The following is a 43,775-nucleotide window of genomic DNA, read 5'->3' as shown; positions in this document are numbered from 1 at the left end:
GGCACATCGACTAAATCCATTTTTATTCATTATTTACATCACTAGTTTTATTACAACCTACAAAGTAAGATGAATAAACACGATATCTTAGTTTTATCTTGTTTGACTATATTAAAATTACTAAAAAGCTGATGCTCACGAATCCGTAACCCCATAAAAAATGTGAGAGAAAACCTTTCAATTTTCTCTCACATTTGGAAAACAATAAAATTAAACTCACTTACTAATTGCCAATTCGTTCGCTATTGCTTTCTTTTAAAACAGCAATTGGCATCATTCTTCGTTCTTTTCAAGAGACTTCTTCTCTTAAGCAATCTAATTCTCTACCTAATTATTAATTTACTCCCCTTAAAATTCTGTCTAGCCATGGACAGTTCATCCACCTGTTATCTATTGTCTGTTTATAAATAGTTCCTTATATTTATAAGAGGAGCTTTCTTTCCTTTTTTACCAAGAAAAATAGAAGAAAAAATAGATTTAATTAAAAAACGCCTTCCAGAGCACTCTGAGAGGCGTTTTTTAATTGCAGAAATATTTCACTTCCTGCTTTATATCAAGGATAATTTCTCTTTTTTACGGTGTGGACTTCTGTTCCCGTCTATTCTAATATGACTTTCTGCCCGCTCAACTGATAATTGATTCCCAAAGAACCAAATACTTTTTTCAATGTTTCGTGCAGATCTCTCGTCAGGATGGTTCCGTTATAGTACAGTTCATTATATTTTTCACACCCTACCACTTCCACATCAAAGATATGCTGAATATCTGCTACTACATTGACCAGCGGATCATCTTCATAACCGAGTACTTCGGGCAGTTCTTCCTTTTCCTGAACAGGACCAATCTTATTCTCATCACAGCGTACACTTTCACCGGCATTCAATGTCTGTTCGCCGATTGGTGTCTCTACCTTCACTGTTCCCTCTTCACAATTGACAGTGATCGTTTTTCCTTCCTGCTCGACCAAGAATTTTGTACCTAACACCGTAACATCTCCGGCTTCCGTTCGTACAGTAAATGTTTTACCCGGAGTCACGTCAAAAAAGGCCGATCCGAGCAGATTCAGTTTACGCCCCCAAAGCCAACTCACTTTATTATAAGACAAAGTTGAGTTTTGCATCAGCTTCACAGAACTGCCATCCGGTAGCTTGTAATCGACAGCTACTGCTTCAGACGTAATCTTCTCTTCCGACAGATAGTAATAACCGCCTATTCCGAAAAGCAGGATAAACAGGGCCGCTACTCTCCAGTAGATACAACTGCTCCTAAGAACAATCAGTTTCTGTCTTCCTGCAGCGTTCGGTCTGCTTGTTAATGCATCCGCACGTTTTTCTTCACGAAATTCTTCTAACTTCCCACCAACTACAGACTTCCGTGCAAACAACTCACCTTTCAGAGGAAGTTTGCCGTCTTCCATATATTGTTCCAGAAGTTCTTTCCTATTCTCCATATCCTCACCTCAATTAAAAATCCATAAATTAGCAGCTACAGTCAACAGGAATGATTTGCTCAATCGCTCTCTCAGTCTGGATATTGCCATGTGGGTAGTATTATAAACAGTACGGGAAGTCAGTCCCATCACTTCGGCTATTTCGTCCGAATTCAGTTTTTTATAATACTTCAAGTATAATACCTCTCTCTGCTGCTTTGTCAAGCCATTTATTTCTTTCTGCAGAACTTCTAACTGCTCTCTTTCAAGTTCGGAACGGACAATCGCTGTTTCTATGTCTATCTCCAAATCGAATCTATATTCGCTTGAGTTAACTTCGTCCAATGATGTGAATACGCCATTAGCAGTTTTCTTCAACTCATTCAGCAGCATGCGTTTCAGCGCCACACACAGGTAAGCGGATATGGACTGAGGCTCGGAACAACTCTGCCTCTTCTCATACAGATAAACGAACAAAGACTGAATGGATTCAGTTACCAGATCATCATCACCGGCAATCTTCATCCCATATCCGTAAAGTAAATCCGAATATTCATTGTAGAGTTGCCGGAATGCTTCTTCATCCCCCTGCTGGATTTTCTCCCAAAATGTTGTATTCATTTCTCCTTCCCTTATTTACAGGTAACATAATTCTTCCCCTTTTACCAATTATTTTTGTTAAATTCCACCAAGCAGACTAAAATTCACTTGTGAAGTGGAATTTAATGTGCTTGAAGTCCATTTGTGCCATCTGAAGCACATAACCTGAATCGGCAAGGAATACGTCACGTCCTTCCCTGTCTTTCGCCATATATTGGTATTTACGTTTCTTGAAAGCTTCCAGCTCAGCAGGATCATCGCTTTCTACCCAACAAGCCTTGTACAAACTTACCGGTTCCCAACGGCAAGAAGCATTATACTCGTTCAGCAGACGATACTGGATAACCTCAAACTGCAACTGTCCGACCGTACCAATAATCTTGCGGCCGTTGAACTGATTGACAAACAACTGTGCCACACCTTCGTCCATCAACTGGTCGATACCCTTTGCCAGCTGTTTCTGCTTCATCGGATCGGCATTTTCGATATACTTGAACATCTCCGGTGAGAAGCTGGGCAAACCGCGGAAATGGAGCAGTTCTCCTTCCGTCAGCGTATCACCGATCTTGAAAGTTCCGTTGTCCGGCAAACCGATGATATCTCCTGCATAGGCTTCGTCAATGGTCGTTTTCCGCTGTGCCATAAACTGGGTGGGCGATGAGAAACGCATGGTCTTGCCATGACGGACGTGCTGATAGGGTGCATTACGTACAAATTTGCCCGAACATATCTTGCAGAATGCTACACACGAACGATGATTCGGGTCGATATTGGCGGTAATCTTAAAGATGAATCCGGTGAATTTCGGTTCGTCCGGTTTCACTTCACGCTCTTCTGCCTGTACAGGACGAGGACTAGGAGCAATCTCCACAAAGCAGTTCAACAATTCCTGTACACCAAAATTATTCAAGGCAGAGCCAAAGAATACAGGTGCGCAATCTCCTGCCAGATAAGATTCCACATCCAGTTCCGGATAAACTCCTTCGATCAGTTCCAGATCGCCACGCAGTTTGTCTGCCAGCGGCTTACCGATCTGCTTATCCAGTTCTTCCGTATGTATGTCGACTTCTACCTTCTCCGTCACCACTTGTTTGGAAGGTTGGTACAAGTCCAGTTTCTTCTCATAAATATTATATACTCCTTTGAAGCGGGCTCCCTGTTCGATAGGCCATGACAGCGGGCGGACCTGAATCATCAGTTCTTCTTCCAGCTCGTCCAGCAAGTCAAACGGGTCCTTACCTTCACGGTCCATTTTATTAACGAAAATGATGACCGGAGTTTTTCTCATACGGCACACTTCCATCAGTTTACGGGTTTGTGTTTCCACACCTTTCGCTCCGTCTACTACAATGATAACGCTGTCTACAGCAGTCAGCGTACGGTATGTGTCTTCGGCAAAGTCCTGGTGACCCGGAGTATCAAGAATATTGATCTTGTAGTCCCGATAGTCAAATTCCATTACGGAAGTTGTCACCGAGATACCACGCTGTTTCTCAATCTCCATCCAGTCGGAAGTAGCCGTTTTCTTGATTTTATTGCTCTTGACCGCACCTGCCACCTGAATCTGACCACCGAAAAGCAATAACTTCTCCGTCAATGATGTCTTACCGGCATCCGGATGCGCAATAATGGCGAATGTTCGCCGTCTCTGTATTTCTGTATTATCTGCCATATTTATTATAAAGTATCGATGCATCTTTTCAGGCTTTCCTCCCAATGAGGTATTTCGATGCCGAACGTTGTTTTTATTTTTGTTTTATCGAGTACGGAATATGCAGGGCGGTTCGCTCTTGTAGGATATTCCGCCGTATGCAGCGGTTTCACTTTGCATGAAGTGATTCCTGCCAAACGATGAATAGCTACCGTAAAGTCATACCAGGAGCAGACTCCTTCGTTGCTGAAATGATAGACTCCACGAACGATGCCTTTATTAATAATAGCAAAGATGGCCTGTGCCAGGTCATTGGCGTAAGTAGGAGTTCCTACCTGATCGAAAATGACTCCCAGACTATCACGCTCTTTGCCCAGACGGATCATCGTCTTCACGAAGTTGTTGCCAAAAGTGGAATAAAGCCATGCGGTACGGATAACGACTGACTTTTCGCAATGATTCAGTACCTCATATTCTCCTTCAAGTTTCGTTGTTCCATATACCGAATTCGGACATGGATCGCATTCTTCTGTATAAGGAATATGAGCGGTGCCGTCAAAAACATAGTCGGTAGACACCTGAATCATCGCCGCACCATTAAACTGCGCTGCACATGCCAGCGTTTTAGGAGCTTCACTGTTCAGCTTGTAAGCCAGTTCCGAATCATCTTCCGCTTTATCTACTGCTGTATATGCCGCACAATTAACAATAAGCTCAATCCGCTTTTCAGCAATATATGCCCAAACAGCGTCCTTATTACAGATGTCCAGCTCCTGCACATCTGTGAAATAATACGTATGTTGCGGATTCTCTTTTGCAAGAACTTGCATTTCATTGCCAAGCTGACCATTGGCACCCGTCACTAAAATTCTCATTTATTCATCAAGTTTTAATTCCCCTTTCAGGTCTTTATCGTAATAGTTTGCCAACATGGAAAGAAAGCTGCTGATAGCTTCTACCGCCTTCATAGTCCCCTCGCTGACAGGCTTTTTCTGCAGACGAAGCAAAAGTAGTCCATAGAGTGCTTCGAAACAAGTCTCCAGTTCCGGCTCTTCTTTTTTGCCATTCTTATTCCGCAGTTCTACAATAAACGGCAATGCTTTGAAATAAGCGGCACTGTAGAAAGGAAATTTGGGAGAAGAAGTCAACGCATTATGAAGTTCTGTCAGTTTGATGATGATGTTCCTGTTAATCTGCAAATGACCTTTTTCACGTACCCCCTCCTCATTCATCATAGTGATCAGGTTGCCGTACCACTCTCGCAGGGCAGGACGCTGATCTTCCGGATAACGGGCGATCACATTCGCCTCGATCTCCTCCAGCTCACCATGATTGGCGCGGATCAGGTCTTCTTCTTGCCACATATATATAAGGTACTCGGCAATGTTTTTCTCTTTAAGCTGTTTGGCTATCTGATTCATAAGTTTTCTTCTTAATAAAGTGACTCTCCCAGCAACGTATAGATTAATCCCGCCACTGACACCAGCATCACAATGCTGCCAATCACACGGTTCAGTATCCAGATGCCCCGTAAGTTAAACTTAGTGCGCACTTTATTCACAAAATAAGTGATTCCGAGCCACCACACCAGCGCCCCCGAAGCAATGGCAAGATATCCCGTAATTTCTTCGAACACCACGACACCGGGCTGCACAAAGGCAAAACGGGCAAATAGTCCGATAAACAAGAATATAATCAGGGGATTGGAGAGCGTGACAAAGAATGCGGTAATGAAATTGTGAAAGTAAGAACCTTTGTTGGACGATGCCGGACGGATGGATTGTACCGGATTGCTGCGAAAGGTATAGATTCCGAAAAGCAGCAGCATGATGCTGCCCAGCAACTGCAGATAAAAAATATTCTTATTGATATAATCGAACACAAAGCTCATACCATAACCTGTCAACAGAGCATAAGCTATGTCGCTTAATGAGGCTCCAAGCCCTGTCACAAATCCATACCAGCGCCCTTTATTCAGCGTCCTCTGAATGCAGAGAACCCCCACCGGTCCGAGAGGTGCGGACACAACAACGCCTATAATAAAGCCTTTCACTATTATATCGAATATTGTTTCAATCTGAATCATGCCGCAAATATCGCACTTTTTTATGAGAAGAGGATAGGATATTAACGTTTTTTCCACACAAGAGTCACTATATACACCAAAATTGCTTATCTTTGCGCCACAGAAAAATCGTAAAATCAAAAAATAAACATGATTCTTTTTTTCAGAACCCCTTCCAAGAGCGTGATTGCCGTAGAGAGCAACCATCAGCTCACCCCGGACGAAAGTAATAAACTCTGCTGGCTTTTTGGAGAAGCCGTGACGGAAAGTGAAGAAAACCTGAAAGGCTGTTTCGTCGGCCCACGCCGCGAAATGATTACCCCTTGGAGTACAAACGCAGTAGAAATCACCCAAAACATGGGACTTGAAGACATTCTCCGCATCGAGGAATATTTTCCGGTAAAAGATGAAAATGCCGACTACGACCCGATGCTGCAACGCATGTACAAAGGACTCGACCAAAACGTATTCACCACCAACCGCCAACCGGAACCTATCGTATCCATCGAAGACCTCGAAGCCTACAACGAGAAAGAAGGCCTCGCACTCTCGAAAGAAGAAATGGACTATCTGAAAAAGGTAGAAAACGATCTGGGACGCAAGTTGACTGACTCCGAAGTTTTCGGTTTCGCACAGATCAACTCCGAACACTGTCGCCACAAAATATTCGGTGGAACATTCATCATCGACGGTGTAGAACAGGAATCGTCTCTGTTCCAGATGATCAAAAAGACCACACAGGAGAATCCGAATAAAATCATCTCTGCTTATAAAGACAACGTAGCCTTCGCCGAAGGTCCGGTAGTTGAACAGTTTGCTCCGGCAGATCACTCAAAACCTGACTTCTTCCAGGTGAAAGACATCAAAAGCGTCATCTCACTGAAAGCAGAAACTCATAACTTCCCGACAACTGTAGAACCGTTCAACGGCGCATCTACCGGTACAGGCGGTGAAATCCGCGACCGTATGGGTGGTGGCAAAGGTTCATGCCCGATCGCAGGTACTGCTGTCTACATGACTTCTTATCCCCGCACGGACGAAGGCCGCGAATGGGAAGATATTCTTCCGGTACGCAAATGGCTGTACCAGACTCCGGAACAGATTCTGATCAAGGCATCCAACGGTGCTTCCGACTTCGGTAACAAGTTCGGCCAACCGCTGATCTGCGGCTCGGTACTGACTTTCGAACACACGGAAAACAACGAAGTTTATGGCTACGACAAAGTTATAATGCTTGCGGGCGGTGTAGGCTACGGCACACAACGCGACTGCCTCAAAGGTACTCCGGAAGCAGGAAACAAAGTAGTCGTCATCGGTGGCGACAATTATCGTATCGGACTGGGTGGCGGTTCCGTATCTTCTGTAGATACCGGTCGTTACAGCAGCGGTATTGAACTGAATGCCGTACAACGTGCCAACGCCGAAATGCAGAAACGTGCCAACAACGTAGTACGCGCACTCTGCGAGGAAGATGTGAATCCGGTAGTTTCTATCCACGACCACGGTTCGGCAGGTCACGTAAACTGTCTGTCGGAATTGGTGGAAGAATGTGGCGGTCTGATCGACATGAGCAAACTTCCGATCGGCGACAAGACATTGTCCGCTAAAGAAATCATCGCCAACGAAAGTCAGGAACGTATGGGACTTCTGATCAAAGAAGAAGCCATCGAACATGTACGTAAGATTGCCGAACGCGAACGCGCTCCGATGTACGTAGTAGGTGAAACAACCGGCGATCACCGCTTCTCTTTCCAGCAGGCAGACGGCGTACGTCCGTTCGACCTGGCCGTTGAGCAGATGTTCGGTTCATCTCCGAAGACTTATATGATCGACAAGACCGTAGAACGTCATTATAAAATGCCGGAATACGAATTGCCGAAATTACATGAATACCTGACCAATGTGCTGCAACTCGAAGCCGTAGCTTGTAAGGACTGGCTGACAAATAAGGTAGACCGCTCCGTAACGGGTAAAGTAGCCCGCCAGCAATGCCAGGGCGAACTTCAGTTGCCGTTGAGCGACTGTGGTGTCGTAGCACTCGACTATCGTGGTGAAAAAGGTATCGCCACTTCTATCGGTCACGCTCCGCAAGCCGCACTGGCTGATCCGGCTGCCGGCTCTATCCTTTCGGTATCCGAAGCACTGACAAACCTTGTCTGGGCTCCGATGGCAGAAGGCATGGACAGCATTTCCCTGTCTGCCAACTGGATGTGGCCGTGCCGCTCACAGGAAGGTGAAGACGCCCGTCTTTACACTGCCGTGAAAGCATTGAGCGACTTCTGCTGCGCTCTGCAAATCAATGTTCCTACCGGAAAGGACTCTTTGTCCATGACACAGAAATATCCGAACGGCGAGAAAGTGATTTCTCCGGGAACAGTGATCGTATCTGCCGGCGGCGAAGTATCCGACGTGAAGAAAGTCGTATCTCCGGTATTGGTGAACAACGAAAAGACAACACTCTATCATATCGATTTCAGCTTCGACGAACTGAAACTCGGAGGTTCCGCTTTTGCACAGTCTCTGGGTAAAGTTGGCGACGACGTACCCTGCGTACAGGATGCCGAATACTTCCGCGATGCTTTCCTTGCCGTACAGGAACTGGTGAACAAGGGACTGATCCTGGCAGGACACGATATTTCAGCAGGTGGTCTGATCACTACATTACTGGAAATGTGCTTCGCCAACGTTGAAGGCGGTATGGAAATCAGCCTCGACAAGATGAAGGAACAAGATATCATCAAGATTCTGTTTGCAGAAAATCCGGGTATCGTGATCCAGATCAGCGACAAGCATAAAGAAGAAGTGAAAAAGATTCTGGAAGATGCAGGCGTAGGATTCGTGAAACTGGGTAAACCGACCGACGAACGTCATATCCTGGTATCGAAGGGCGACGCTACTTATCAGTTCGGCGTTGACTATATGCGTGATGTATGGTATTCTTCTTCTTACCTGCTCGACCGCAAACAGTCTATGAACGGCTGCGCAAAGAAACGTTTCGAAAACTATAAGATGCAACCGGTTGAATTCGCTTTCATGCCCGGATTCAAAGGTAAACTCTCTCAGTATGGTATCACTCCGGACCGTCGTACTCCAAGCGGTGTCCGCGCTGCCATCATCCGCGAGAAAGGAACGAACGGCGAACGCGAAATGGCTTACTCACTCTATCTTGCCGGCTTCGACGTGAAAGACGTGACGATGACCGACCTGATCAGCGGACGCGAAACACTGGAAGATGTAAACATGATTGTTTACTGCGGTGGATTCTCCAACTCCGACGTACTCGGTTCGGCCAAAGGATGGGCAGGAGGTTTCTTATTCAACCCTAAAGCCAAAGAGGCACTTGACAAGTTCTACGCACGTGAAGATACGCTTTCACTGGGTATCTGCAACGGTTGCCAGCTGATGATGGAACTGGGACTTATCAATCCGGAACACGAAAAGAAAGGCAAGATGCTGCACAACGACTCACATAAATTCGAATCGACTTATGTAGGCCTGACAATCCCGACCAACCGCAGTGTAATGTTCGGCTCATTGAGCGGCAGCAAACTGGGTATTTGGGTGGCTCACGGAGAAGGTAAATTCTCTCTGCCTTACGATGAAGACCAATACAACGTAGTGGCAAAATACAGCTACGATGAATACCCCGGCAACCCGAACGGTTCCGATTATTCTATCGCAGGTCTTGCCAGCGCCGACGGCCGCCATCTGGCAATGATGCCTCACCTCGAACGTGCTATCTTCCCGTGGCAGAATGGCTGCTATCCTGCTGACCGTAAGAACAGCGATCAGATTACTCCATGGATAGAAGCATTTGTCAATGCCCGCAAATGGGTAGAAGAGAAGACTAAATAAGATATCTTTCTATCATTGAAACGGAGGCTGTTATTTGTTATAAAGTAACAGCCTCTTGTTTTAACTCCTTTTCCATACCCAAAGTCTGCATATTACAACTTAATTTCCCTAAATAAACAGGATATACAAATAGCTGCGAAAGCTCCTGTATACTTCACTTTGAGAGCACCGTTATCTTAACCTAAAATTTTGTAGTGTCGAAAAATCTTCTTAATTTTGTCAAACTTTCCCCCTCACTAAAGATTCAATAACCCATAAAAGTCCTATTTGTATGAAAAAATGGCTTTTTTTATTATTATTGTTTCCTCTGACCTGTGTCGCCCAGACCTATCAGTATCTAGGAGTGGAAGACGGGTTAAGCAACCGGAGAGTGTACTACATTCAAAAAGACAATGTTGGATATATGTGGTTCCTTACGCACGAGGGAATCGACCGGTACAACGGCAAAGAGTTTAAACGGTATAAATTAATGGACGGCGACAAAGAACTCAACTCGCTGTTAAATCTGAATTGGTTATATATCGATCCGGAAGGAACGCTATGGGAAATCGGTAAGAAAGGCAAGATTTTCCGGTATGACCGTATTCATGACACTTTCGAACTCGTCTACAAGTTGCCGATAGAAGACTTTAAGGATTTACCGGCTCCCATTACTTTCAGCTGGATCGATCATAACAATCATATCTGGCTGTGCAACGAAGAAACGATCTTCCTTTACAACACCCGGACGGAAGAGGTTACTCATGTTAAAAACTGCCTCAGCGAAGCTATAAACGACATCGAACAAATCGACGAATCCCACTATTTTATCGGGACGGAGATGGGTATTCATCATGCCCAACTGAAAAACAACACACTGCAACTTCTCCCCTGCGACAAGCTAGACAACGTCAATATTCAAGTTAACGATTTACACTTCGACCCCAAAATCCGCAAACTGTTCATCGGTGCCTTCGAACGGGGCGTCATGGTTTACGACATGAACACAAAAACCATCACACAACCGGAAGTCAGCCTGAAAGACGTAAGTATATCACGCATCAAACCACTGAATGCCAAAGAACTGCTGATTGCTACCGATGGCGGAGGTATCTATAAGATGAATGTCGATACGTACCAGACCGTACCTTTTATCGTAGCAGACTACAACAGCTACAATGGCATGAACGGCAACAGCATTAACGACATCTACATAGACGACGAAGAAAGGATATGGATGGCAAACTATCCGATAGGAATTACCATTCAGAACAATCGTTATCCGAGTTATAAATGGATCAAACATTCTGTCGGTAATAAGCAGTCGCTGATTAACGACCAGGTGAACTCTATCATAGAAGACAGCGAGGGAGACTTATGGTATGGCACCAACAACGGAATTAGCCTGCAAGACTCAAAAACCGGAAAATGGCGCTCGTTTCTGAGCACCTTTGAGAATGTACAGAACAGCAAAAATCATATATTTACAACCTTATGTGAAGTATCTCCCGGCATTATTTGGGCAGGCGGATATTTCTCGGGACTTTATCAGATAGATAAACGCACGTCGAAAACAACTTATTTTACACCCGCTTCGTATGCTCATGAAAGTATACGTCCGGATAAATACATACGTGACATACGCAAAGACTCACGCGGTTATGTATGGAGCGGAGGATATTATAACCTGAAGCGAATCAACGTACAGACCAAAGACATACGGCTCTACCACGGACTGCATTCCGTTACCGCCATCATCGAAAAGGATGACAAAAGTATGTGGATAGGTACGGCAACAGGCCTGTTTCTTCTGGATATAGAATCCGGGAAATATGAACGCATCCAACTGCCGGTAGAATCTACCTATGTCTACTCCCTGTATCAGACCAAACAAGGCTCACTGTATATAGGTACCAGCGGATCGGGAGTACTGATTTATGATCCCCAGACAAAGTTGTTTACCCATTATTATACAGGAAACTGTGCCATGATATCCAACAATATCTACACGATATTATCGGATGAAGACAATGAAATTCTATTAAGTACGGAGAACGGACTCACCAGCTTCTATCCCAAACAAAAAACCTTCTACAACTGGACAAAGGAAATGGGACTGATGACTACGCACTTCAATGCGTTGTCCGGTACCCTGCGCAGAAATAACAATTTTATCTTCGGTAGCTCGGACGGTGCCATAGAGTTCAATAAAGACATGAAGCTCCCCAGGACGTACTCTTCCAAGATGATCTTCAGTGATTTCAAGCTGTTTTATCAGACGGTATATCCGGGAGACAAGAATTCACCACTGGAAAAAGATATCAACGAAACCAAAGAATTAAGACTAAAATATAATCAGAATATCTTTTCACTGATGGTTTCTTCCATCAACTATGATTATCCTTCCAATGTTCTTTATTCATGGAAGCTGGAAGAATTTTACGAAGAGTGGAGCAAACCCGGCAATGAAAGTACAATCCGTTATACCAACCTCGCTCCGGGAAAATATGTATTGCGTGTGCGTGCCATCTCCAACGAAGACCAACGGGTGATGCTTGAAGAAAGAAGCATTGATATTATCATTGCCCAGCCTTTCTGGCTCACTCCCTGGGCAATGATATTGTATGCAATCCTGATTTCCCTCATTGCTGTTATCATCCTGCGGGTTCTTATTCTGAAAAAACAGCGGAAGGTTTCCGATGAAAAAATACACTTCTTCATCAATACGGCACACGATATACGCACCCCGTTGACATTGATTAAAGCTCCTCTGGAAGATTTGCGCGAAAAAGAAGCTCTGAGCAAGGAAGGCATAGCCAACATGAACACTGCCATACGCAATGTAAATGCCTTGTTGCGTCTGACAACGAATCTTATCAACTTTGAGAGAGCAGATGTTTATTCTTCGGAATTATACATTTCGGAGCATGAGCTAAACACGTTCATGACAGAAATATTCAATGCATTTCAGCCTTATGCCAATATCAAGCATATCAACTTTACGTACGAAAGCAATTTCCGGTATATGAATGTATGGTTTGACAAGGAAAAGATGGAATCTATTCTGAAGAATATAATATCGAACGCATTAAAATACACGCCGGAAAATGGTAATGTGCAGATTTTCGTATCAGAGAACAATGATTCGTGGAGCGTGGAAGTGAAGGATACCGGAATCGGTATTCCAGCCAGCGAGCAAAAGAAACTGTTCAAGCTTCATTTCCGTGGCAGCAATGCCATCAATTCGAAAGTGACGGGAAGTGGTATCGGTTTGATGCTGGTATGGAAACTTGTCCGGTTACACAAGGGCAAAATCAACCTGTCGAGCGTGGAGAATCAGGGATCGGTGATTAAGATATCTTTCCCCAAAGACAGCAAACGCTTCCATAAAGCACACCTTGCCACACCAAGCAAACGCCGGCAAGAAATAACAAGTACAACCAATGTGCCTGCCAGCATCTATGAGAATGTGCATAAGGAACAGAATCCGAATCATCAGCGAATCCTAATCGTAGAAGATAATGACGAACTGCGCAACTATCTGTCACAGACACTGGCAGAAGAATATACGGTACAGAACTGCTGCAACGGCAAAGAAGCACTGACCATCATTCCGGAATACAAACCGGAACTGGTTATCTCGGACATTATGATGCCGGAAATGAGAGGGGATGAATTGTGTGACGCCATTAAAAATAATATCGAAACGTCGCATATCCCTGTTATCCTGCTAACAGCTCTTAATAATGAAAAAGACATATTGTCCGGCCTTCAGATTGGTGCTGACGAGTATATTGTCAAGCCATTTAATATTGGAATATTAAAAGCTACCGTCTCCAATCTGTTGATCAACCGCGCCCTTTTGCGAAGCAAATACGGTAGTCTGGATATGGACGATGAGGATGATCATGAAGACGAATGCATCAACTGCTCGCAGGATATCGACTGGAAGTTTATCGCCAATGTACGGAAGAATATAGAAGATAATATAGACAATCCGGCTCTTACAGTAGATGTGCTTTGCAGTCTGATGGGCATGAGCCGTACCAGCTTCTACAACAAACTCAGGGCATTGACCGATCAGGCTCCGGGCGATTACATCCGCCTGATCCGCCTGAAACGTTCGGTGAAGTTGCTGAAAGAAGGTACACACAGTATAACAGAAATAGCAGAAATGACAGGATTTAGTGATGCGAAGTACTTCCGTGAAGTATTCAAGAAGCACTTCAACGTAAGCCCCAGCCAATATGGAAAAGAAGGCAAGCCCCACAAGGAGGGCAAGGCTGGAAAAGAAAACAAGTCCGATAAGGAAGGAGGAGAAAAAGAAGAATGAACATTTACCTCGAATCATTTGGAATCTTTTTTAAAATAGGCGCTTTCACCATTGGCGGAGGCTATGCAATGGTTCCACTTATTGAGAATGAAATCGTAACCAAACGGAAATGGATCGCACAGGAAGACTTTATCGACCTGCTGGCTATCTCTCAGTCCGCTCCGGGTATTCTGGCTGTGAATATCTCTATCTTTATAGGATATAAGCTGCGTGGCATCCGGGGAAGTATTGTCACAGCACTGGGGACTATACTCCCCTCATTTATTATCATTCTGGCCATCGCGCTCTTTTTCCATTCTTTCAAAGACAATCCGATTGTAGAACGCATATTTAAAGGAATACGACCCGCCGTGGTGGCATTGATCGCCGCACCGACTTTCACCATGGGACGGTCGGCCAAAATCAACCGGTACAACTTATGGATCCCCGTCGTATCGGCATTATTGATCTGGCTATTGGGCTTCTCCCCGATATGGATTATCATTGCTGCCGGTGTAGGAGGTTTCCTATGGGGAAAATTTAAAAAAGTGGAGAGTGAACACTCAAGGCTATGATTCAAGATTCATAATTCTAAATTAAAAAGAGATGATTTATCTTCAGTTATTTTATACGTTCTTTAAAATCGGACTTTTCGGTTTTGGCGGAGGTTACGCCATGCTTTCGATGATACAAGGTGAAGTAGTAACCCGCTATGGGTGGGTGACTTCGCAAGAATTCACAGACATTGTTGCCATCAGTCAGATGACTCCGGGGCCTATCGGTATCAATGCGGCTACTTATGTCGGTTTTACGTCGACAGGAAGTGTGTGGGGATCGATTGTTGCCACATTCGCTGTTGTTTTTCCCTCTTTCATACTGATGCTGACAATCAGCAAATTCTTTCTGAAATATCAGAAACATCCGGTAGTGGAATCTATTTTTGCAGGATTGCGTCCGGCAGTTGTCGGATTATTAGCTTCCGCCGCACTGGTATTGATGAATGTGGAAAACTTCGGTTCACCTACAGAAGACACCTACACATTTGTCATCAGCATCATTATCTTCCTGATAGCCTTTATCGGCACCAGAAAATACAAGGCAAATCCGATATTAATGATTATCGCCTGCGGGATTGCAGGACTACTGCTTTATTAAAATAAAGCAATAAGAGGCTGACTAAAAAGTCAGTAGTATCTTAAATCTCCTCCTTCGGGAAGGAGGAGTACCCGCAGGGGGAGGTGGTAGGTGAACATGCAGTCCTTACAGCTTGACCTTCTTACTTACCGATTTTGACTCATTATGAATACGGTCTAAAGCCGTCACCACATAGCGGTATTTGGTCTTACCCGTTTCATACGGCAGTTTGTAGAACGGATTTCGGGTGATAGCTACGATATGTGACGGATCATCAAGATTCACCTTTTCTTTGGAACCGAAACGGTATACTACGTACTGAATGGCTTTGTCCATTTCAGTCTCCGCTTTCGGAGCAGTCCAGAAAAGTATATAGCCATCTTCTGTCCATACCTTTTTCATCTTGCGTACTTTACCCGGAGCTTTATCATCCATAAAGTCGAATACCGGAATCAAAGCCGGATATTTATGATACTCCTGTACCAAGGCATCCCGATATTTTCCAGCGTTCTCGACTACGGCTGCCGCATACCATTGGCAACTTCCGCCGATAGTCTGATAAGAACGCTGCAAAGCCATCTTTCGTGGAAGCTGGTTGATAGAAGGATTCTTCGGATCGGCATGCTGAATGGTATTCATGACTGCCTGACCGATAAACAATGGACGGTTTTCCGCATGCTTCGCCCACCAGTCAACCAGTGTTTCGTAATCGGCTGCCTTGTGTCCTATCTCCCAATAAATCTGAGGAATGTTATAATCAATCCATCCTTCACGTGCCCAAAGCAATACGTCGGCATAAAGATCATCATAGTTCTGCAAACCATTTGTGTTGCTGCCCAACGGATCTGTTTTCTGATTGCGGTAAATACCGAACGGGCTGATACCGAACTTCACCCACGGTTTGATGCCCCGTATCGTTTCATGAAGTTTCTTGATCAGGATATTCACGTTGCCACGACGCCAGTCCGCCTTATTGCTAAAACCGCCTCCGTAACGGGCAAAGCTCGCATTGTCCGGGAAATCGACTCCCTTGATCGGATAAGGATAGAAATAATCGTCCATGTGGATAGCATCTACATCGTAACGGGATACAATATCGGAAACAATCTTGCAGATATGCTCACGGCTTTCGGGAAGTGCCGGATCAAAATAGATCTGATCGCCATAAGTGACAAACCATTCCGGATGTTCATGATAAATATGTGTCGGTGCCAGTTGATTCTTCAATGAAGTCTTCACACGGTAGGGATTGATCCATGCATGGAATTCCATATTCCGTTTATGGCATTCTTCGATCATGAATTGCATCGGGTCCCACATCGGGGAAGGCATTTGCCCTTGTGTTCCTGTCAGGAAACGACTCCACGGTTCGTGTTGTGAAGCATACAATGCATCCGCTTCGGGACGCACCTGAAAGATAATCGCATTGATACCCGCTCCCTGAAGAGAGTTCAGCTGACCGACCAGTGTCTGTTTCAGCTTCTCTGTCGGTATGCCACGGAACTGTCCGTTGACAGCCTGTATCCATGCAGCACGAAACTCACGTTTAGGATATGCATTGCCCGACGGCGCCTGCGCTCTTACTCCTGCCGCCAGAAGCAGAACTAATAAGAAAAGATAGTTTTTCAGATTCATAATGTTCTTGAGTCATAAAATAATGTGGTGCAAAGATAATAGATGCAGATACTATCTCCAACTATTATTGAGGCCATTCGACAACAAATCTTGCACCACCCGCGTAGCTAGTGTCCAGATAGACATTTCCATCCACTAATTCCATGATCTGACGGATAATAGACAATCCCAGTCCGGTGCCCTGAGTGAAGGCATCGACCTTCGCGAACCGTTCGAAAATGGAGTCCCGGTAGTTTTCATCGATTCCGGGACCGGAATCTTCGATAATAAAACGTACCAGACGATTCGGTTTGTCTTCTGCATAACTGAGACGTATAAAGCCGGATTCCGTGAATTTATTGGCATTGTTCAGCAAACCGAGCAGCACACGCTTCATCCAAATTTCAACCGTACACACTTCGACCGGAGTAGAAGAAGGCATATATTGTAACTCGATTCCTTCTTTCAGATTCTGACGAATCAATCCCAAACATTCCTGACAACACGCATCTACACTCACTGGCTTCTTCGGTATATCATCCGTCTGAGAGTCCATGTCGGCTATATCAATCACATTATTTACCAAATCAAGCAGATATGCGTTGCTGCTCTCCATCTGACGGGCATATTCTTCCATCTCTTCCTGTGTCAGCCCACCGGCAGCCATCAAGGATGAAAAACCGATAATCGAATTGAGCGGAGTACGGATTTCATGTGTAATATGCTGGATAAAAGAGCTTTTCATGTGGCTAGCCTTGATGACTGCCTTATTTGCCGCATCCAGTTTCCGGTTCAACGACAAAGAACGCATATAGTAAAACGTGATAACAATCAACAATATCAACACCAGGCATCCGACAATCACGGAAGTTATAAAGAGATTGCGGTTGACCTCCGCCCGCAATTCCAGCTTATCGTGCTCCAACTTATCCACTTCGAACTGCACGGTATATTTGCTTAATTGCTCGTCCAGTTCTGCCGAACGAATGGAATCATTAATATGTGCATAAGATTTATAAACCTCGCAGGCATCTTCAAAGCGTCCCATCTGCTCCATAAACTGTGCTTTCAACAGGTGATTGGCAGGATAACAGCTCCCCACCGAATGATGATAATCCATCAATGAGTCCAGATAGTTGAGTGCCATCTGATTGTCATTCAACGTCCGCGCACAAAGAATTTTATATCCCAACCATCCTTCACGGGGAAAAGCATTCATATTTTCGTGATAAAACTTATCCGCTTCTGCAATAAACGGCTGCGCCTCCTTCTTCCCTTTCAATGCCAGCGTAGCAATCACTTGAAACTGATAATAACGCATGGTAAGCTCCGGTCGGACAGGGATATCCTTACGCTTCATTTTCTCAATCAGTCCCGGCATACGGTTCAAGTATTCCATCGCATTGGCATACTCCCCTCTAGCCAGATAAGTCTGGATGATATTCAGTGACACCACATAGGCATCTTCATAAAAACCCGCATCGCTAAATTTTTTCAGTGCGGAAGAATAGTATTCGAGACAGAGCTTGACGTTGTTGCTGAACACCCGATGATTATATCCGATACACATCTCGCTGCAAGCCATTCCGAAAGCACTTTTGGCCGCATCCGCATCCTTCTGAAGAAGTCCAGTCTCACGCATGGCCTCATCCTGCAAACCTTTCTCGGTAAGCAACTGAATATACTGGCGCCACTGCGTATAGCGATTATTGATATTACCACGCTTCAGACACCAGTCCATATATTCATATGCAACCACTTTCAAGCTATCCGTATTTCTCAACCGGTAATAATGGGAAGCAATCTGAGAATAAGCATCGTCGATTTTAGCAGTATCATTCTGCTGCCTTGCCAATCGCATATATTCCTGATAGAAAGGTATAAAATCTTTCTGACCTATTTTATTTGAGACACTGTCGGAAAGGGCTTCCAACTGTTTTTCTTTGTTTGTGCTACTAAAGGCTAAAGTAGATGCAAAACACAGAATGAATAAGCTAATAACCATCCGGATGTTTTTCACGATTCAAGTCAATTTGTTATTATTTTGAAATGTTTGTTGTAAATTCCGGACCAAGATACGCCAATTATCCCGAAGCAATTTCTTTTTATTACCAATTATAACATATCTTAACCCGACCAAAAACCTTTCTTCTATCAATAAAATCGCTAACTTTGCCGACTATCATAAAAAAGGAGTATTTTATGTCAGAAAACAAACATATTTCGATCAAAGGAGCGCGGGTTAACAACCTGAAAAACATCGATGTAGATATTCCACGCAACAAACTTGTCGTGATCACCGGACTATCCGGTTCGGGGAAATCGTCGCTCGCTTTTGATACTCTCTATGCAGAAGGACAACGTCGTTATGTCGAGAGCCTTAGCAGCTACGCACGCCAGTTTCTGGGACGAATGAGCAAACCCGAATGTGATTTTATTAAAGGAATCCCACCGGCAATCGCCATCGAACAGAAAGTGAACAGCCGCAATCCGAGATCTACCGTAGGAACTTCCACCGAGATTTATGAATATCTGCGCTTGCTTTATGCGCGGGTGGGACGGACATATAGCCCCGTCAGCGGAGAAGAAGTCAAGAAGCATTCGACGGAGGACATCGTCAACTGTATGCTTTCGCATCCGGAGGGGACCAGATATACCGTATTGACCCCTATCCGCCTGCGCGAAGACCGTACCCTGCAGCAACAACTGGAGATAGACCTGAAACAAGGCTTCAACCGGGTAGAAGTGAACGGTGAAATGAAACGTATCGATGAATACAAGCCGGTGGCAGGCGACGAAGTTTATCTGCTGGTAGACCGTATGGCAGTGGCAAACACGAAAGATGCCATCAGCCGACTGACGGACTCTGCCGAAACTGCCATGTATGAAGGGGACGGTACGTGTATGCTACGTTTTTATCTGCCGGACGGCACCACCAGGCTATATAATTTCAGTACGAAATTCGAAGCGGACGGCATCACTTTTGAGGAGCCGAACGATCAGATGTTCTCGTTCAACTCTCCTATCGGTGCCTGCCCCGTATGCGAGGGCTTCGGCAAGGTGATCGGCATTGACGAGCATCTGGTAGTGCCCAACCGCTCGCTATCCGTGTATGAAGGGGCCATCGTCTGCTGGCGTGGCGAGAAGATGGGAGAATGGAAAGATGAACTGATTCATAATGCGGATAAGTTCGATTTCCCGATTTTCACTCCTTACTATGAGCTGACAGACGAGCAACGTCGCACACTCTGGGAAGGAAACCAATACTTCCATGGCATCAACGATTTCTTCAAGATGCTGGAAGAGAATCAATATAAGATACAGTACAGGGTAATGCTGGCACGCTACCGGGGAAAAACAATCTGTCCGAAATGTCACGGTACACGTTTGAAACCGGAGGCAGGATATGTGCGGGTAGACGGAAAGAGCATTTCCGAACTGGTAGATTTACCCATCACGGAACTAAAAGAGTTCTTCGACCATCTGAACCTCAACGAACACGATAGCAATGTAGCCCGCAGAATTCTGATTGAAATCAACAGCCGCATCCGCTTTCTGATAGATGTAGGGTTGGGATATCTGACTTTAAACCGGCTCAGCAACTCGCTGTCGGGTGGAGAAAGCCAGCGTATCAACCTGGCAACGTCATTAGGAAGCAGCCTCGTCGGCAGTCTCTATATTCTGGATGAGCCGAGTATCGGTTTGCACAGCCGTGACACCGACCGTCTGATCCGCGTATTGCGTCAATTGCAGGAACTCGGAAATACGGTGGTAGTGGTAGAGCACGATGAAGAAATAATCCGTGCCGCCGATTACATCATTGATATCGGTCCGAATGCCGGTCGTCTGGGTGGAGAAGTCGTTTATCAGGGCGATATGAAAGACCTGAAAAAAGGCAGCAATAGTCATACGGTACGGTATCTGTTGGGAGAAGAGGAGATTCCCGTTCCCGAACATCGTCGGCCGTGGAACAATTATATCGAACTGACAGGTGCCCGCGAAAACAATCTGAAAGGAGTGAATGTAAAGTTCCCTCTCAATGTGATGACAGTAGTCACGGGTGTTTCCGGTTCCGGTAAGAGTACGTTAGTGCGGGATATCTTCTATCGGGCACTAAAGCGCGAACTGGATGAATGCAGCGACCGCCCGGGAGAGTTCTCTTCTATCGGTGGAAGCCTACGTGACTTGAGAAATATCGAATTTGTCGATCAAAACCCAATAGGCAAATCGTCCCGTTCCAATCCGGTGACTTACATCAAGGCTTATGATGAAATCCGGAAGCTATGGGCGGAACAGCCTCTGGCAAAACAAATGGGATACACAGCCGGACATTTCAGTTTTAACAGCGAAGGCGGACGATGCGAGGAATGTAAAGGCGAAGGAACCATCACCGTAGAAATGCAGTTTATGGCAGACTTGGTGCTGGAATGCGAATCCTGTCACGGTAAACGTTTTAAAGCAGATACACTGGAAGTGAAATTCCAGGATAAGAACATCTATGATGTACTGGAAATGACAGTAAACCAAGCCGTCGAATTCTTCACCGAACATGGTCAGAAGAAAATTGTAAAAAGACTGCTTCCACTACAGGATGTCGGACTGGGATATATCAAATTAGGCCAGTCCTCTTCTACCCTATCCGGTGGCGAAAACCAACGTGTGAAGCTGGCATTCTACCTGAGTCAGGAGAAAGCCGACCCGACCCTGTTTATTTTTGACGAACCAACCACCGGACTGCACTTCCACGACATCCGCAAGCTGTTGGATGCCTTCGACGCACTCATCCGACGGGGACACAGCATTGTCATCATCGAACATAATATGGACGTTATCAAATGTGCCGATTATGTAATCGACCTCGGACCGGAAGGCGGAGACAAAGGCGGAAATATCGTAGCGGTAGGTACCCCGGAAGAAGTAGCCGCTTGCGGAGCAAGCTATACGGGGCAGTTTCTGAAAGAAAAGCTTGCTTAATGAATAATGGATAATGGCTATGCAGTAAACAGCGCAGCTCATTATCCATTTTCAATTATCCATTATCCATTGTTAAAAGTAGAATCCGAATCCGACCTTAACGCCGAAACGTGACATGTCGCTATCGTTGAAGCGCCATTTGTAATATACGGCGGGTTCGATGGTTACGGTGCGGGAAAGGAAGTAAGCGTATCCGGCTTCGATGCCTAGCCCCCAGTCAGTCTGGTGATGTCCTCCGCTCCAACGGAAGCGGTTCCAGTCGAGACCTCCGCCCAGATAAACACCGGTGGAATTAAAGTAGAAACGCATTCCTGTTCCTAATGTGTATTCGTCTACGGGTTTTGACCAATCAGCACCGACATTAACCATCAATGCGATACCGTCGGCAAGGAATGTACCGGCTTGCGCACCAATACCAAACTTCGCCTTATCATTTTTACTATACGAAAAATCCAATCCCGTTACAGAAGGATTAAGAATCATTTTTCCTTTCTCAAATTGTGCCTGGGCAGCTATTGATACCACCAGCAGACAAATAGCTAAAGCTAATTTCTTCATAAATTTACTTTTTTAAGTGAATAGATTGTTCGTTTTTTTTACGGCGTTCACGCATTTGTTCCTTCTTCCGGAGCACGAGCCAAAGCAAGAGTACGATGACGTAAGAACCTACCACCGTAAGAATCTTCTCCGTCTGGCCGACTTCCGTGTTGCGAGGTAACAAATAGGCTGCCGTTACTGATACATAAATAAGGAATGCGATAGCAACTCCTGTCGATTTTTTTATTTTCTTCATTCTGATAGTTTTCTAGTTTTTTGTTTTCCCAGCCAGATAAAGAACCAGGCAATAGCTACCACTACGCATCCTATACCGATGCAGTAGGAAACTATATGCGAGAGTCCCAGCCCTTCGGGAGCAATACATATATAAGTAGAACAAACACTCGTCATAAATAAGGCGGGGATCAGCGTAATCCAATAAGGCTTTTTGGCTACCACAAGGTAGACCGTGATAGCCCAGAGGGTGAACACCGCCAATGTCTGGTTGGCCCAGGCAAAGTAACGCCAGATCATGTTAAATCCGTCCGCGTCACGCAAGCTATAAAGAAGCAGACCGATAGCTACTGCGAACATCGGAATACAAATGTATAAACGACGGCGCATACTTTTTTGTTCCAGTCCCAGAAAGTCCGCCACAATCAGACGGGCGGAACGGAAAGCGGTATCTCCCGAAGTAATGGGAGCCGCAATTACTCCAAGAATGGCGAGCACTCCACCGATAGCTCCCAGCCAGTCTTTAGTGATAGCGTCTACTATCACGGAAGCATTACTTTCTTCCATTCCATTTTCATGGAAGAAATAAGTAGCGGCTGCCGCCCATATCAAAGCAACGATGCCTTCGGTAATCATTGCACCATAGAAAACCGGACGTCCATGACGTTCTGAAGTCATGCAGCGGGCCATTAAAGGACTCTGCGTGGCATGGAAACCGGATATGGCACCACAGGCGATACTCACAAACATAATCGGGAAGATCGGCAGTTCACTGGCATCCGGATTGGTATTCTGCAAGCCGTCCCATAGTTCGGGCAAAACAGGGTGATTGACATAAAGCATTACCAGGATACCGACTGCCATAAACAGCAAGGCTACTGCAAACAACGGATATATTTTACCGATGATCTTATCGACCGGAAGCAGGGTAGCCAGAATATAATATAGGAAGACCACGACAATCCAAAAAGTAGCGTCCAGACTTTCCGGAGTCAGCTTGGCCAATAGTCCGGCAGGTCCGGCTACGAAGACGGAACCGACGAGAATCATCAGAAGAACAGTAAATCCACGCATTATCTGTTTGGTAGTCAGTCCCAGATAACGGCCTATGATTTCGGGAAGACTCTCTCCCCCATGACGTAAAGAAAGCATTCCGGCAAAGTAATCATGAACAGCGCCTGCAAAAATACTTCCCAATACAATCCATAAATAAGAAGAAGTACCGAACTTCGCTCCCATAATCGCACCGAATATCGGACCCAGTCCGGCGATATTAAGGAATTGAATCATGAATATTTTCCAAGTAGGCAACGGAATATAGTCTACTCCGTCGGCTTTGGTAAGAGCCGGTGTTTTACGGTCGTCCGGACCAAAGACGCGCTCCATCAGGCGTCCATACGTGAAATAGCCTGCTATCAACGCCAGCAGGCACAGGGTAAATGTAATCATGGCGTGTTGTTTTTTAACTGTCGCAAATGTAACATAATCTCACGAAACAGCCCAACAATACCGACACTTTTGCTAACTTTGCAGGGATTTAAAACAAAAAATAAAGAATATGCACCGAACTATTTTCATTCTTTCACTTTTGTTTCTTGTTCTTCCGGCAAAGGTTCAGATACAACCTCCTTTCTTTTCAATGCTAATATAGATAATCCAATATATACACCAAGGTCTGAATTACTGCTTCTTCATTTCATCAGCTGTCACGATTTTCCATTTATCCAAGTCTTCAATTTGGCCGCTTCTATTGCCTACCACCTCTGTGCTGTTGGCAGAAGACAAACCAATTCTTGCTTCAGGAGACAGCCCCAATGAATAATAGCCTTCATCATCCGTAGGTGTCAGGAACAATGCATATTTAGGATCATGCACTCGCCAGTCATCACCCGGCTTACCCACAATCACTTTATCTCCATTATTCATTACATGAAGGTTGGTCGCTATATTTCTGACACGGAGGATATGATACGTCAAATTCTCGATACAAAACAACTGGGACTTCTTTTCCGAATCATATTTTGCGGCAGAAATCACTTTCGAATCCGGATTACAATCCAGTACCATACCGGTTGCCTTGTTTACCAAATAGACCTGAGATACATTATCGGTTACATAAGGCATATATTTTTCCTTGATAGTTACTGATTTCAGTTTGGCATCCTGTCCTCTCCATTGTACAGTCACTTTATGTTTGCCTTTTATCCGACGGTCGAAAAGAGCAGATTGTGTAGTGAAATTCTTAGAGTCGGCACCCGAAACATCAACCGAGGCAAAAGGAATTGTTTCAGTATCCAGATAGAAATCCAAGTATCCCGATTTCTTTTTATTCAATTGCACGTCAACCTCTACTTTCTCATACGTAGGCAACGAGCCAAAATGTACATCGAATGACAATCTCGTACCGTTCTTCGCTTTTTCAATAGCACCATTCTTCATCTTCGCCTTCGAACCCGAAAGAGAAATATCCGAAGCAGCCACTGTTATCCCACCGGGGTTCATAACGAATTCACCCGTTATCGCCTTATACACTTCCTTCGCTATAATATAATGCCCTCTATGGTCGGGATGCACCCAATCGTTGCCACCCGGCATAAATTCCGGATGTCCCTTCAAGGGATTATACAGATCTACACAGACCAGATTAAGTTCCTCCGCAATCTCTCTTACGGCAGGCTGAATATAATTCTTTGCTACATTGTCATCAAATGAACCAAGAAATCCCCCATCGCCATAATACATCGGCGGAGGCGTACAAATATAAATATCCGGTTTAGTCGAAAGAGCCTGGAATTTAGCGATCAACTTCTTATAGTCTGCTTTAAAAGTCTCTTTACCATATTTTTCGAAATTCTTCTTGTTGGCATCATTTGCACCAAACTTAATAATGACAATATTAGGTTTATACTCAAGTGCCGCTGCGCATTGCTCAGAATTAATGTAAGCGAATTGATATTCATTAGGATTTTCGGGAGTAGTCGCATCTTCTCTTAATTTTATAAATACCCCGGAAGAGCCTTTACCAAATTTGGTAACTTCATAATCATCACCGAGCATTTCAGCCAGAGGCATCGCGTAATAACCATAATCATTCGTTCCCCCGGTGATACTGTTTCCAACAGTAGCAACTCTAATCTTTCCCGTCTGGGCAGTCAGACTCGCCGCAAACAAAAGACAGAGCGACACAGATAGTAGCTTTTTCATTGTTTATTATCTTGTTATATTAATATTTTATATTTCGTACCTTATTAAAAGACGGCCAAGAATGCAGATACCACTAAAAGAGAATCAGTAATTTTCTGTCAAATAGCATTAAATAAAAAAGGAATAATCAATTTACAGACATTTTTGCTAGCTTTGCAGAGATTTAGCATCTAAAAGGGAATAATATGCACCGAACTATTTTCATTCTTTCACTTTTGTTTCTTATCCTTCCGGCTAAGGCGCAACCCAAGCACGAAGTTCGTGCAGCATGGATTACGGCTGTATATGGTCTGGACTGGCCCCGTACACGGGCTACGACTCCTCAGGGCATCCGCAAGCAAAAGGAAGAATTGGTGGATATCCTTGACAAACTGAAAGCTGCCAACTTCAATACTGTCCTGTTTCAGACCCGTACACGCGGAGATGTGCTGTATCCTTCTTCCATCGAACCGTTCAATTCTATCCTGACCGGAAAAGTCGGAGGAAATCCGGGATATGATCCGTTGGCTTTTGCGATTGGGGAATGCCACAAGCGGGGGATGGAATGTCATGCGTGGATGGTGACTATTCCGCTAGGCAACAAAAAGCACGTCGCTTCTCTCGGCAAACAATCTGTCACCAAGCGAGTGAAAGATATATGCGTGCCTTATAAAAATGAATATTTCCTTAATCCGGGGCATCCTGCTACGAAAGAGTATCTCATGAGACTCGTTCGTGAAGTGGTGGAGCGCTATGATATAGACGGAGTGCATTTCGACTACCTGCGCTATCCGGAGAATGCTCCTCTATTCCCCGACAAATACGATTTCCGCCGTTACAGCAAAGGACGTACTTTGGATCAATGGCGACGGGATAACATTTCCGAAATCGTCCGGTACATATATAAAGGTGTGAAAGCAATGAAGCCGTGGGTAAAGGTAAGTACTTGCCCTGTAGGAAAATACAGAGATACTTCCCGCTATTCTTCCCGTGGTTGGAATGCGTTCTATACCGTTTATCAAGACCCGCAAGGATGGCTCGGAGAAGGTATTCAGGATCAGATATATCCCATGATGTATTTTCAGGGAAACAGTTTCTATCCTTTCGCGCTCGACTGGCAGGAACAGAGCAACGGACGACAGGTTATTCCGGGGCTGGGCATCTATTTCCTCCATCCCGACGAAGGGAAGTGGACACGCGACGAAGTGGATCGTCAGATTAATTTCATCCGTAATCAGAAAATGGCAGGAGAAGGGCATTACCGTGTCAAGTATCTGATGGACAATACTCAGGGAATTTATGACGAACTGATTGAGAACTTCTATGCCTATCCGGCATTACAGCCCCCGATGACATGGTTGGATAACGTTCCGCCGTCTGCCCCCTCAGCACTCAAAGTTACGTCCATCGACAACGGATATACCGAATTGAACTGGCAACCAGCGACGGATAATGACCAACGGAATAAACCGATGTACGTGATTTATGCTTCCAATGAATATCCGGTAGATACAAAGAAAGCGGAAAATATTGTCGCACAAAGTATTCGTGAAACAAGTTACATTTATGCACCCATCCAGCCTTGGAATGCCAAGAAGTATTTTGCAGTAACGGCTATCGACCGTTGCGGGAATGAGAGTGCACCCATAAATGGAGATAAGTAGGCATTTCAGACAGTATTACCACAATATGACTTTTCCGATGTTCACCAATTCCAATTTAGCAGTATCTTCAAAGAGTTTCCATTGCTTGAAACCAGAGTTTCATCGGTGTGAAACTGTAGTTTCATCGGTGAGAAACTAGAGTTTCATACGCTTGAAACTTTAGTTCCAAACGCTCGAAACTATCTGAAACTACTGTTGATTTGATTGACTTAACCGCATGTTCCAATCACATTGAACGCATCAGCTACTTCAATAGTACTGCTCTCTCTGAAAACATTAAATCATATATCAGTCAATAATACATAAATTATCAGTCCTTAATACTTGATTTCTCAATTATTAATATCTGAGAAATCAAACGTTAACAGTTGAGATATCAGATATTAACATCCTGTAAATCAAAGAATAACACAGTAAAAACGGTATTTATCAGGACGATGCAGAGTGAGAGCAAGTCCTTGCTCTCACTCTGCTACCACTGGATCTCTAACAGCTAAAACATCGATGAATAAAGGGATACAGACGAACTGTTAGAGCATGAGAGCAAAAGCACTATCTTTTTCACTGGGGGAGAGTAAGCAAAAGAAACGCACGATACCGGCTTTGAGGCGTCACCGGTACTAACGGCAAATATCCGGCACACACCCGATTATTCTCTACGGACAAAGGGAACGAAGCCGACATCTGCCGATGTTCCTCCAAAGCCTGACCGGCTAAAGGATAATAATCAATCCGAAAAACTCCTTCCGCATCCGCAGCCAAATAACGATCCGTCAAGAGCCATGCCACCACCCCCATATTCATTCGCAGATTAATTTCGACACAAGGATGAATCCGGTAAACAGGCGCTTCATCCGGAAAATGACAAATCATCATATCCACTCCCAAGTATCCATGATAAAAGCCACCGAACAAAGCTGACAATTCTTCTTCCAAACGAGTCCGCAGCCTGATAAATTCTTCTTGTGGCACATAAGCCGATAGTTTCTGCAGAATCTTCTCGTCAGACAGCAAGTCATTCCCTGCATACATCCCACTCCCACCCGTGTGGAAGACCGAATATCCGGCAAAAACAACCCTTCCTCTCCCGTCAGCATAAAACTCCATAGCGAAATCTTCCACCTTATTATATATAGGTTCGCCTACCACCCCACCCTGAGAAGCAGCGACACGGGCACACCAACCGGAAATAAAAGTAGTAAATATGCCTTTACACCAATTCAATCCTTTCCCGCTTCCGGAAAGCGGAGCTTTTAACAAGCACGCTTCCCGCCCTTCGACGAACGCACTGCACTCCGCCAAAGTACTCAAATAAAAAGATTCTCCACAGAAGTATTCATTCAACCGCAACCCAGGCAACAACTTTACCGCCTGCAGACGATGCGAATGCTCTCTCAGAATATTCATATAATCCGCAGAAGGCAGCTCCGTCTGACCTGCCCCCAATGTCATCAAACGCTTCCGCAAAGCAGGGTCCCAACCCCACGGAGAGAACTTCCAGTCTTTACCGTCAGCCACTTCCGGTTCCGTCAACAAGGCCACATCCATGCCCAAAAGTTCACTCTTTGTTTTCAGGAAGTCCGCATTATAAGCAGACGGTGCAAGCACCGCACTTCCCGCTTCGGCATACCACATAGGAAGCAACGCCAGGTCACTCGCCATCTGTCGGGCGGAAGCCGGCGCCATATAGTTCGTCTCACCGCTTGCCAACGCCATATCATGCTCCGGATTGAATATATAAACAGGTCTTTTCGTCATGTCAAAGATGGATTCAACACATTATTCTGCAAATATATACAGGAAATAATCAGGAACTTACACAATAAAGAGAAACTTATAAATTAAAGCACATTTTTGCTATCTCTACTTTGCAAATCCTAAAAAAAGCACTATATTTGCCAGCCGAAAAACAAAGAAACGAAATGGAATCATTCTATCGCACACACGCCTACCTCGTTGAGCACACCAATGCCCCCGTTCGCCGCGATCTTATGGACGAGATCGACTGGAGTGACCGTCTGATTGGTATCAAAGGGACACGTGGCGTAGGAAAAACCACTTTCCTCCTGCAGTACGCCAAAGAGAAATTCGGCACCGACCGTTCCTGTCTGTTCATCAATATGAACAACTTTTATTTCTCCGGTCACAGCCTTGTTGACTTCGCCAACGAGTTTCAGAAACGTGGCGGAAAAGTACTGCTGATCGACCAGGTGTTCAAACATCCCGAATGGAGCAAAGAGCTACGAATGTGCTATGACCGTTTCCCCAGCCTGAAGATTGTCTTCACCGGTTCTTCCGTCATGCGACTCAAAGAGGAAAACCTCGAATTGCGTGACATTGCGAAAAGTTATAACCTGCGCGGATTCTCTTTCCGTGAATTTCTGAACCTGCAGACAGGAATGAAATTCCGGGCATACAGCCTCGAAGAAATCCTCAGTACACATGAACAGATAGCCAAAGGAGTACTTTCCAAAGTACGACCGCTGGATTATTTTCAGGATTACCTGCATCATGGTTTCTACCCTTTCTTCCTTGAAAAACGTAATTTCTCGGAGAATCTGCTGAAAACAATGAACATGATGGTAGAAGTGGATATCTTGCTGATCAAACAAATTGAGCTGAAATATCTTTCAAAGATAAAAAAATTACTATATTTGTTGGCTGTGGACGGACCGAAAGCTCCGAACGTGAGCCAACTGGCAAGTGACGTACAGACATCCCGCGCTACGGTAATGAACTATATCAAGTATCTGGCAGACGCGCGTCTGATTAATCTGGTTTACCCGAAAGGAGAAGAATTCCCAAAGAAACCGTCAAAGATTATGATGCACAACTCTAACCTGATGTACTCCATTTATCCGGTGAAAGTGGAAGAACAGGATGTACTCGACACGTTCTTCGTTAACACTTTATGGAAAGACCATAAGGTACATAAAGGAGATAAAAACGTCTCTTTCATGGTAGACGAAGTGATGCCGTTCAAAATTTGTGCGGAAGGTACAAAAATAAAGAATAACCCGGACGTGACGTATGCGTTGCAAAAGGCTGAGATAGGCCGCGGCAACCAAATACCTCTTTGGATGTTCGGATTCTTATACTAAAAAGATTTATTTACTTAAATATTTAATTTAGTTATGACTAAACAGAAGAAATTCATCACATGTGATGGTAACCAAGCTGCAGCACATATCTCGTATATGTTCTCTGAAGTAGCAGCTATCTACCCCATCACTCCTTCTTCGACTATGGCTGAGTACGTAGACGAATGGGCTGCCGCAGGACGTAAGAACATCTTCGGCGAAACAGTATTGGTACAGGAAATGCAATCTGAAGGTGGTGCTGCCGGTGCAGTTCACGGTTCTCTTCAGGCTGGTGCATTGACTACTACTTACACTGCTTCTCAGGGTCTTCTTTTGATGATCCCTAACATGTACAAGATTGCCGGTGAATTCTTGCCTTGTGTATTCCACGTTTCTGCTCGTACACTGGCTTCTCACGCATTGTGTATCTTCGGTGACCATCAGGACGTAATGTCAGCTCGTCAAACCGGCTTCGCTATGTTGGCAGAAGGTTCTGTACAGGAAGTTATGGATTTGGCAGGTGTTGCTCATCTGGCTACTATCAAATCACGCGTTCCGTTCATGAACTTCTTCGATGGTTTCCGTACTTCTCACGAAATCCAGAAGATCGAAATGTTGGAAAACGACGACCTCGCTCCGCTGATCGACCAGGAAGCTTTGGCTGAATTCCGTGCCCGTGCACTGAATCCGATGAAGCCGGTTGCCCGTGGTATGGCTGAAAACCCCGACCACTTCTTCCAACATCGTGAATCATGCAATAACTACTATGAAGCAGTTCCTGCTATCGTAGAAGAATACATGAACGAAATTTCCAAGATCACAGGCCGCAAATACGGTTTGTTCGATTACTACGGTGCAGAAGATGCAGAACGCGTAATTATCGCAATGGGTTCTGTAACTGAAGCTGCCCGCGAAGCTATCGACCACTTGGTAGCAAACGGCGAAAAAGTAGGTATGGTTGCCGTACACTTGTATCGTCCGTTCTCTGCTAAACACTTCCTGGCTGCTGTACCCAAGACTGCAAAGAGCATCGCAGTGCTTGACCGTACAAAAGAACCGGGTGCTAACGGCGAACCTCTTTACCTTGACGTTAAAGACTGCTTCTATGGCGCAGAAAATGCTCCTGTTATCGTTGGCGGTCGCTACGGTCTGGGTTCAAAAGATACAACTCCGGCACAGATCATCTCTGTATTCGAAAACTTGGCTATGCCAATGCCGAAGAACCACTTCACTATCGGTATCGTAGACGACGTTACGTTCACTTCTCTTCCTCAGAAAGAAGAAATCGCTCTGGGCGGTGAAGGTATGTTCGAAGCTAAATTCTACGGTCTGGGTGCTGACGGCACAGTAGGTGCCAACAAGAACTCTGTTAAGATTATCGGTGACAACACCGACAAACACTGTCAGGCTTACTTCTCTTACGACTCCAAGAAGTCGGGTGGTTTCACTTGTTCTCACTTGCGTTTCGGTGACACTCCGATCCGTTCTACTTACTTGGTAAATACTCCGAACTTCGTTGCTTGTCACGTTCAGGCTTACCTGCACATGTACGACGTAACACGTGGTTTGCGTAAGAACGGTTCTTTCTTGCTGAACACCATCTGGGAAGGCGAAGAACTGGCTAAGAACCTGCCTAACAAGGTGAAGAAATACTTTGCACAGAACAACATCTCTGTATACTATATCAACGCAACTCAGATTGCAATGGAAATTGGTTTGGGCAACCGTACCAATACAATCCTTCAGTCTGCATTCTTCCGTATCACAGGCGTAATCCCTGTAGATCAAGCTGTTGAACAGATGAAGAAATTCATCGTTAAGTCTTACGGCAAGAAGGGTGAAGACGTTGTAAACAAGAACTATGCTGCTGTAGACCGCGGTGGTGAATACAAGACTCTAACTGTTGATCCTGCTTGGGCTAACCTGCCGGATGATGCAAAAGCAGAAAACAATGATCCTGCTTTCATCAACGAAGTAGTTCGTCCGATCAATGCACAGGACGGTGACTTGCTGCCGGTATCTGCATTCAAGGGTATCGAAGACGGTACTTGGTATCAAGGTACTTCCAAATACGAAAAACGTGGTGTAGCTGCATTCGTTCCCGAATGGAATGCTGAAAACTGTATTCAGTGTAACAAGTGTGCTTACGTTTGTCCTCACGCTTCTATCCGTCCGTTCGTACTCGATGCTGAAGAGCAGAAGGGTGCTAAGTTCGAGCAACTGAAAGCTGTAGGTAAAGCATTCGATGGTATGACATTCCGTATTCAGGTAGACGTTCTCGACTGTCTGGGTTGCGGTAACTGTGCCGACATCTGTCCGGGTAATCCGAAGAAGGGTGGCAAGGCATTGACCATGAAACACCTTGAAAGCCAGTTGGCCGAAGCTGATAACTGGACTTACTGCGCTGAAAACGTGAAGAGCAAACAACACCTGGTAGACATCAAGGCTAACGTGAAGAACTCTCAGTTCGCAACTCCGTTGTTTGAGTTCTCAGGCGCTTGCTCCGGTTGTGGTGAAACTCCGTACGTGAAACTGATTTCTCAGTTGTTCGGTGACCGTGAAATGGTTGCTAACGCTACAGGATGTTCTTCTATCTACTCCGGTTCAGTTCCTTCTACTCCGTACACTATGAACGAAAAGGGTCACGGTCCTGCATGGGCTAACTCCTTGTTCGAAGACTTCTGTGAATTTGGTCTGGGTATGGAACTGGCTAACGAAAAGATGCGTGCCCGTCTGGTGAAAGTAATGAACGAAGCTATCGCTTCTGATTGCTGCCCGGCTGAATACAAAGAAGTATTTGCTGAATGGATCAACAATATGCTGGATGCAGAAAAGACTAAGGAACTGGCCGAAAAGATCATTCCGATGGTAGAAGCTGCTAAAGATAAATGCAACCACTGCAAGCAAATCGCTGATCTGCAACAATATCTTGTTAAACGCAGCCAATGGATCATCGGTGGTGACGGTGCTTCTTATGATATCGGTTACGGTGGTCTTGACCATGTAATCGCTTCCGGTAAGGACGTTAACATCCTTGTATTGGATACTGAGGTTTACTCTAACACAGGTGGTCAGTCTTCTAAAGCTACTCCGGTAGGCGCTATCGCTAAGTTTGCTGCTGCAGGTAAGCGTGTACGTAAGAAAGACCTCGGTCTGATGGCTACTACTTACGGTTATGTATATGTTGCTCAGATTGCTATGGGTGCTGACCAGGCTCAGACTCTGAAAGCTATCCGTGAAGCTGAAGCATATCCGGGACCATCACTGATCATCGCTTACGCTCCATGTATCAACCACGGTCTGAAAGCCGGTATGGGTAAGAGCCAGGAAGAAGAAGAAAAGGCTGTTAAGTGCGGTTACTGGCACTTGTGGCGTTACAACCCTGCTTTGGAAGAAGAAGGCAAGAATCCGTTCCAACTGGATAGCAAAGAACCTAACTGGGAAGACTTCCAAGGTTTCTTGAAGGGTGAAGTTCGTTACGCTTCTGTAATGAAACAATATCCTGCTGAAGCTGAAGAACTGTTTAAAGCTGCTGAAGAAAACGCTAAATGGCGTTACAACAGCTACAAACGTCTTGCCAGAGAAAACTGGGGAGCTGATACAGCTGAATAATAAGTAGAAATACTTTGTACATAATAAAAGGCAGGAATTCTGGAAACAGATTCCTGCCTTTTTTGTTTATATCTTAGAAGTAACGATTACTTCTCACGAAGATATTCATTAAAACTCTAAAGATATGATCGGATTTGTTATTTGGATTATCGGTTTGATACTGACTTTCAGAGCTGCCATAGAGATTTGGAATATAAATGCGGCTGTAGAGAAAAGACTTATAGCGATTGTATTAATCGTTCTTACCAGCTGGCTGGGACTACTTTTCTACTACTTCTATGGTAAAGAAAGAATGGCGGGATGGTTGAAGTAGTGTTTGCATATCAATCTTTCTCAGGAATCCAACTGTTCACCAGTTCCTGATGTTCTTCCATCCATTGACGGGCAGCCTGTCTTTCCGTTGTCTGCGCCTCTTCCAGAGCAGTCATTAAGGAGCTGATTTCCGCATCTGTCAGACGAATGTTGCCCAAAAGTTCGGCAGCAAAAGGGTCTTTCTCGCTAAAACCTTTCCATGCTATGGTATGAATGGATTCCGTATTTCCATATATCAGCTTCGGGTCCTGAAGAACTTTCAGCTTGAAACGGTCGAACATCCAGTGAGGCGTCCATCCCGTCACGACAATCCAGTCTTTCTTATCAATCGCTTTCTTTAGGGAAGCAGTCATGGCAGGTCCGCTCGAAGTCATCAGTTTATAATCCAATCCATAGTCTTTGATGGCCTGATCGGTAGCTTTCATAATACCGGCTCCGGCATCAATACCGACAATCTGACCGGAGAAACGTTCCTTTTCCGCGTTCAGTTCTTCGATTGAGTTGATCGTAACGTAATCCGGAACCACCAGCCCGATACGGGCACCATCATAAATATCCCCGATAACTTCGAGTTTATCCCCGTATTGTTTCATATAATCTTCCATAGTGACAGGCATCCAGACATCCATAAATACGTCTGCTTTCTTACGGGAGATAGAGGTAAATATAGGTGCAAGGTCGGCATTCAGCAACTTTACATCGTACCCCTGATCTTCAAAAATCGCTTTGGCAAGGTTTGTCATTGCAATACCTTCCGACCAGTTGGCATAAGCGATACTTATCTTCTTACTCTTTCCGTTGTCTCCGCAGGAAACGAAGGTTAAGAGTATGCCGGCAATAAACATTGCCGCAATCATTTTTATCTTATTCATTGATTATTCCTTTCTTTGGTGTGATTCTTATTTCTTTTTACTTTTTCTGTTATCTGCCATACCCTGAGTGATGCGGTCCAGCACGATCGCCAATATCACGACTGCGATACCGCCTTCAAATCCGAGTCCGATTTTCATTTGGGTGATACCTTTCAGCACGATTTCTCCCAATCCTCCGGCAGAAATCATGGCAGCAATCACTACCATCGAAAGTGACATCATGATCGTCTGGTTGATTCCCGTCAGAATAGTAGGCAACGCCAAAGGCAATTGCACCTTATAAAGAAGCTGCCAGGGAGTAGCTCCAAAAGAGCGGGAGGCTTCTACTACGTTTTTAGGAACCTGACGAATGCCCAGACCGGTCAGACGAACCACAGGAGGCATTGCAAAGATGATGGTGGCAAAAGCTCCCGGCACAGTTCCCAATCCGAAGAATAGAACGGCAGGAATCAGATAGACAAAGGCAGGCATTGTCTGCATAAAGTCGAGGACAGGGCGCATTATCTTGTTACAACGATCACTGTTGGCAGTCCAGATTCCCAACGGAACGCCTAAAAGCAATGCCAGACAAGTGGAAGAAAGTACCAATGCCAATGTCTGCATCGTTTCTTCCCAAAAGCCCATGCCGTAAATAAGCAATAAACCCAAGAGGGTAAATACGGCTGTCCCCTTACCCGACTTAAACCAGGCGAGCGCAGCCAGCACTGCAATTGTGATATAAAAAGGTATTCCAAACAGTACGTGCTGAAAACCGTCTATGAATCCTCCGATCCCCATGCTGAGAGCATCAAAAAAGGAAGCAAAATGTTCTGTGAGCCAATTAATGGCAGTCTCTATATATTGTCCGATATTTATCATAATTCTATTGCGTTTTGAATGATTTCATTAATTTCTTCTTTATCTTTTCCCGTTACTTCGATGATCAATGAGGAAAGTGGCACTACGCCTTCAAACTCCCGATTCTCATTTACGACCCAGATTGGCGAGTTCGTTTTTGTCATCAACGGAAGAATATCTTCCAGCACCGTATCACCCAGCACTGAATGAACTTCATGCCTTACTACGGACTCGATGGAGCGGATTTGCTCTTTTCGTAGTTTCAGCAAGTCATTCAACCGCACCTCTCCTACTAACAGATTATTGGAATCGACTACCGGAAGAACGGTCAGATTCCGTTCGCGCATCTTACGGATCAGCACCTCCGGGCCTTCTTTCTTCAAACGTGCCACTATGGGTTTATCTACCATAACAGAGGAAGCTGTTATAATCTTGCTTCGATCTACATTCTCCACAAATCGTTCTACATAAGCGTTGGCAGGTTCGGTCAGGATTTCTTCCGATGTACCGATTTGTACAATTTCTCCATCCTTCATGATAGCAATCCGGTCACCCAATTTAATCGCTTCACTCAGGTCGTGAGTAATAAAGACAATCGTTTTTTTCATCTTCGACTGCAAAGTCAGCAGTTCATCCTGCATCTGCACACGGATCAAAGGATCGAGTGCCGAGAAGGCCTCATCCATCAACAGGACTTCGGGATTATTGGCCAAAGCCCGCGCCAGCCCGACACGCTGCTGCATCCCACCCGACAGTTCACTTACCATCTGATTCTCGTAGCCTTTCAGCCCCACCAGTTGCATGCTTTCCATCGCTTTCTGCTCCCGTTCTCCCTTTTTTACTCCCTGTAGTTCGAGCCCGAAAGCTATATTATGCAAGACAGAACGGTGAGGAAGCAGACCGAAGTTCTGAAAGACCATAGCCAGTTCTTTCCGGCGAATCTGCAACAGTTCCTTATCCGACACTTTGGCTATGTCTGTTCCATTGATAATCACTTCTCCGGAAGTAGGGCGTATCAAACGGTTGATGCAGCGGAGTAAAGTGGACTTTCCACTACCGGACAGCCCCATAATGACGAATATTTCGCCTTCATTAATGGAAAGATTCGCATCTTTCACCGCAACTGTACATCCGGTCGCTTTCAATATTTCACTTTTTGTTTTACCTTCTTTCAACATCTTCAAAGCCTTCTGCTTCTCATTGCCAAAAACCAGATAGAGATCTTTAATTTCTATTTTACTCATACAATAAAATGGTTTAGGTTATTAAAATAATATACACAGCAAGACAAGAACAAACGATAACAGGAATCTTTCTTTATATCGTATAAAGTTCTGATTTAAATACGGGACAAATAACAATGAATCCCGAAATAATTAATAAAATGATTATTGACAGACTGAGTAATTAAAAAAGGAATAGAATTTGATAAGATAATCCTTTCAACGAATAGCAAAAAATAGCATTTTTATGTATAAAAACAGCCTGTTCCAGTATCTTGCTGGCACAAAGATACAAAAAACGGATTAAACATACAAATTATATTCAAAATCCGGGGCATACAGAGGGCTTTATTTGTAATGATATGGAAAGTTTCCGGGTAATATTCCCCTATCACTCAGCAAAATAGAACAAACCGGCAGATAAATATAAAATAAGTTTGAATATTTCACTTAAACACCGTATATTTGGCGTCAATAACTAAACTAGATTTATATGTTCAACAGGGCTATTACAATTTTCCTGGGGAAGGATAATTGTCATTACACAACAAAAGAAAAACAAACAGGTACTGCCACACTAGACGACAAAAGCCAAGTACAGTTCCTTAGTAAAAAGAACCCCAAAATGCCGTTTTTCTATAGCCGGCGGAATCTCTACATGATAGGTTTCCTGCTCGCTTTTATAGTGACTCTGCTCGAATTTATACGAGGACGGCATCAAAACTTTATGGTCTTCTCGGACGCTACTCAATTCTTCTGGCAAGGCATCAGCCCATACACAACTGAATTTGTAGAAGCTCACGGACGCTACTTCCTTTATTCTCCAGTTTTCACGGTATTGTTCGCTCCGTTTGCGTATCTGCCTGCATGGCTGGGACCTTTCGCGTGGAATCTATTCAATTATTCGCTGTTCTTTATGGCGATCTTCACGCTGCCCCAACAATTCACCCAGCAGCAGAAATGCCGTATGTTCCTTTTTCTGTTACTGATTTTAGGACAAAGTTTACTTTCATTTCAGTATAACATAACGGTAGCCTATTTATTCTTATTCGCCTATACGTTATTGGAAAAAGACCGTGGATTTCTGGCTGTTCTGTTAATCATGATTTCGGGATGTACCAAAGTATATGGAATTTTCGAACTGGCATTGTTGCTGTGCTATCCTCACGTATGGCGTAACTTTGGCTATGCCGTTACAATGGGCATTGTATTGCTTGCATTACCGTTAATCAAAATAGCTCCTGCAGATTTGCTCCCCTATTATGAAGAATGGTGCCATAGTCTTGCTGTTCATCAGTCCACCGGAGCTTATGATTCATTTTTCTATGCCCGCCCCATTGCAGCATGGACATTGCCACACTTCCGTGCACTTCAGATAGGAATGCTCGGCTTGCTGACTCTGCTCTTTTTGGGGAATTTCCGCAAATGGTCGTCTTTTGCCTTCCGTGCCCAGGCTTTGGGCATTCTCATGGGCTGGGTAGTATTACTGAGTGACTCCGCCGAGAAGCATACCTATATTATCGCATTGGCAGGTTTCATGCTCTGGTATTGGAGCAGACCAACACGTACCGCAACAGACAAGATTCTATTTTGGTGCTGTTTTGTGCTGTTATGTATCGTTCCTATCGACATATTCGTCCCTGTACCCATCAGAGATTTCATTACCAGGACCTTATGGCTTCATGTATGGGTTTTCTTTATTGTATGGATACGGATGATATGGCTTACCTTCCTTGCATCCTTCATTCATCCACGTGCCACAAATGTTCTTTCAGATTAACGCATCCGTTAGCTTTGAAAGAAACTTCTTCTGCCAGCAAGAGTTGTTTTTGTTCCACCCAACCGGGCACCAGCCTTCCGGCGGAATTTACAACTCTATGGCAGGGAATGGATAATTCATCCGGCACTTCTTTCAATGCACGTCCCACCATCCGCGAGCATTGGGGTGCCCCCAACAGCAAAGCAATACCTCCATAAGTAGATACTTTTCCCACAGGTATCTGGGATACGACTTCGTACACTTCCTTCCGAAAGGATTCAGAAAAGCTCTCTTTATCTACTTTATAATCTTTCATATATCCCTCTTTACGATCACAATGAAATCATCCTTTCCTTTTCAGGAAATCTGTCGGGCTCTCTCCAAACTGCTCTTTATAGCACTTGGCGAAATAAGAAGGTGAACTGAAACCGACTTCATAACCAATCTCCGCTACGGTCATGTCCGAAGAAGCAAGCAAAGAAGCTGCCTTCTTCAAACGGGCGATACGGAGCAATTCATTCGGAGAGTAGTTAGTCAATGATTTAATCTTGCGGTAAAGCTGCACACGGCTTAGTCCCATGTCTTTGCCCAAGTCCTCCACATTCAAACCGGAGTCTCCCATTTTCTCTTCAATCAATGACTTGAATCTTTCTACAAAATCCTTGTCCATATCGCAGACATCTTCTTTTGCCAATGTCTGCCCGTCACCAAAGAACTGTTTCAGACGACGGTGAGAATCAATCAGATTGCGGACACGTGCCAACAACAGCTGTGAACTGAACGGCTTTGAAATATAAGAATCCGCACCACCGTCATATCCCTGAATACGCTGTTCGTCCAGTGAACACGCTGTCAACAGAATAACCGGAATATGACAGGTCTGTAACTCACTTTTCAGCCGGCGGCAACATTCAATGCCATCAATGCCCGGCATCATCACATCAGAAATGATCAGGTCCGGAACATACTTCATAGCCTTACGGATTCCTTCGGAGCCGTCTGCCGCTTCAATCACCGTATAGTCTGTATGCAACAGCGTATGAACATACGAACGGATATCCTCATTATCATCAATAATCAATACGGACGATTTGGAAGAGTCATATCCTTTTTCCAGTTCTTCCTCTTCTGCCAATAGAACATCTGTTGTACGGGAATCCGCAGAAACAAGGGTGGTATCCGGTTCGGCAGCAACAGCCTCGCAAGACTGTACAGGCAGTTCAACGGTAAAGACCGTGCCCTGTTTCTCATCGCTCTCTACAGAGATCATACCACCGTGCATTTCTACGAAGGCTTTTACCAATGCCAGTCCGATTCCCGAACCGGTATGGTGCATATCGATCTTATAGAAACGGTCGAATACATTGCGGATATGTTCGGCAGAAATCATGGAACCGGTATTTGCCACCGTGAAACGTATCCATCGCTTGTCCTCTTTACTAAGGGAAGACAGACGGATGGCTATTTTCCCGTTTTCCGGTGTAAACTTAAAGGCATTGGACAGGAGATTGAAATAAATACGTTCCAGCTTCTCCATGTCTGCCAGTGTATGATAATCCGTATCCGGCATACTATCAAAAGAAAAATGGATATGCTTCTTACGGGCTGCCGCCTGAAAAGACTCATTCCATCCTTCGAAAGAAGAAAGGACATCCACCGTAACCGGAGTATATTCCATCTTGCCGTTTTCATATTTACGGAAATCCAGAATCTGATTGACCAGACGCAGAAGGATGTTCACATTCCGCTGAATCAGCATGAGCATCCGGTGCTGATCTCCGCTCAATGTCTTGTCCGCCAACAAATGTTCTACCGGATCGGCAACCAATGTCAACGGAGTACGGAAGTCGTGAGAAATATTGGTGAAGAATACCAGCTTGGCATGAGTAGCTTCTTCCAGTTGATGAGAAAGTTGTATCAATTGGTCACGCTGTTCTTCCAGTTTGTCACGTTGCTCTTCCAATTGTTGCTTCTGCTTAAAAAGTTCTTTATTCAAGCGATTCTTTGAGCGGAGTGATTTATAAACGACCAATAATAAGCCGGCTACCAATAAAAGGATAATCAGACTGCCGTATAAAACGACCTGTTGTGTAGCTACCTGAGAGAGATAGCCACCGATACGTCCGTTGAGCGTTTCAATCTTTTTGTCGAGTTCGGAAATGTGTGTGGTCTGCAACTGCATGACGTGTGCGTTGGTACGGTCCACAACAGCGGTATTCATCACCGTTTCTTTGGGATAGGGTTTCTTCTCCAGAATATCCATAGCCAGTTGCAGTACCTTATCACCATTGGTCGGATAGATAAAGGTGGCATCCAGCACACTGTCCAGAACCAGTTCCAGTCCGTTTCCCTTACCCGGCAAGGCATCTATGCCGACAAAAATCATTTCCTTCTCCCGCCCTGCCATCTTTGCTGCCTGATAGGCACCCGGAGCGATACGGTCATTATGGGCATACACAGCATCAATCTTAGGATGCCTCCGAAGCATACTATCCATTTCTATCTCTGCCGGACCACGTTCCCAAGCAGCATCCGCTTTATCAATCAGCTTTATATCCGGGAATTTACTGATGGCAGCCATAAATCCCTGATGCCGTTCCATTGCAGGAGTCGAACCGCTCAATCCTGTCAGTTCTACTATATTTCCCTTCCCTTTCAGACTGGAGGCAATATAGTTTCCTACCGAACGACCAATTTCATAATTATCGGCTCCGATATAGGCAGTATATTTATCCGAAAGAATCTTCCGGTCTACAAGAATAACGGGGATGCCTTTCTGATAAGCTTCTTCTACAATCGGAGTCATAGGAGCAGCTTCGTTAGCGGAAATAATCAGCAGATCGACTCCTTCGTCCATAAAATAATGGACATCTTCCGCCTGCTTACTGTTATCATCCCCTGCCGAACGGATTTCCACCGAAACACCATTATAAAACATCGCTTCCCGAAGAATCTCATCATTCATCTTATGTCGCCATGAATCATCGCTGCATTGAGCCACCCCAATACGAAAACGGGGTGTATCCTGCCGGCAAGCCGTCATCCCGATTAAACAAAACAGCACCAGCATCCACTTCAGATATCTCATCGTCTTCATCCATCTCATCATTTCGTAGTTCTTTCTGTAATCCAATTAAGAACAAAAATAAGAAATAATACTGTAAAGTTCTCTAACTTCAGCTATTTATTATTCTAAAAAGAAGGAAAGCAGTCCTCTTTCAGACCATCGGAAAGTATTAACAAAAGTATAAAGCGTAAAACAAACACTTAATCAATGTTATAAAACATAGCGTTTTACTTGGATAATTTGCAGATTTCACAGAAGTCCGTATCTTTGCACTGTGTTTTTCATAGTATTAGATTTAAGGTTAACAAAGGTTGGAGCAAGGCGTTGCTCCTTTTTTTATGCCCTGACCTTTCATCTACCGGTTAGTTTTCATCCCATTCCTTTTCCAGTTTACCATCAATAGTGTAGCGTTTCCATCGTCCTACACGGCGACCATTCTTATATTCCCCACATTCACGAAGCTGGTCATTCTTTACATAACGAGCTTCGAACGGTCCGTTCTGCCTTCCGTTCACATAGGTAGAAGTTTCCCAATAATCAAAGCGGTTGCTCACTATCAGCCGTCGTTCCTTGCCATGCAATCTGCCGGCCTGATAGGTATCTTCATATCTCAATTCACCATTTTCCAGATTATATTCACGGTATAAACCGTCTTTACGATCGTTCTTCATATAATATTCTTTCTGCCTTACCCCACTTCCGTTGGCAAATGAGACATGGAGTCCATCTTCTTTTCCATCCAGATAGGTTTCAATCATCAGCGTATCTCCGCTTTCAGCAAAAGTAGTCCACCGACCATTCTTCTTTCCATTCTTATAACTACCCAGTATACGTGGCGAGCCAAACGTAAACACGGACGAATATTCACCGTCCTGCAAACCTTCTTCATTGAAATAAACGGTCTCATACAAATCATATGTACCTTTCAGAAAAGTATACTGTTTGCCTACCTGCTTCCCGTCCTTGTAATTATGCTCTTTCCGCAAAGTACCGTCAGATTCGTACGACAGTTGCTTCCCGTGCTCTTTCCCCATCCGGAAGTTTCTTTCACTTTCCACTTTTCCGGTAGTAAAGTAACTTTTGCTCGTACCGTCCAGCTTACCTTCCTTATAGGACTTTTCTTCTTTCAGCTTACCGTCAAACTTGGAGTTAATCTTGAAGAGGCCATCCTTCCGCCCTTCTTTATAACTTCCTTCCGTTATTAATATATTGTCCACATATTCTTTGTATCCGCCATCATAAAAACCATCTTTAAAAGATGCCAGCACATAGGCGGAATGATAACCATCTATGATGCGATGTTCGCCATTCAATGCTTTTTCCGTTTTCAGTTCCCGAAACAACAGTCTGCCATCGCCTACATTGACAACGGATACCTGATCGATCTTATATTCCTTTTGCGCAAACAAAGGAAGAGCAAGATATAAAAACAAAAATACGTTCCAGCTTTTTGATCTGAGGAAGTTTGAAATGTGTTTCATAAAGTAGTTTTCTCTTTTTAATTTATTATTTAAAGACCTGCCGCAAAGATAGGCAATCGGCTTATAAAACAAGGAAAGAAAGAGGGGGACAATTAGAGAAAAGAACATCTGTTATTATCATTCTAATAATTAACAGATTAAGTAGTAAATCAAAACACAGGGAAGGGGGACATTTACTGAAATAAGAAACAGAAAAGAAGATGTGTCAAAAGCAACTAAATTCCCCTCCTTCAGGAAGGAGGAGAGTTTAGTTGCTTTTGACACATTTACATTTGCAGTATTAAATATCACAACAAAATAT

At 44.5% G+C, this 43,775-nt stretch carries 29 protein-coding genes; 10 read left to right on the top strand and 19 right to left on the bottom strand.

Features of this window, described 5'->3' with window-relative positions; genetic code table 11:
* Positions 1–598 precede the first annotated feature (598 nt).
* The 6 genes from DW640_RS20615 to DW640_RS20590 form a co-directional block, all read right to left on the bottom strand.
* Complete coding sequence (locus tag DW640_RS20615; RefSeq protein WP_011107954.1) at positions 599–1,450, bottom strand: FecR family protein; 852 nt, start codon at positions 1,448–1,450, stop codon at positions 599–601.
* Between the two features lie 9 nt (positions 1,451–1,459).
* A complete protein-coding gene (locus DW640_RS20610; RefSeq protein WP_008763319.1) occupies positions 1,460–2,050 on the bottom strand; it encodes an RNA polymerase sigma factor in 591 nt (196 codons plus the stop codon).
* 76 nt (positions 2,051–2,126) lie between these two features.
* A complete protein-coding gene (locus DW640_RS20605; protein ID WP_008763318.1) occupies positions 2,127–3,701 on the bottom strand; it encodes a peptide chain release factor 3 in 1,575 nt (524 codons plus the stop codon).
* A 5-nt stretch (positions 3,702–3,706) separates the two neighbouring features.
* Positions 3,707–4,555: a dTDP-4-dehydrorhamnose reductase gene (rfbD, locus tag DW640_RS20600; RefSeq protein ID WP_008767804.1), complete on the bottom strand. Its 849-nt coding sequence runs from the start codon at positions 4,553–4,555 to the stop codon at positions 3,707–3,709.
* Positions 4,556–5,101 (bottom strand): DUF4924 family protein, encoded by a 546-nt coding sequence (locus tag DW640_RS20595; RefSeq protein WP_117578898.1) that lies wholly within the window; start codon positions 5,099–5,101, stop codon positions 4,556–4,558.
* An 11-nt stretch (positions 5,102–5,112) separates the two neighbouring features.
* On the bottom strand, positions 5,113–5,766 hold the full coding sequence (locus tag DW640_RS20590; protein ID WP_008767802.1) for a LysE family translocator: 654 nt from the start codon (positions 5,764–5,766) through the stop codon (positions 5,113–5,115).
* Positions 5,767–5,895: 129 nt separating this feature from the next.
* Here DW640_RS20590 and purL point away from each other — a divergent pair, with 129 nt between their 5' ends.
* The 4 genes from purL to DW640_RS20570 all read left to right on the top strand — a co-directional run bounded on the left by purL (position 5,896) and on the right by DW640_RS20570 (position 15,046).
* Positions 5,896–9,600, top strand: coding sequence for a phosphoribosylformylglycinamidine synthase (gene purL, locus DW640_RS20585; protein WP_117578897.1), 3,705 nt, complete (start codon positions 5,896–5,898; stop codon positions 9,598–9,600).
* A 271-nt stretch (positions 9,601–9,871) separates the two neighbouring features.
* Positions 9,872–13,912, top strand: coding sequence for a response regulator (locus DW640_RS20580; protein WP_062694691.1), 4,041 nt, complete (start codon positions 9,872–9,874; stop codon positions 13,910–13,912).
* A complete protein-coding gene (locus DW640_RS20575; RefSeq protein WP_055221371.1) occupies positions 13,909–14,466 on the top strand; it encodes a chromate transporter in 558 nt (185 codons plus the stop codon). Before DW640_RS20580 ends, DW640_RS20575 begins: the two co-directional genes overlap by 4 nt.
* Before the next feature lie 31 nt (positions 14,467–14,497).
* Positions 14,498–15,046 (top strand): chromate transporter, encoded by a 549-nt coding sequence (locus DW640_RS20570; RefSeq protein ID WP_008763311.1) that lies wholly within the window; start codon positions 14,498–14,500, stop codon positions 15,044–15,046.
* A 105-nt stretch (positions 15,047–15,151) separates the two neighbouring features.
* Here DW640_RS20570 and DW640_RS20565 read toward each other — a convergent pair whose 3' ends face one another.
* Positions 15,152–16,660: a glycoside hydrolase family 10 protein gene (locus tag DW640_RS20565; protein ID WP_055229594.1), complete on the bottom strand. Its 1,509-nt coding sequence runs from the start codon at positions 16,658–16,660 to the stop codon at positions 15,152–15,154.
* A gap of 64 nt (positions 16,661–16,724) precedes the next feature.
* A complete protein-coding gene (locus DW640_RS20560) occupies positions 16,725–18,644 on the bottom strand; it encodes a sensor histidine kinase KdpD (protein ID WP_090615886.1) in 1,920 nt (639 codons plus the stop codon).
* A 197-nt stretch (positions 18,645–18,841) separates the two neighbouring features.
* Here DW640_RS20560 and uvrA point away from each other — a divergent pair, with 197 nt between their 5' ends.
* Entirely contained in the window at positions 18,842–21,613 is a 2,772-nt protein-coding gene (gene uvrA, locus DW640_RS20555) for an excinuclease ABC subunit UvrA (protein ID WP_055301289.1), read from the top strand.
* Positions 21,614–21,685: 72 nt separating this feature from the next.
* Here the strand turns inward: uvrA and DW640_RS20550 are convergent, their stop codons facing one another.
* The 4 genes from DW640_RS20550 to DW640_RS20535 all read right to left on the bottom strand — a co-directional run bounded on the left by DW640_RS20550 (position 21,686) and on the right by DW640_RS20535 (position 25,588).
* Positions 21,686–22,171 carry an outer membrane beta-barrel protein gene (locus DW640_RS20550; RefSeq protein ID WP_008763307.1) on the bottom strand — a complete coding sequence of 162 codons (486 nt, stop codon included), beginning with the start codon at positions 22,169–22,171 and terminating at the stop codon, positions 21,686–21,688.
* Positions 22,172–22,175: 4 nt separating this feature from the next.
* A complete protein-coding gene (locus DW640_RS20545; RefSeq protein ID WP_117578896.1) occupies positions 22,176–22,406 on the bottom strand; it encodes a hypothetical protein in 231 nt (76 codons plus the stop codon).
* Positions 22,403–23,833 carry a carbon starvation protein A gene (locus DW640_RS20540; RefSeq protein ID WP_008767795.1) on the bottom strand — a complete coding sequence of 477 codons (1,431 nt, stop codon included), beginning with the start codon at positions 23,831–23,833 and terminating at the stop codon, positions 22,403–22,405. Before DW640_RS20540 ends, DW640_RS20545 begins: the two co-directional genes overlap by 4 nt.
* A gap of 231 nt (positions 23,834–24,064) precedes the next feature.
* On the bottom strand, positions 24,065–25,588 hold the full coding sequence (locus DW640_RS20535; RefSeq protein ID WP_008767794.1) for a GDSL-type esterase/lipase family protein: 1,524 nt from the start codon (positions 25,586–25,588) through the stop codon (positions 24,065–24,067).
* A gap of 185 nt (positions 25,589–25,773) precedes the next feature.
* Between DW640_RS20535 and DW640_RS20530 the strand changes: the two genes are divergently transcribed.
* A complete protein-coding gene (locus DW640_RS20530) occupies positions 25,774–27,231 on the top strand; it encodes a glycoside hydrolase family 10 protein (RefSeq protein ID WP_011107959.1) in 1,458 nt (485 codons plus the stop codon).
* A gap of 561 nt (positions 27,232–27,792) precedes the next feature.
* On the opposite strand, the gene DW640_RS20525 is transcribed toward DW640_RS20530, so the two are convergent.
* Positions 27,793–28,989 carry a hypothetical protein gene (locus DW640_RS20525; protein ID WP_048692943.1) on the bottom strand — a complete coding sequence of 399 codons (1,197 nt, stop codon included), beginning with the start codon at positions 28,987–28,989 and terminating at the stop codon, positions 27,793–27,795.
* A gap of 164 nt (positions 28,990–29,153) precedes the next feature.
* On the opposite strand from DW640_RS20525, the gene DW640_RS20520 reads away from it, so the two are divergent.
* The 3 genes from DW640_RS20520 to DW640_RS20510 all read left to right on the top strand — a co-directional run bounded on the left by DW640_RS20520 (position 29,154) and on the right by DW640_RS20510 (position 34,236).
* On the top strand, positions 29,154–30,332 hold the full coding sequence (locus tag DW640_RS20520) for an ATP-binding protein (protein WP_008763300.1): 1,179 nt from the start codon (positions 29,154–29,156) through the stop codon (positions 30,330–30,332).
* Positions 30,333–30,365: 33 nt separating this feature from the next.
* Complete coding sequence (gene nifJ / locus DW640_RS20515; RefSeq protein ID WP_008767789.1) at positions 30,366–33,923, top strand: pyruvate:ferredoxin (flavodoxin) oxidoreductase; 3,558 nt, start codon at positions 30,366–30,368, stop codon at positions 33,921–33,923.
* A 124-nt stretch (positions 33,924–34,047) separates the two neighbouring features.
* On the top strand, positions 34,048–34,236 hold the full coding sequence (locus tag DW640_RS20510; RefSeq protein ID WP_008763298.1) for a hypothetical protein: 189 nt from the start codon (positions 34,048–34,050) through the stop codon (positions 34,234–34,236).
* A gap of 10 nt (positions 34,237–34,246) precedes the next feature.
* On the opposite strand, the gene DW640_RS20505 is transcribed toward DW640_RS20510, so the two are convergent.
* From DW640_RS20505 to DW640_RS20495, 3 genes are read right to left on the bottom strand one after another with little or no spacing between them, the layout of a single operon-like run.
* Entirely contained in the window at positions 34,247–35,107 is an 861-nt protein-coding gene (locus tag DW640_RS20505) for a glycine betaine ABC transporter substrate-binding protein (RefSeq protein WP_008763297.1), read from the bottom strand.
* Between the two features lie 27 nt (positions 35,108–35,134).
* The gene (locus DW640_RS20500; RefSeq protein WP_008763296.1) at positions 35,135–35,965 is read right to left on the bottom strand and encodes a proline/glycine betaine ABC transporter permease; all 831 of its coding nucleotides are present in this window, start codon (positions 35,963–35,965) and stop codon (positions 35,135–35,137) included.
* Positions 35,962–37,188, bottom strand: coding sequence for a glycine betaine/L-proline ABC transporter ATP-binding protein (locus DW640_RS20495; protein WP_008767787.1), 1,227 nt, complete (start codon positions 37,186–37,188; stop codon positions 35,962–35,964). Before DW640_RS20495 ends, DW640_RS20500 begins: the two co-directional genes overlap by 4 nt.
* Positions 37,189–37,792: 604 nt before the next feature.
* On the opposite strand from DW640_RS20495, the gene DW640_RS20490 reads away from it, so the two are divergent.
* A complete protein-coding gene (locus DW640_RS20490; protein WP_117578895.1) occupies positions 37,793–38,947 on the top strand; it encodes a glycosyltransferase family 87 protein in 1,155 nt (384 codons plus the stop codon).
* On the opposite strand, the gene DW640_RS20485 is transcribed toward DW640_RS20490, so the two are convergent.
* The 3 genes from DW640_RS20485 to DW640_RS20475 form a co-directional block, all read right to left on the bottom strand.
* The gene (locus DW640_RS20485) at positions 38,910–39,242 is read right to left on the bottom strand and encodes an MGMT family protein (protein WP_055229579.1); all 333 of its coding nucleotides are present in this window, start codon (positions 39,240–39,242) and stop codon (positions 38,910–38,912) included. The genes DW640_RS20490 and DW640_RS20485 overlap by 38 nt on opposite strands.
* Positions 39,243–39,269: 27 nt before the next feature.
* The gene (locus tag DW640_RS20480; RefSeq protein WP_315986453.1) at positions 39,270–42,014 is read right to left on the bottom strand and encodes a substrate-binding domain-containing protein; all 2,745 of its coding nucleotides are present in this window, start codon (positions 42,012–42,014) and stop codon (positions 39,270–39,272) included.
* A gap of 341 nt (positions 42,015–42,355) precedes the next feature.
* Positions 42,356–43,582 (bottom strand): toxin-antitoxin system YwqK family antitoxin, encoded by a 1,227-nt coding sequence (locus DW640_RS20475; RefSeq protein WP_117578894.1) that lies wholly within the window; start codon positions 43,580–43,582, stop codon positions 42,356–42,358.
* Positions 43,583–43,775: the final 193 nt, after the last annotated feature.

The sequence above is a fragment of the Bacteroides sp. AM23-12 genome (genome assembly GCF_003434395.1).
GTDB lineage: Bacteria > Bacteroidota > Bacteroidia > Bacteroidales > Bacteroidaceae > Bacteroides > Bacteroides thetaiotaomicron.
The sequence above is the reverse complement of the archived record's forward strand: the minus strand, read 5'-3'. Positions and strand labels throughout refer to the sequence as shown.

Bases quoted from the DNA above. Each gene is read 5' to 3' on its own strand.
- DW640_RS20615 (WP_011107954.1), bottom strand. From the start codon at position 1,450: ATGGAGAATAGGAAAGAACTTCTGGAACAATATATGGAAGACGGCAAA.
- DW640_RS20610 (WP_008763319.1), bottom strand. From the start codon at position 2,050: ATGAATACAACATTTTGGGAGAAAATCCAGCAGGGGGATGAAGAAGCA.
- DW640_RS20605 (WP_008763318.1), bottom strand. From the start codon at position 3,701: ATGGCAGATAATACAGAAATACAGAGACGGCGAACATTCGCCATTATT.
- rfbD (WP_008767804.1), bottom strand. From the start codon at position 4,555: ATGAGAATTTTAGTGACGGGTGCCAATGGTCAGCTTGGCAATGAAATG.
- DW640_RS20595 (WP_117578898.1), bottom strand. From the start codon at position 5,101: ATGAATCAGATAGCCAAACAGCTTAAAGAGAAAAACATTGCCGAGTAC.
- DW640_RS20590 (WP_008767802.1), bottom strand. From the start codon at position 5,766: ATGATTCAGATTGAAACAATATTCGATATAATAGTGAAAGGCTTTATT.
- purL (WP_117578897.1), top strand. From the start codon at position 5,896: ATGATTCTTTTTTTCAGAACCCCTTCCAAGAGCGTGATTGCCGTAGAG.
- DW640_RS20580 (WP_062694691.1), top strand. From the start codon at position 9,872: ATGAAAAAATGGCTTTTTTTATTATTATTGTTTCCTCTGACCTGTGTC.
- DW640_RS20575 (WP_055221371.1), top strand. From the start codon at position 13,909: ATGAACATTTACCTCGAATCATTTGGAATCTTTTTTAAAATAGGCGCT.
- DW640_RS20570 (WP_008763311.1), top strand. From the start codon at position 14,498: ATGATTTATCTTCAGTTATTTTATACGTTCTTTAAAATCGGACTTTTC.
- DW640_RS20565 (WP_055229594.1), bottom strand. From the start codon at position 16,660: ATGAATCTGAAAAACTATCTTTTCTTATTAGTTCTGCTTCTGGCGGCA.
- DW640_RS20560 (WP_090615886.1), bottom strand. From the start codon at position 18,644: ATGGTTATTAGCTTATTCATTCTGTGTTTTGCATCTACTTTAGCCTTT.
- uvrA (WP_055301289.1), top strand. From the start codon at position 18,842: ATGTCAGAAAACAAACATATTTCGATCAAAGGAGCGCGGGTTAACAAC.
- DW640_RS20550 (WP_008763307.1), bottom strand. From the start codon at position 22,171: ATGAAGAAATTAGCTTTAGCTATTTGTCTGCTGGTGGTATCAATAGCT.
- DW640_RS20545 (WP_117578896.1), bottom strand. From the start codon at position 22,406: ATGAAGAAAATAAAAAAATCGACAGGAGTTGCTATCGCATTCCTTATT.
- DW640_RS20540 (WP_008767795.1), bottom strand. From the start codon at position 23,833: ATGATTACATTTACCCTGTGCCTGCTGGCGTTGATAGCAGGCTATTTC.
- DW640_RS20535 (WP_008767794.1), bottom strand. From the start codon at position 25,588: ATGAAAAAGCTACTATCTGTGTCGCTCTGTCTTTTGTTTGCGGCGAGT.
- DW640_RS20530 (WP_011107959.1), top strand. From the start codon at position 25,774: ATGCACCGAACTATTTTCATTCTTTCACTTTTGTTTCTTATCCTTCCG.
- DW640_RS20525 (WP_048692943.1), bottom strand. From the start codon at position 28,989: ATGACGAAAAGACCTGTTTATATATTCAATCCGGAGCATGATATGGCG.
- DW640_RS20520 (WP_008763300.1), top strand. From the start codon at position 29,154: ATGGAATCATTCTATCGCACACACGCCTACCTCGTTGAGCACACCAAT.
- nifJ (WP_008767789.1), top strand. From the start codon at position 30,366: ATGACTAAACAGAAGAAATTCATCACATGTGATGGTAACCAAGCTGCA.
- DW640_RS20510 (WP_008763298.1), top strand. From the start codon at position 34,048: ATGATCGGATTTGTTATTTGGATTATCGGTTTGATACTGACTTTCAGA.
- DW640_RS20505 (WP_008763297.1), bottom strand. From the start codon at position 35,107: ATGAATAAGATAAAAATGATTGCGGCAATGTTTATTGCCGGCATACTC.
- DW640_RS20500 (WP_008763296.1), bottom strand. From the start codon at position 35,965: ATGATAAATATCGGACAATATATAGAGACTGCCATTAATTGGCTCACA.
- DW640_RS20495 (WP_008767787.1), bottom strand. From the start codon at position 37,188: ATGAGTAAAATAGAAATTAAAGATCTCTATCTGGTTTTTGGCAATGAG.
- DW640_RS20490 (WP_117578895.1), top strand. From the start codon at position 37,793: ATGCCGTTTTTCTATAGCCGGCGGAATCTCTACATGATAGGTTTCCTG.
- DW640_RS20485 (WP_055229579.1), bottom strand. From the start codon at position 39,242: ATGAAAGATTATAAAGTAGATAAAGAGAGCTTTTCTGAATCCTTTCGG.
- DW640_RS20480 (WP_315986453.1), bottom strand. From the start codon at position 42,014: ATGAGATATCTGAAGTGGATGCTGGTGCTGTTTTGTTTAATCGGGATG.
- DW640_RS20475 (WP_117578894.1), bottom strand. From the start codon at position 43,582: ATGTTCTTTTCTCTAATTGTCCCCCTCTTTCTTTCCTTGTTTTATAAG.